Origin of the sequence: Borborobacter arsenicus (assembly GCF_003934165.1) — a bacterium.
Classification (GTDB): Bacteria; Pseudomonadota; Alphaproteobacteria; order Rhizobiales; family Rhizobiaceae; genus Pseudaminobacter; species Pseudaminobacter arsenicus.
The window spans coordinates 1-56,843 of sequence record NZ_ML133512.1; the positions used below are offsets into that span (position 1 = coordinate 1).

Below are 56,843 nucleotides of genomic sequence, written 5' to 3' on the forward strand. Positions count from 1 at the left end.
CTGGTGCAGTCGGTGATCATCCTGGCCGACGGCAACCCCAATCCGGCGGTTGCGACCTTCAATTTCACCGAGGCAAGCGGTGCGGCCGTCGCCACAACACGCATGCGCCTGGCCAAGACCCAGAATGTGATCGCGGTGGCCAAGATGGCCGACGGCTCGGTGTTCATGGACAAGAAGCAGGTCAAGGTGACCATCGGCGGCTGCGGCGGCTGAGCGCTCAGGAAGGATTATTCACATGGCTACTCCGAAACCACGCGTAAAATTGCCCAAGTCGGCTGCTGCCGGCGAGGTCATCACCATCAAGACGCTGATCAGTCACGAGATGGAATCCGGCCAGCGCAAGGACAAGGATGGCAACACCATCCCGCGCAAGATCATCAACAAGTTCACCTGCGAGTTCAACGGCGCGCCGGTGTTCTCCTGCGATATCGATCCGGCGGTCTCGGCAAACCCGTATTTCGAGTTCAACGCCAAGGTCAACGAAGGCGGGACGTTCAAATTCACCTGGGTCGACGACGACGGTTCGGTCTATACCGACGAACAGAAGATCGACGTGAAGTAAACGGGGGCGGGCCTTGCGCCCGCGGCTCGGAAAAGGGGGAGGAAGGCCGTGAGAAACAAATTTGCCGCAGTCGCTTTCGGCGTGGCCATGGCATCGGCGGCCTTGTCGCCGGCCACGGCCGATCCGGTCGACGAGAAGCTTGTCATCGACGATGTCGAGATTGTCAGCCGTGCCAAGGCACCGGAAGGCCTTCCCTTCGACGAGGTCCTGTCCGGCTGGCTCTACCGCGAGGCCGAGACCCGGGCGCTCGAGGAGGATTCCTTCGAGAATCCCGGCATGCTGGCGGTGGAGCGTGGCGAAGAGGTCTGGAACACGGTCGATGGCAGTCAGGGCAAGTCCTGCGCCTCCTGCCACAATGATGCGGCCGAGACGATGAAGGGCATCGCCGCCAACTATCCGAAGTGGGATGTCGATGCCAAGCGCCCGATCAATATCGAATTGCAGATCGACAAGTGCCGCATCGAGAACATGGGCGCGGAGGCCTACAAGTTCAACGCCGAGGAACAGGTGGCGCTGACAACCTATATCAAGCATCAGTCGCTCGGCGCACCGGTCTCGCTCGATCTGACGCAGGGCGAGTTGCAAAGCTGGTGGGACCGCGGCAAGGACGTCTATTATACGCGCACCGGCCAGCTCAATCTCGCCTGTGCCTCCTGCCATGAGGCCAATGCCGGCAAGATGATCCGCGCCGACCATCTGAGCCAGGGACAGGCCAACGGCTTTCCCACCTACCGGTTGAAGGACGGCCTGGTTTCGCTGCATCAGCGCTTCCGCGGCTGCGTGCGTGACACCCGCGCCGAAACGCCCAAGGCTTTCTCCGACGACCTGATGGCACTGGAGCTGTACGTGACTTGGCGCGGCACCGGACTTGCTGTCGAGACGCCGGCTGTCCGGCACTGATCGTCGCGCGTCCAGGCGGACGCACAAAGAGCCCTGAACTGGGCATCGGAACGATCCGAAAACCGCTAGCCGGTTTTCGCACCGATGCTCTACCCGAAGCGGACACCGGCTTCGTCACGATGTCGGTGTCCAGACGATAAGATAAGAGTATCGCGTGCGTCCGCCGGACGTGGGCGCTTTCATTGCGGCGCGGGCCGGGCCCGTTCTCCCTTGCTTTGAGCGATCCGGCCATATGCCGGAGGGGCCGCAGGTTTCCCCTGGAGTGAAGATGTTTTCAAGACGCGAATTCCTGATGGCCACGGCAGCGCTTGGCGCGATCGCTGGTCCCGGTCTGGTCGGCAAATGGTCGCGGGCTGCTGCCCAGCAGGTGCTTTCAGAGAACGATCTGCTGGATTTCGACAGCTTCGGAAATGTCACGCTTGTCCACATAACCGATATCCATGGCCAGTTGATGCCGGTGCATTTCCGCGAGCCTTCCGTCAATCTGGGGGCCGGTGACGTCGCCGGCCTGCCGCCGCATGTCACCGGCGCGGATTTCCTCAAGCTTTACGACATCGCGCCCGGTACGCCGCATGCCTATGCGCTGACGGCGGAGGATTTCAGCAGCCTGGCCAAGTCCTATGGCAAGATGGGCGGGCTCGACCGCATTGCCACCATCGTCAAGCGTATCCGCGCCGAACGCGGCGACAACATGCTGCTGCTGGATGGCGGCGACACCTGGCAGGGCAGCTACACGTCGCTTATGACCAAAGGCCAGGACATGGTGGATGCCATGAATGCGCTGGCGCCCGATGCCATGACCGGCCATTGGGAATTCACCTATGGCGCCGACCGGGTGAAGGAGATCGTCGACAGCCTGCCTTTCGCTTTCCTAGGCGGCAATATCTACGATGCCGAGTGGAACGAACCGGCTTTCGAAGCCTACAAGATTTTCGAGAAAGGCGGCGTGAAGGTCGGCGTCATCGGTCAGGCCTTCCCCTATACGCCGATCGCCAATCCGCGCTGGATGTTCCCCAACTGGTCCTTCGGCATCCGCGAGGAAGACATCGTCGCCAATATCGAGGCGGCAAGGGAAGAGGGCGCTGATGTCATCGTGCTTCTGTCGCATAATGGTTTCGACGTCGACCGGGCGCTGGCCTCGCGCGTCGAGGGCATCGACGTCATCCTGACCGGCCACACCCATGACGCGCTGCCCGAGCCGGTGCTGGTGGGTAAGACCCTGCTGATCGCCAGCGGCTCGCACGGCAAATTCGTCACCCGTCTGGATCTCGACGTTCAGGGCGGCGAGATGAAGGGCTTCCGCCATCGCCTGATCCCGGTGTTCTCAGATGTGATCACACCGGATGCGGATATGGCCAAGCTGATCGGCGATTTGCGCGCGCCCTATGAACAGGAACTCAAGCGCGAATTGGCAACGACGGAATCGCTGCTGTTCCGGCGCGGCAATTTCAACGGCACCTTCGACGACCTGATCTGCCAGGCGCTGATCGATGTGCGCGAGGCCGACATCGCGCTGTCGCCCGGCTTCCGCTGGGGGACATCGGTGCTTCCGGGCGAGAAGATCACTGTGGAAGACCTCCACAATGCCTGCGCCATGACCTATCCGGCCGCCTATCGCTCGACCATGAGCGGGCAGGCGCTGAAGGACATACTCGAAGACGTCGCCGACAATCTGTTCAACAAGGACCCATATTACCAGCAGGGCGGCGACATGGTGCGCGTCGGCGGCATGGGCTACACGATCGACCCGCAGGGCGACATGGGCGGGCGTATCTCCGAAATGACGCTGCTCAAGACCGGCGAGGCGATCGACCCCGGCAAGGACTATGTCGTCGCTGGCTGGGCCTCTATCAACGAGGCTACCGAAGGTCCGGCGATCTGGGATGTCGTCGAGGATTATCTGGCGAAGAATCCAGTCGTGAAGCTGGAACCCAACCGTTCAGTGAAGCTGGCGGGCTAATTCCGGGCAGGCCCCTCGTCATCGAGGGGTCCATTGCACCTTGATATATAGAAAAAACTGCATATAATGTTTTTCCTATATGACCGGGAGACATTCATGAGTGTTGTTCAAAAGGGCGGCGCGGCCGTGGCATCGGCTTCGCGACGGCAGTTTCTGAAGGCCGGGCTGGCGGGCGGGGCGGTAGCGGCCGCAAGCACGGTGGCCGGCGGCGCGCTGGCCGCGGGCGATCCGCTGATTACCGAGATCCAGGACTGGAACCGCTATCCCGGCGACGGTGTCGACGCATTCCCTTATGGCAAGCCCTCGCAGTTCGAGAGCGAGGTGGTGCGTCGCAACGTGCCGTGGCTGACCTCCGACTCGATCTCATCCATCAATTTCACGCCACTGCATGAGCTTGACGGCATCATCACGCCGAACGGGCTTTGCTTCGAGCGCCATCATGCCGGCATCGCCGTGGTCGATCCGCAACAGCATCGGTTGATGATCAACGGGCTGGTCGATACGCCGCTGGTATTCACCATGGCCGACCTGATGCGCTTCCCGCGCGAAAACCGCGTCTACTTCCTGGAATGCGCGGCGAATTCCGGCATGGAATGGCGCGGCTCGCAGCTCAATGGCTGCCAGTTCACGCATGGCATGGTGCATTGCGTCATGTATACGGGCGTTCCGCTGAAATATCTGCTCGAGGAAGCGGGCGTGAAGACCAGCGCCAAGTGGATCATGCCGGAAGGCGCCGATGCCTCGGCCATGACGCGCTCGATCCCGCTTGAAAAGGCGCTCGAGGATTGCCTGGTCGCCTTCAAGATGAATGGCGAGGCGCTGCGCCCCGAGCAGGGCTACCCGCTGCGCCTGGTCGTTCCCGGCTGGGAAGGCAATATGTGGATCAAATGGCTGCGCCGCATCGAAGTCGGCGACGAGCCATGGCACCAGCGCGAGGAGACGTCGAAATATACCGACCTCCTGGCGAACGGCAAGGCGCGCCGGTTCACCTGGGTCATGGACGTCAAGTCCGTCATCACCAATCCGAGCCCGCAGGCCCCGATCAAGTACAAGCGCGGCCGCACGGTGCTGACCGGCCTGGCCTGGTCGGGCAACGGCACCATCAAGCGCGTTGACGTGACGCTGGACGGTGGCCGCAACTGGGTGACCGCACGGCTGGACGGGCCGAGCCTGTCGAAATCGCTGCACCGCTTCTACTACGAGTTCGACTGGGACGGCTCGGAACTGTTCCTGCAGTCACGCGCGATCGATGAGGCTGGGTTCGTGCAGCCGACCAAGGATGAATTGCGCGCCGCGCGCGGCGACAACTCGATCTATCACAATAACGGCATCCAGACCTGGCATGTGAACCCAGACGGAGTGATTGAAAATGTCGAGATTTCCTAATGCCGTTCTGGTGGCTGCCGCAGCGCTGCTTGCCGCTGTCACATCGGTCTCTGCGCAGGATGCGGCCCTGGGCGAAAAGGTCTTTGCCCGATGCAAGGCCTGCCATGCGGTGGGCGAAGGTGCCGAGAACCGCGTCGGTCCGCATCTGAACGAGCTGTTCGGACGCACGGCCGGTTCGATCGAGGGCTTCAAATATTCGCCCGCCATGACCAAGGCCGGCGAGGGTGGCCTGGTCTGGGAGGACGAGACGCTTGCCGAGTTCCTGGCCAAGCCGAAGGACCTCGTGAAGGGCACGAAAATGGCCTTTGCCGGCCTGAAGAAGGAAGACGAGATCGCCAATCTGACGGCCTATCTCAAGACCTTCTCGGCGAATGCGGCATCTGGAGCCGCTACGCCTGCTGCCCCGGCATCCGATGCCCCTGAAGCGCCGGCAGAGAAGAAGTCGGAAGCCGCTCCCGATGCGCCTGAAACGAAGGCGGCGGCTGCGACCGAAGCCGCTCCCGCAGAGGCAGCGGCCGAAGTTTCCGAGGAAGTTCCGTCCCATGGCGTCTTCCATCTCGGGCGGCCTGCGACCGAGGATGAGGTCGCGGCCTGGGACATCGATATCAGGCCGGATGGCGCCGGACTGCCCGAAGGGCGCGGCACGGTCGCGCAGGGCGAGACGCTTTTTGCCGATCAGTGCGCATCCTGCCATGGCGATTTCGGCGAGGCGGTCGGGCGCTGGCCGGTTCTGGCCGGCGGGCAGGGCACCTTGATGAATGAGCGTCCGGAAAAGACGGTCGGCTCCTTCTGGCCCTATCTGTCGACGGTTTATGACTATATCCGTCGCGCCATGCCGTTCGGCAATGCGCGCTCGCTGAGCGACGACGATGTCTATGCGCTGACGGCCTATGTGCTTTATCTCAACGACATCGTGACGGAAGAGGACTTCGAGCTCTCCAAGGAGAACTTCACCTCGATCCGGTTGCCCAATGAGGACAATTTCATCGATGACGACCGGCTTTCGGAGCCGCATTATGCCGCCAATATCGAGCCTTGCATGAAGGACTGCAAGCCAGGCAAGGCCGAGATCACCAAGCATGCCGCCGTGCTGGATGTGACGCCGGACAGCGTGGATGACGAAGAAAATACCGGTGGCGGAATAGACTGACCCCCTTCATTCCACGCCCCGGTGGGCGGGCTCGCTTGCCGCGCCGGGGTGTTCGCGAAACCAATATGACAAGGCCGGCCGGAACAAATTCCGGCCGCTTGCGTTCAGAACGGTTGCAGCAGGGTCTGTCCGATGGCGCCGCGCCCGTTCTGGAAGGGGTATTTGAAACTTTCGCTCGTCACCTGCCCGGTGGCGATGATGCCGGCGACTTCCGAGACCGAGAAGGTTCGCTTCCACACGCTCAACCGCAAATCCGGCAACCGCGTCGTCAGCCAATATGTCGATTCCGTCACCGGCAAGCCCGTCGATGAAGACGACGAGGTCAAGGGTTATCCGCGCGGCGAAGACGAATATGTGCTGCTCGAGGATGACGAGCTGGAGTCCGTCGGGCTGGAAAGCACCCGCACTATCGATATCGAGATGTTCGTGCCGGCCGACAGTATCGGCCCGATCTGGTACGACAAGCCGCACTATCTTACGCCTGACGATCCGGTCGGCGAGGAGGCGTTTTCCGTCATACGCGACGCCATGGCGTCGACCGGCATGGTCGGCGTATCGCGGCTGGTGATGTATCGACGCGAGCGTGCGGTGATGCTGGAGCCGCGCGACAAGGGCATCGTTTTGTGGACGCTGCGCTATGGCGACGAGGTGCGCGACGAGGAGAACTATTTTGGCGGCATCGGCTCGGAAAAGGCCGACCCCGAACTGATGACGCTGGTCAAGACGCTGATCGACGAGCGCACCAGGTCATGGGACCCCAAGATGGTCGACGACCCGGTGCAGCACCGATTGCTCGACATCATCGCGGCAAAGAAGAAGGGCAGGAAGCGGCCTGCCGCGTCTGCCAAGAGCGAGCCCGAAAAGCCCAGCAATGTCATCAACATCATGGACGCGCTGAAGAAGAGCATCGCCTCGGAAAAGAAGCCGGGAAAGCGCAAATAACTGCGCTCGATCGTTTCAGGCTTTTGCTAAACAGCCCCTCATCCTTACCCTCTCCCCGCAAGCGGGGAGAGGGGGGCGTTAGCGTTGAGGCCATCCTCCTTCTCCCTGCTTGCGGGGAGAAGGTCCCGTCAGGGGATGAGGGGCGGATTGCATCGCTCCCTATGCCGATTTGCGGCGGCGCTGCTTCGGCTGTTCGAGCGGGGCGGCTTCCTTGCGGAAGCCCTCCCATGGATCGCGGCGAAGCGAGGCGAGGCGTTTGGGCATGTTTTCCACGGTGAAATAGGCGGGGCCGATGCCGGGGCCGAGTTCATCCCAGGTCAGCGGCGCCGATACCGCGGTGCCGGGACGGGCGCGGCTTGAATAGGCGGCGACCGCCGTGGCGCCGCGCTGGTTGCGCAGATAGTCGATGAGGATCTTGCCGCCGCGCTTGGCCTTGGCGATGGTCGAGACGTAGCGGTCAGGGCTGTCGGCAGCCATCGCGTCGGCAATCGCCTTGGTCAGGTCCTTCACCGCCGGCCATTCGGCCTTCGGCTTCAGAGGGGCGACGACATGCAGCCCCTTGCCGCCGGAAGTCTTGACGAAGGCGGTGAGCCCGGCTTCCTTTAGCCGGTCGCGAGTTTCCTCGGCAGCCTCGATCACCCGGTCCCAGGGAACGCCGTCGCCGGGGTCGAGATCCATGATGATGATGTCGGGCTTTTCCCAGTCGGCCACGGTCGAGCCCCAGGGATGGATTTCCAGCACGGCCGACTGGACCAGCCCGATCAGGCCGTCGAGACTGTCGATGCTGATCAGCGGCTCGTCGTCCGGCTCCTTCGGGTCGTTGATCAGGACAATGTTGGGATTGATCCCCTTCCAGGCGTGCTTCTGGAAGAATTTCTCGCCGACAATGCCGCTCGGACAGCGCAGCAGCGCCAATGGGCGCCCGGTGATGAAGGGCTCGATATGCGGCCAGATTTCCGCGTAATAGTCGGCGAGCCCCTGCTTGGTGACGCCGGTATCCGGCCAGTAGATGCGATCGGGATGGGTGAGCTTCACGGTGTGGTTCTGCACCTTCGCAGCCTCCTTTGCTGCCGCCCTGGGCGTTTCCAGCACGATCTCCTGCGCTGGCTTGTCTTCGCGCAGGCCGCGAAAGGAAGCGTGGCGCAGATTGCCGTCGGCAGTCCAGGCGCGGAATTCCGCTTCTGCCACCAGTTCGGGTCGCACATAGCGCACCTGCCTTGCTTCCTCGGCCGTCAGTTTTTTGGCGAAAGGGCTCGAAGGGATGCGCAAACGCTCCAGCCGACGCCACAAATCCTCGGCGACTGCCGTGGAAAAGCCGGTTCCGACGCGGCCGACATGGCGCAGTTCGCCGCCGTCATAGATGCCAAGCACAAGCGAGCCGATCGCCTTGCGCGAGGCGGTGGAGGGGACATAGCCGGCAATGACGAATTCCTGGCGCTCCGAACATTTGACCTTCATCCAGTTTTTCACGCGCCCTGACTGGTAGGGTGCGTCGCGCAGTTTGGAGACGATGCCCTCAAGCCCGAGTTGGCAGGCATGGTGAAAAACGGTGCGACCGTTTTCTTCGAAATGGGTGCTGTAGCGGATGATCCCGTTGCCGTGGCCGACAAGCTGTGCCAGCAGCGATTTGCGTTGGATCAGCTTCAGTTCGTTCAAATCGTAGCCGTCCAGATGGAGGAGGTCGAAGACGTAGAAGATAAAGCGATCCGCGCGGCCCTCGCTCAAATCCGCCTGCAGAGCCGAGAAATCGGAGGCGCCGGCATTGGTCTCGACGACGAGTTCGCCATCGATCAGGGCGGTTCCGACCGGCAAGTCCTGCAATGCCGTCACGACCTGCTTGCCGAACTTCTTCGTCCAGTCGAGCCCCTTTCTCGTCAGCAGCTTGACGCGGCCGACCTCGATGCGTGCCTGCAGGCGATAGCCGTCGAATTTGATCTCGTGTAACCAGCGCGCGCCGGTGGGCGCGGACGGTGCGAGGGTTGCCAGCATCGGCTCGATGAAATCGGGCAGGGCGGCCTTTTTCGCACCCTTGATCTTCGCCGGCTCCGGCAATACTGGCGCTGGCGGCTCATCCGCCTGCTTCGTCCTGGCCTTCGACGCTTTGCGGCGCTTCTTGTCGATCCTGCCTGTCCGGGACGACCAGCCGGGCTCCTCGCCCTCGACGTCGGCGATATCCCGGCCGGTCTTCACCGATTCCGGGCGTTCCTCGAGGATGTCGGGATCGCGCTCGCTGCGCGCGGCATCATCCTCGCCCTTGATCAGCAGCCAGTTCTCGCGCTTCTCGCGCGGCTTACGCTGCATCCGGACCAGGTGCCAGAGACCGTCCAGTTTCTCGCCGTGCAGCTCGAATTCCAGATGCCCCTTGGCGTAGCCCTTGTGCGCATCGAATACCGGCGTCCAGGTTCCCCGGTCCCAGATGATGACGGTGCCGCCGCCATATTCCCCTTTCGGAATGGTTCCTTCGAAGTCGCCATATTCGAGGGGATGGTCCTCGACGTGAACGGCCAGCCGTTTTTCGCTCGGCACGAGGCTCGGCCCGCGGGTGACAGCCCAGCTCTTGAGGACACCGTCCATCTCCAGCCGGAAATCATAATGCAGCCGGGTCGCGTCGTGTTTCTGGATGACGAAGCTGTTGCCGGCTTTGCGGGCGCGGGCGCCTTTGGGTTCGGGGGTGGCATCGAAATCCCGCTTCTTGCGGTAGGTTTCGAGCGCCATCCTTTAACCCGCCTTGCGACGTGGAGCGGCGGTTCGTTCGGCGCGTGCTTTCGTGGACCCGGATGCGGTCTTCTTGGCAAGGCTGGCGCTTTCACGCAGCGCCGCCATGAGATCGACCACCTTCTCGCGCTTCGGCTCCTTGCGCGGTTCGATCTTGCGACCTTCGAGCTTGGCCTTGACCAGATCGGCAAGGGCGGCCTCGTAGCGGTCATGGAATTCCGATGGATCGAACTTGCCCTTTTTCGTTTCGATGATGTGTTCGGCCAGTTCCAGCATCTCGCCCTTGATCTTCATATCGGGCACTTCGTCGAAGGCGTCCTTGGCCGAGCGGACCTCATAGTCGAAATTCAGCGTGGTGGCGGCCAGCCCGTCGCCATGGGGACGGATGAGCAGCGTGCGGACGCGGCGAAACAGCACCGTCTGGGCAAGGGCCGCGACCTTCTTTGCCTTCATGCCGTCGCGGATCAGCGCAAAAGCTTCCTCGGCGTGCCGGTCCGACGGCGCAAGATAATAGGGCTTGTCGAAATAGAGGTCGTCGACGTCGTCATTACGGATGAAGGCATCGACGGACAGCGTCTTGTCGCTTTCGGGAACGGCGGCGGCCACCTCCTCCGGCTCCAGCACGACATAGTCGCCCGGCCCGACCTCGTAGCCTTTGACCTGATCTTCCTTTTCAACCGGCTTGCCGCTGTCTCCGTCGATGAAAATCCGGTTGACGCGATGGCCGGTCGCCCGGTTGATGGTGTGGAAGGTGATGCGTTCGGAGGTGGAGGCGGCGGTGTAGAGTGCTACCGGACAGACCAGCTCGGCGACTTTCAGAAAGCCCTTCCAGTTCGCTCTCGGCGCCAACTCGAAACCCTCGCTCCTGTCGCCGGCACGCATCTGCAGGCAAGGCAGATTGCCGGCGAACATCACAACGAGAGGCTCAACGCAGAACCCTTGGCTTTGTTCCATCATGACCTTTTCTGTGCCGGCACTTGCCATTTTTGTACTGTTAGGTACAGAGTATCTAAATCAGTACAGAAGGAGAAAATCAGTGCCTATTGTCCCTCCATTCACCCATGAGAGCGCGTCCCAGAAGGTCCGTCTTGCCGAAGACGGCTGGAACAGCAGAAATCCTGAAAAGGTTGCGCTCGTCTACACGGAAGACAGCCGCTGGCGAAACCGATCCGAATTCGTCAACGGGCGCGCCGAGATCATCGCGTTTCTGACACGGAAATGGGCAAAGGAACTGGACTATCGCCTGATAAAGGAAATGTGGGCGTTTTCACCAAACCGGATTGCGGTGCGCTACGCCTATGAATGGCATGACGACAGTGCAAACTGGTTTCGCTCCTACGGTAATGAGAACTGGGAATTCGATGCGGCCGGCCTGATGCAGCGACGCTTCGCCTGCATCAATGATTTGCCTATTGCGGGGGCCGATCGAAAGTTCCATTGGCCGCTCGGCCGCCGGCCGGATGATCACCCCGGATTGTCCGAGCTTGGCCTTTGAGCAATGGAGAACTGCATTGGCGCGAATGGTTCATGAGCGAACTGATGTCATCCCGCTTCTGGCCGAGATTTTTCGGGATCTCGGCTATGAGGGGGCGACCCTCAGCCGGATCACCGAAAGGACCGGCCTGGGGAAGGGCAGCCTCTATCACTTCTTCCCCGGAGGAAAGGAGGATATGGCGGCGGTCGTGCTCGCTGATGTCGATGCCTGGTTCGAGCGTTCTGTCTTCCAGCCGCTGCGGCTTGAAGAACCGCAACGGGCAATTCCTGCCATGTGGGAGGCGGTCGACGCTTATTTTCATTCCGGCCAGCGCATCTGTCTTGTCGGCGCCTTCGCGCTTGATGAGACCCGGGACCGCTTTTCTGCAACCATCCGAGGCTATTTCGGCCGCTGGATAGAGGCGTTGCAGGACGCCCTTCTGCGCGCGGGGCGCGACAAGGAGACGGCTGCACGCGACGCCGAAGAAACGGTCCTGGCAATCCAGGGCGCGCTTGTTCTTTCGCGTGCGACCGGCGACGAGGGGCTTTTCGCCCGCACCCTGGATCGGCTGCGGCTACGCGTTGCGGCGGCGTAGCCTGGGCTGAATTTGGGGCTTTTGGGGCAGCACCTTGCCGGGGTTCATGATCGTTTGGCCGTCCAGCGTCGCCTTCACCCGCGCCATAGCCTCGAGCTTGGTCGGATCGGCGGTGGTCAACAGGGAATGGATACGCTTGGAGCCGACGCCATGTTCGGCTGAAAACGAGCCGCCACGTTGGCGCAGCCCGTCATAGAGGACGGTTTCGACTGCACCGGCGATACGTTCCGGCAGCGGCCCGCGCCGGTTGAGCGCGATGTGCAGGTTGCCATCGGCCAGATGCCCGAAAAGATAGGGCTCCAGATCGGGCTCGATGGCGGACAGGCCCTGCAGGATATGGGCGACATAGGCGTCGATTTCCGACAGCGGCACAGAAACGTCGTAGGATGGCGAGGCCGGATGGGTGCGATAGATCACATCCGTATCCTCGCGCAGCCGCCACAGGTCGATTTCCTGTTGCTTGGAACTGGCGATGATGCCGGTCGTTTCGGGGAAGCGGTCGAGCACTTCGGCAAAGAGCCGTTCGAATTCACTATGAAGCGCCTGCTCATTGGCGCCGCCAAGCGACAATAGCAGGCAGATCGGCTGGTCAAGCGGAAAGTCCGGTTCCGACCAGCCATGCGCGGAAGCCGCCAGCCTTATATAGGATTGCCATAGCGCCTCGGCAGCGCGCAGGTGGCCGGCCTCGGTGTCGAGGGCGAGCCGGATCGTTTCCAGCGCGGCACCGACGGAAGGCAGGCCGAAAAGCGCGGTTGCGGTGGCCCTGGGCAGCGGATCGAGTTTCAGCACGACGCGGGTGACGATGCCAAGCGTTCCTTCCGCGCCGATGAAGAGATGCTTCAGGTCGTAGCCGGCTGAGGTTTTCACCACGCGGGTCAAATCCGACAGGATCGAGCCGTCGGCCAGCACCGCTTCCAGGCCGAGCACACGATGGCGCATCACGCCGTTGCGGAAGGCCATGATCCCGCCGGCATTGGTGGAAACCATGCCGCCGATGGTCGCCGAACCGCGCGAGGGCAGATCGATGCCGGGCTCGAGCCGATGCTCGGCGGCGGCCATCTGCAGTGCCTCCAGGGTGGCGCCTGCCTGCACCACGGCCACGCGCTCGATCGGATCGAGCCGCTCGATCGTGTTCATGCGCGCCAGGGACAGCACGATCTGGCCGGGGCTCGACACGCTGCCGCCGACGAGGCCGGTGCGCCCGCCCTGCGGCACTACCGGGACCTGATGGTCGCGGCAAAGGCGGATGACGGCGGCGACTTCCTCGGTCGAGCCAGGTGCAACAACAATGCCGGCGCCGAAATTGTCCGGGTTCCAGCCGGGATCGGCAGCGGTCACCACCTCGCCGGTCCGGACATTTCCCCCGCCGACGACCATTCGCAAGGCATCGAGCAGGGCGTCAGGAACTGGTTTTTCAGGCGATGCGGAATCCGGGGTCATTTTGCGGGCACCAGTTGGGCGAGGGCCTGGATCAGGCGGTCGTTTTCGGCCGGAGAGCCGATGGTGGCGCGCAGGAAGCATTCATAGCCCTTTTCACGCCAGGCCTTGACGATGATGCCTTCCTGCAGGAGCGAAGCCGCCAGAGCGGAACTGTCGCCACCGCAATCGAAGAACAGGAAATTGGTCTGCGACGGGGCGAGGCGAAGCCCGAGTTTTTCCAGCGCGGCGGCAACACGCAACCGCTCGGCGCGGATGCGTGCGACCGATGCCTTCATCCAGGCTTCGTCCTCAAGTGCTGCAATGGCTGCGAGCTGGGCGGCGGCATTGACGTTGAAGGGCGTCTTGGCAGCCGCGATCACCCGCGCGACCTCATGATCGGAACAGACGGCATAGCCGACGCGCAGGCCGGCCAGCCCATAGGCCTTGGAGAAGGTGCGCAGCACGACATGGGCAATTCCGCTCTCGCGCAGCACCTCGATCCCGTCCGGCGCGTCCGGATCTGCGAATTCGAAATAGGCTTCGTCGAGGACGAACAGCGTGCCGGGCCGCACCGCACTGACCAGGCGCTCAAGTGCCTGGCTGTCGAGGCCGGGGCCGACCGGGTTCCAGGGCGAAGAGAGGAAGACGACGCGCGGGCCAGCAGCGATCGCCTGTTCGAGCGCATCGAGGTCGAAGCCGAGCGATGCGCTCATCGGCACCTTGACCACGCTGGCGCCGGCGGCAAGCGGCTCGATTTCATGCAGGCCGAAGCTCGGAACCACAGTGGCCACGGAAGTGCCGGGGACGAGCAGCGCCCGCGAGATGGCGGCGATCATTTCTTCCGAGCCGTTGCCGACGACGATCCGGGATGGCTCGATCCGCAGTCTTTCGCCGAGTGCTGCACGCAGTGCCGAGCAGGCAGGGTCGGCATAGCGCCATGGCTCGAATGCGGAGGAGGCCAGCGCTGCCATCACCGCCGGCGAGCAGCCATCGGGGTTCTCGTTGCTGGCGAGACGGGCGATGTCATGTCGGCCGCTGGCGGCGCGGGCGGCGGCGATGTTCATGCCGGCATTATAGGCCGGCAGCGAGGCGACATGCGGGTTGAAGGGCAGGCTGCTTTCCAATTTCGCCTCGACCGATTGTTCCAAGTTCAGCTTCCGTTTTGAGAGAGTAATGACACAGGCGGTCAGATGTCGATCACGACCGGCCCCTGGGGCTTCGAGCAGCACAAGAGCATTTCGCCGGCACCGAGCTCGTCCAGCGGCTCCTCGAAATAGGCGACCTCGCCTTCGACCAGGCGTGACTTGCAGGTGCTGCAGATGCCCGCCCGGCAACTGAAGTCCGGCGAAAGTCCCTGCGCCTCGGCAAAATCGAGCAGCGAGCCTGCTTCCTCGTCCCACATTGCGGTCAGGCCGGATTTGCGGAACTCGACCGTGATACCATCGCCTGCAACGGCTTTGTCCGCAGATGGCGGAGCGGCGGCCGGGACGGGCGCGGCAGGGGCCTGTTCGAGAACGGTAGCAGGGCCGAAGAATTCATAGGCGATGCGGTGCCTTTCGATGCCAAGGCCGCGCAGGATTTGGTAGACCGCCTGCATGAAGGGCGGTGGCCCGCACAGATAGACCTCGTAGTCGTCGAGCGGCAGCAGGCTTTGCAGCAATTCGCGGCTGATGAGGCCTTCGCTGTGATGGCGTTTGTCTGCCTTGTCCCGTTCGGTGGGGAAGCGGTAGCAGAAATGCGTTTTGATGCCGGGGCGCGAGGCGGCAAGCGCCTCCACTTCATCGCGCAGCGCATGCACATCGCCATTGTCGCAGGCATGGACGAAATGCACCCGGCGGTCGGTGGCAGTAAGCGCATGCAGCATAGACACCATCGGCGTCAGCCCGACGCCGCCGCTGAGCAGCAGGACCGGGCGCGTGCTGGTGCGGTCAAGCACGAACTCGCCGCGCGGGCCTTCGGCTGCAAGCACGTCGCCGACCTCGATCGCATCGTGCAGATAGCAGGAACTGACGCCGTCGGGCAGGCCGGGCTGCGGCGCGGCTTCCCGCTTCACCGTGATGCGGTAGCTGCCCTCGCGAGCGGGCGAGCAGGAGACGCTGTAATTGCGCAACACAAAATCGTCCCGTCCGGGAACCGGGATACGGAACACCAGGAATTGCCCCGGCTGGAACGCCCGCCAACCGTCCGGGTCAGCGGGTTCCAGATGAAAAGAAGTGATGACACTGCTTTCACGGATTTTCGCGACCACCTTCAGGTCGCGAAAACCGCTCTTGCGTTGCGCCAACTGTGCGACCGGAGCGTTCATTCGGCGGCCGCGAGCTGCGGGTTCTCGCTGGCGATCAGATTGGCCAGGTTGCGGCGGAAGCGCAGCGGGCCGACGTCGATCTTGAGATCGAGATTGGGGGTGCGCTTGTTAGCCATGCCCTTGTGCACGGCATTGAGCACCACGCGGTCCTCCTCGAAGGCGCCGCGCACCGACTTGGCGAACTGGCTCGACACTTCCTCGTCATTCGGCGCGAAATTGCGCATCTGGAACCAGTAATATTTCGTCTGGTTCTCATCGACCGGCGTCATGAAATTGTAGCTGTCCATCAGGAACACGTCTTCGTGGAAGGGCTTGCCTTCGCCGCCGGTATTTGCCGGCACGAAGATCGCCCTGATGATGGCATTGCTCGGATAGCGCACCTCATAGTGCTGCTTGCGGTCGCAATTGCCGGAGAATTTGAGGAAGGGCGCATAGAAGGGAGCCGGCTCGACGTCGATCATCCAGCGCCAGACCGTCACCCCATCCTCGCCGACCGTCGTTTCGAGCGGGGCGCCTTCCATGGCCTGGACGCCGCCGAAGGACGACTGGTGCACCCATGAGACATGCGACGGATCGAGCAGGTTGTCGGTCATGTAGAGATAGTTGCAGTCCAGCACCATGGACTCGCCCCTGTTGACGCCCCAGGCCGGGTCGCCCCAATGCTCGACTTCGAAGATCTTTGCCGGATCAGCCTTTTCGGCCTCGCCCATCCAGATCCACAACAGGCCGTAGCGCTCGGCGATCGGATAGGACTGGACGCGCGCCACATGCGGAATCTTTTCGGCGCCCGGAACACGGGTGCAGGTGCCGGTGCAGTCGAATGTCAGGCCATGATAGCCGCATTCGACGTCGTCGCCCTTGATGCGCCCCATCGACAGCGGCAGCTTGCGATGCGGGCAGGCATCCTCCAATGCGGCCGGCGTGCCGTCGCTCTTGCGGTAAAGGACGATATCTTCGCCGAGAATCTTGACCGGCTTAAGCTCGCGCCCGACCTCATGGTCCCATGCGGCGACATACCAGGCGTTTTTCAGGAACATGATGGCTTCCTCCTAGGGGTGGCTTTCTATCGTTTTGACGATACGCCGCCGCCAGCAGCGTATAAAGAGCTTGCAAATGTGTTCTGTTTTAGAAAACCTAAAACAAACCTCGATAGTGGATGTGACACCGCTTGACCAGCAAACTGCCTCCCTTGCGCGCGATACAGGCCTTCGAAGCTTTTGGCAGGCACGGCAGCGTGACCGCAGCCGCCGAGGAGCTTGGCGTTTCGGCCGGAGCGATCAGCCAGCAGATCCGCAAGGCTGAAGAGGCGCTTGGCCTGCGGCTTCTGGAGCGGCGCGGCAGGACCGTGGCGCTGAGCTCCTGGGGCAAAATCTATCATGCCGAGATTTCCGTCGGCTTCGACCAGATAAGGCAGGCGCAGGACATGCTGGCCCGCAGGCGGCTGGAAAGCGGGTTCACCATTTCCTGCCTGCCTTCGCTTGCCATCAAATGGGTCGCGCCGCAGCTTTTCGACTGGCAGGCCGACCATCCGGGCGCGGCGGTGCGCCTGGAAGGCACCGAGTTCGAGCCGCGATTTGGCAAGGACCAGGTCGATTTCCGCATTTCCTACGGTGCCAAGATCCGCGCCTTCGACCATTATGTCGAATTGTTCACCGATTGGGTGGTGCCGGCCTGCTCGCCGGCGCTGCTGGCCAGGCACAGTCTGCGTAGACCCGCGGATATTCTCGACCTGCCGCTCCTGGGCATCGAATGGGACCGCGCCCATGGCTCGCCGCCCGGCTGGCCGGAATGGGCGGCAAGCATCGGCGCGCATTACAGCAAGTCCCCGGGCGAACTTACCTTGTCGCTGTCGAGCGCGGCGATCGATGCGGCCGTCAATGGCCGCGGCTTCGTGCTGGCGCAACTGGCGATGGCGGCAGACGAGATCGCGACCGGCCGGCTGGTGGTGCCCTTCAATCAGCGGCTGCAGCTGTCGGATGCCTATTTCCTGGCATGGGACAGGGCTGCGCTCGAAAAGCCCTACGGACCGGAACTGCGCGCATGGATCACCGCCATTTCCAAGCGGCAGGAGGCGCTGTCGAACAATTGGGCGCCGCCGCCGGTCGCGCTGGGCTGAGCCGCAGACGTCCAGCCCGTCCCTCCCTCCTGCCATCATCGCTGGTCAGCCCAGTATGGTGCGCGCGATGATATTGCGCTGGATTTCCGAGGAGCCTTCATAGATGCGGAAGATGCGCGCGTCGCGGGCATAGCGTTCAAGCGGCAGGTCGCGCGTATAGCCATAGCCGCCATGGATCTGGATCGCCTTGTCGGTGACGCGGCCGACCATTTCGGAAGCAAAGAGCTTGGCCATGGACGACTCGCGCGAATAGCGCTCGCCGGCCTCGCGCTTGGTCGCCGCCGAAATGCCGAGCAGCCGGGCCGCTTCGATATCGGTCGCCATGTCGGCGAACATCCATTGCAGCCCCTGCAGGGTCGCGATCGGCGCGCCGCCGATCTTGCGCTGCTTTGCCCATTCGATCGCAGCGCCAAGGGCCGCCTCGGCGATGCCGACGGCGCAGGCGGCAATCTCGACGCGGCCGCCGTCGAGCACCTTGAGTGCGGTACGGAAGCCGGAGCCTTCCGGCCCGAGGCGGTCTTCTTCCGCAACCAGGCAATCGATCGACACTTCGAAGACATGGCCGCCGCGCAGGCCCATGGTGCGCTCGGGCGAGCCGAAGCGCAGGCCGCCGGCCTTGGGGTCGACCACGAAGGCGGAGATGCCGCGCGCGCCCGCCGCAGGGTCGGTCTTGGCATAGACGACGATGAAATCGGCCTCGCCGGCATTGGAGATGAAGTGCTTGGTACCGGTGATGCGGTAGCCGTCGCCTTCGCGTATCGCGCGTGTCGTCATGTCGGCGGGATTGGAGCCGGCGCCCGGTTCGGTCAGGGCAAAGGCACCGAGGCTCCGGTCGGCCGCGCCGGTGAGGTAGCGATGCCGCTGCGCCTCGTCGCCGCCATAGAGGATGGAATCGGTGGCAAGCCAATGCGCGGTGATCATGGAAGCGGTAGAGCCGCAGGCCCCGGCAATCAGCGCCACCGCGTCGAACAATGCGGTCGCGCGCAGGCCAAGGCCGCCATAGGCCTCGGGAATGTTGAGGCCCATCAGCCCCATTTCGGCGAGGCTTTCGAGATGGCAGGTGGCCGAGCGCCCGGTCTCATCGATCTCGGCCGCCGCCGGCACGAGCACCTCGGCGCAATAGCGGCGGATCGCTTCCAGCAGCGCCTTGTCGTCTTCATTATGCGTGATCATGGTCATGCCTCCCGGCCGAGTTCGGCCAATATGGTGGTGCGGTCCGCATCGAGGGCGGGGGCGGCTGCTATGCCGCCGCGTGGCGCGCCGCCGAAACGGGCGGGCTGTTCGGGCACCTGCATGGCGCCGAGCAGCGGATGCGCCGTTTGCTGCAGCATGCCGCGCGAAAGCGCATGCGGCGAGGTCAGCGCCTCGGCCATGTCCTGGATTTCGGCGGCCGGCACGCCGGCGGCCACCAGGGCTTCGACCGCGCCGGAGGCGGTGAGCCCGCGCGACCATGCTTCGATCGCCTCGCGCAAGGCCTGTTCATTGGCAAGCCGGTCGGAATCGGAACGAAAGCGGCTGTCCTGGCTCAATTCCGGCCGGCCGATGAGCTCAGCCAATATGCCGAACAGCTTGTTGTTGAGAACGGCCAGCACGAACATGCCGTCGCGCGCCTGGAACGCCCCGAAGGGTGCGGAGAGCGCATGACGGTTGCCGACGCGCTGCGGCGCCTGACCGGAAGCAAGGTAGCGGGCGACAACCAGCGGCTGGAGGGCGATCATCGCGTCGAACATAGCCAGGTCGATCTGGCGGCCAAGGCCGGTGCTCTGGCGCTCGACCAGTGCCGCGAGGATGGACCATGAGCCGAACAGGCCGGCGACGACATCGGCAATGGATTCGCCCACCAGTGTCGGCGGGCCGTCCGGCGAGCCGGTGACCGACATGATGCCGCTCATCGCCTGGAGGACGATGTCATAGGCCGGACGAGCGGCAAGTTCGCCCTGCTGGCCAAAACCGGAAATGGACGCATAGACCAGCTTGGGATTGATCGTGGACAGTTGCTTCCAGCCGATGCCGAGCTTGTCGGCGACGCCGGGACGGAAGTTCTCGACCACGACATCAGACTTCGCCGCCAGCGCCTGGACGATGGCGAGATCTTCCGGCTTGGTCAGGTCCAGAGCGATGCTGCGCTTGCCGCGATTGATGGCCAGGAAAAGTGCGCTCTCGCCCTCGATGAAGGGACCCACATGGCGGTAGTCGTCGCCGGCTGGCGGCTCGACCTTGATGACGTCGGCACCCAGATCGGCCAGCAGGGCGGTGCAGTAGGGGCCGGCCAGCACACGGCTGAAATCCAGTACGCGTATGCCGGCGAGAGGGCGCGACGCGGCCGGTTGGGGAGGGGCTTCGGGCATTCGTTTTCTCCGGTTGCCGGTCGGGGATTAAGGCGGCGGCGAAAGGTGCCGCCACCTCGCAGCTTTCATAATATGTATATACATAATTAAACGCCATGCAAGCGGGTTGTCAGCGGCTTTTGCGCTGCCGGCAGCGATGGGGGTCTCATCGCAGCCGATGCAACCCAGCATTGATCCGTGCAGCTCATGTCATCCAGATGATGCGTTGACTCGCTTTTGAAACGCTGCCTATATGTATAGTCATATCGACTTTCAGGCGGTCCAGGGTCGATAGTTTCGCAAGCTTGTGAGCCCCGCAGCGGGCAAAAACTCAATGGGAGATGTCAATGCAGAAGAGGTTTTTCCTCAAGGCGCTGGTCGGTGCGGCGTTCCTTGTCGGTGCGACGGCGGGGGCCTATGCGCAGGATGCGCTCGCCCGCGTCAAGGAGTCCGGAACGCTCAAGGTCGGCACGGAGACCGCCTTCGCGCCGTTCGATTTCATCGATGCAGGAACGCATACGGGCCTGAATGTCGATTTATATGACGAGATCGCCAAGGAACTCGGCGTCAAGATCGAGTGGGTCCTGCTGCCCTGGGAAGGCGTGCTGCCTGGCCTCGAAGCCGGCAAGTTCGATATCGTCGGCGGGCCGGCAACGGTTACCAAGCAGCGCATGGAGCGCTATCGCTTCACGCCGCCGGTCGCCGAGGCAACGGTTGCCCTGCTGAAGCGTGCTGGTGATGAAAGCGTGAAGAAGCCCGAAGATGTGGCCGGCAAGGTGGTTGGCGGCGGCAAGGCTTCGGCCCAACTCGAACAGCTCAAGGCATTTGTCGATACGCTGCCTGGCAAGGCCGATGTGCGTGAATATCCGGGCAACAACGAGGCCTATGCCGATCTGGCCGCCGGCCGTATCGTGGCGGTGGGTAATTCGTTGCCCAACATCGCCTTTGTGGCCAAGCAGCGTCCCGACACGTTCGAGGTTGTCCAGCCGCCCTTCGGTACCAAGGCCTATTTCGCCTATCCCGGCCTGAAAGACGACGACCACAAGAGCCTGATGGATGCGATCGAAGCGGCCATGCTCAAGATCAAGGGCGATGGCCGTCTTGCCACAATTCAGGAGAAGTGGTTCGGCGCCAAGTTCGAGACGCCTGACCTGGTCAACGAACCGGCACTCTAACTGATTGAACAAATCCGCCGCGCTCTCGTAAAGGAGGGCGCGGCGGTGCTGCATTCCAACCCAGCCAACCCAGACGGGCAAGCCGCTTTATGTCCTGGAAATTGTTCGAACTGCTGGTCCAGGCATCGCTCTATACGGTGCTCATCAGCTTCATCTCCATCACCATCGGCCTAGCGATCGGCATGGTGGTGTCGGCGGCGGCCCTTTCGCCGAGCCGCGCACTGTCCGTTCCGGGACGGACCTTCGTCAGCTTCTTCCGCGGCGTGCCGCTTCTGGTGCAGCTTCTGCTGATCTACAATCTGCTGCCGGCGCTCGGCCTCAACGTGCCGAGCGTGGTTGCGGCGATCACCGGGCTTTCCCTGTGCACGGCAGCCTACCAGGCCGAGAACCTGCGTGGCGGCTTCCAGAGCGTGCCGCGCGGACTGCTGGAGGCCGCCGACATGGCGGGGCTCAGCGCATTCCAGCAGTTCCGGCGCATCAGGGCGCCGATTGCCCTGCGGCTTGCCTTCCCTTCGCTGGTCAATGAAGCGATCATGATCCTGAAGGCCTCGTCGCTGGTTTCGGTGGTCGGCATCGTCGAGCTGACGCGCATGGCGCAGGACCTCGCCGCCAGCACCTACCGGCCGATCGAGTTGTTTTCGGCAGCCGGCCTGCTCTATCTCATCATCAACTGGCTGATCGCCTCGGGCGGCTCGCTGTTCGAACGCTCCTTCCGCTGGGGGCGGCCATGAATTTCGATACGAACCTGATCGTAAGCATCATGCCCGAACTTGCGCGGGCGTTCGGGGTGACCCTGTTGACATGGGGCGTGGGCGTGATCGGCGCGGCGATCCTCGGCTTCCTGGTCGCCGTCGGGCGGCGCTATGGCAGCGCCTGGCTGGGCTATCCGCTGTGGCTGTGCGTCGAGGTCATCCGCGGCACGCCGTTCCTGATCCAGCTCTTCCTGCTCTATTATGGCGGGCCGTTCGTCGGTCTCTCGCTGGAGCCTATCCCCGCCGGCCTGCTGGGTCTCACCGTCTATGGCGCCGCCTATTTCAGCGAAATCTTCCGGGCCGGCTTCGAAGCCGTGCCGCCGGGCCATGTCGAGGCGGCCGAATGCGTCGGCCTCAACCGGCGCCAGATCGTCCGTCGCATCCTGATACCGGAAATGACCATGCTGGTGCTGCCGGCCTCGGTCAACATGGCCATTATCCTGCTCAAGGAAACCGCCGTTCTGTCCATCATCACCGTTCCGGAACTGACGCTGGTGATCAGCGCCATCGGTTCGCAGCAATATGCTTTCGTCGAGTCGCTCTTCCTGCTTGCCCTGTTCTACTGGGGCCTGGTCGAGCTTTCCGGCAGGCTCGGACGCTACATGGAAGCCCGCCTCTCAAAATACAGGTTTGCAACTGCATGACGACGCCAGCCATTTCCGTCAAAGGACTGATCAAGCGTTTCGGCGAAGCCGAGGTGCTGCACGGGATCGACCTCGACATCCCGCAGGGACAGGTCACCTGCCTGATCGGTCCGTCCGGTTCGGGCAAGAGCACGCTGCTGCGCTGCATGGCCTTCCTGGAGGAGGCGACAGACGGCCTGATATTCATCAATGGCGAGCCGCTGGGCTTTGCGCCCGGGCCGCAGGGAAAACCGGTGCGCCTGCCTGCCGCCCGCATCCGCGCGGTGCGCTCGCAGATCGGCATGGTGTTCCAGCAGTTCAATCTGTGGCCGCATATGACCGCGCTGGGTAATGTCAGCGAGGCGCTGAAGACGGTGCATGGCGTGCGCAAGAACGAAGCCGAAGAGCGCGCCATGATTCAGTTGAAGAAGGTCGGCCTGGCCGAGCGCGCAGGGCATTATCCCTCGCAGCTTTCCGGTGGCCAGCAGCAGCGCGTGGCGATCGCGCGAGCGCTGGCGTTGGAGCCGAAGATCATGCTGTTCGACGAACCGACCTCCTCGCTGGACCCGGAACTGACCGGCGAAGTGCTGAACGTCATGCGCTCGCTGGCGGCAGACGGCATGACGATGGTGGTGGTGTCGCATGAGATCGGCTTTGCGGCGGCGGTCTGCCAGCAGATCGCCTTTCTCGACCACGGCAAGCTTTTGATGACAGGCACGCCGCAACAGATATTCGGCAAGCCGCGCCACCCGCGCCTCGACCAGTTCCTCGACACCTATCTGGATCGCGGCGCCGCCATGCTGGTCTAGGAATAAAATGGAGGCGCGGGCAAATCCTGACAGGCGCTCGCTGCATCAGCGCATTCTAAGTGATGTAGAAGGCCGCATCCTGTCGGGGGAGTGGTCGCCCGGCTACCGCATCCCCTTCGAGCACGAACTGACGGCGCAATATGGCTGCTCGCGCATGACCGTGAGCAAGGTGCTGAACCAGCTCGCAAGGGCCGGCCTCATCGAACGCCGGCGCCGCAGCGGAAGCTTCGTTCTGCGGCCGCATTCGCAATCGGCCGTGCTGGAAATCCGCGACATCATGGTCGAGGTGCAGGCGCTCGGGCTTGCCTACCGCTTCGATATCGTGAAGCGAACCCGGCGCCAGGCCAATCGGTCCGATCTCGACCGGCTGCATCTCGACAAATCCGTGCCGGTTCTGGAATTGGCCTGCCGCCATTTCGGCGGCGACCAGCCATTCTGTTTCGAGGAAAGGCTGATCAATCTCGACGCGGTTCCAGAGGCTGACGCGGAGACGTTTGCCGAGCGCGCGCCCAGCCCCTGGCTGGTGGAGCAGGTGCCCTGGAGCACGGGCGAGCACCGCATCCAGGCAATCGGTGCGACTGCCGCCACTGCCGCAGCACTCGACATCGCCAGGGGGACGCCCTGCCTGCTGATCGAGCGGCGCACCTGGAGCGCCGAGCAGCCGATCACCCATGTCCGCCTGACCTATCCGGGCGAGGGCCACGAGCTTGTGGCGCGCTTTGCCCCCTCCCAAGGCTGACCGCTCGCGTCTTGCAGGCCAGATTGTCGCAGTTTCCGTAAAGGTCAGCATTTTTGCTCTTGCGCAAAGAGCGATTGTTGCAGCGCACATAAGGTTCTCCCTGTCGAAACGGTAGATCAAAGGAGATCGAAATGTTGACGCGACGCGAAGCCCTCATCGGAGCAGCCTGGGCGGCTGCCGCGGCGGCCGCGATACCCGCAACCCCGGTTATGGCAGAGGTGAAGGCCGATGTCGGCGCGCTGCCCCGCCAGAAGGTGTCGCTCGTTGCTCCACCCTTCGTGCATGACCATGAGCAGGTCGCCACAGGCGGACCCAAGATCGTCGAATTCACCATGAAGATCGAGGAAAAGCCGGTCGTCATCGATGACGAGGGCACCGCCTTGCGGGGCATGACCTTCAACGGCTCGATTCCCGGACCGATGATGGTGGTCCATGAAGGCGACTATCTCGAACTGACGCTGGTCAATCCCGAGACAAACGAGATGCCGCATAATATCGACTTCCACGCGGCAACGGGCGCGCTGGGCGGCGGGGCGCTGACCCACATTAATCCCGGTGAGCAGGTGACGCTGCGCTTCAAGGCGACGCGGAGCGGGACCTTCGTCTATCACTGCGCGCCGGAAGGCATGATCCCGTGGCACGTGGTGTCGGGTATGAGCGGCACCGTGATGGTGCTGCCGCGCGGGGGCCTCAAGAACGACAAGGGCGAGCCGGTGCGTTATGACCGGATCTACTATGTCGGGGAAAACGAGTTCTACATCCCCCGCGACGAGGCCGGGAACTTCAAGACCTATGAATCGCTCGGCGAAAGCTATGACGATACGCTTGCGGTGATGCGCGGGCTGGTTCCCACCCATGTCGTGTTCAACGGCAAGGTTGGCGCTTTGACCGGCGAGAATGCGATGAAGGCGAAGGTCGGCGAGACCGTGCTGATCGTCCATTCTCAGGCCAATCGCGATACGCGGCCGCATCTGATCGGCGGACATGGCGACTATGTTTGGGAAGAGGGCAAGTTCGCCAACCCGCCCGCCAAGGATCTGGAGACCTGGTTCGTGCGCGGCGGATCTGCGGCGGCGGCGCTCTACACTTTCCTGCAGCCGGGTGTGTATGCCTATGTCAACCACAACCTGATCGAGGCGGCGGAACTTGGGGCGACGGCTCACTTCACCGTCGAGGGTGAGTGGAACGACGATCTGATGACGCAGGTCGACGCGCCGAGGCCGATCGCCACCAACTAGAGGCGATCAATCAGGAAAGACGCGAGCGGCCTGTCGGAAACCTCCGCCAGGCCGCTTTTTCATTCAAGCATGATGCCGAAAAGTCGAAACCGGTTTTCGGGTCATGCTCCTCCAAGGAGAGCTGGAATGAAGCCCACAACGACCAAGCTCGCCGGCGTTGCTCTCGTAGCCCTTGCCATCCCCACCGCGCTGATCGGCCTTTCGCAAGGCATGCAGCTTCCTGCCGATCCGCGCGTGCGGATGGCGGAAACGGTGCGGATCGAGCCGGGCTCGTTCACGCATATGCAGCCGGGCGAGTTCCTGCAGGACAGCCGCCCGGCGGCAGCGCCGCGCGTGCCGGTCCGCATCCGTCGCCCGCTGGAGATCATGAAATATCAGGTCCGGCTCGACGATTACGCGCGCTGTGTCGCGGCGGGCGCGTGCAAGCCGGCAGATGCGCGCGAAGCTGGCGAGGTGCCGGTGACCGGCGTCAGCTACCGCGACGCCCTGGCCTATGCGAAGTGGTATTCCGAGGCGACCGGAGAGGACTGGCGGCTTCCGACCGATGAGGAATGGGCCTTTGCCGCCGGTTCCAGGTTCAGAGGCGATATAGAGCCGCTCGAAGTGGATACGGCAAATCCGGCGCGCGGCTGGCTTTCAAGCTACCGGCGCGAGGTCGATCTGGCACGCAAGCCCGATCCGCAGCCCAAGCCGGCCGGATCATTCGGCGTCAATGAAAAGGGCGTTGCCGATCTTGCCGGCAATATCTGGGAGTGGACCTCGAGCTGCTATATGCGGGTGACGCTGGGACCGGACGGCAAGGCGATCGAGAGCGCCATCGAGAATTGCGGCGTGCGTGTGGTCCAGGGTTTCCACCGCACCTACATGTCCAACTTCATCCGCGATGGCAAGAGCGGCGGCTGCGCGGTGGGCTTGCCGCCCGACAATCTCGGTTTCCGGCTGGTGCGCGATAATTCGCTCGGCATGCGCATGGCGCGGTGGTTCCGTGGCGGCTGGATCGCTTCCTGATCTACCGGATCTACCGGTGCTTGCCGTTCGACAATTGCGCACTCGCCGCGGCAAGCCAGTCGCGCAGCAGCATGCGGTCTTCCTTGGAGAAGCCGGCGCGGTGTTTCAGATCCTTGAAACTGTCTTGCGGGTGGCAGCGGTCATAGGCTGCGCGGGCAATTTCCTCGATCCGCTTCTGATGAGCTTCGTCCTGGCGTGCGCTCATTGCTGCTCACTCCTGGCGATCACGACGGGCTTGGATTCGGCTGGCGCGCCTTCAGGCGCGGCCGGACCAGCATGCCGCCATAATACAGCGCATAGTAGAGGAAGGCTCCCGACCACGATGTTGCCGCCACATGCAGCAGGGTCGTTTCCGCGGGGAGAAAGGCAGCGATGATGCGTGTCAACGCGCCCAGAACCACGGCGACATAGATGATGCAGGTCGAGGTATCCGCCTTGAGGTCGCGCCCGGTATGGCCGAGCGTGGCGCGGGTCATGACCGAAAGCGTCATGGCGCCGATCGCCCCGCCGCCAAGCGCATGATAGGCGGCGGCCAATGGCACGGTTTCGGGAATGAATATGGAGAGTGAAAGCAGGGCAAGCCCGATCGGCACGAAGGCATAGGCGATGTGGAGAATGAGGACGAGCGGATCGGAAAATGTTCGGTCGCCGGCCCAACGGGCAAGGCGCAGCGCCTGAAACAGAGCCGCAAGGCTCAGCGCCGCCGCAGTGCCGGCATGGTCGGGCAGGAAGCACCAACTCGCCAGCGCGACGGCGGAAATGGCGATTGCCGCGCCGTCGAAGCGATTGAAGGGGATCGGCAGCCGGCCAGGATTTTCCCGGACCAGCCAGTTGCGGGTGAAGCTTGGAATGATCCGGCCGCCGATGATCATGATCAGCACGATGGCGGCAGCCATGCCTAAGCGGCGGCTGATGTCGGACAGGCCTGCTGCGTGAGACTCGATGTGGAAGCAGATATTGGCGATGAGCAGGATGGCGACGGGGATGAGGACCTTCAGATTGCGCCAGTTCTTGCCCGCGATGATTTCCCGGGCCGCAGCCACCGCCACCGCCGCCAGAAAGGCGGCATCGATGACGGCAGCCACCTGCCAGCCGATCGAAGCGGAGAAGAACACCGCGAAGCGCCCGGCGATCCAGATGACTATCAATACCAGCAGCGGCAGGCCCAGAACGGGCAGGCGGCCCGTCCAGTTGGGAATGGCGGTGAGCAGGAAGCCGGTGATGATTGCTGTGAGATAGCCGAACAGCATTTCATGGATGTGCCAGTCCACCGGCGCGAAGGCGCTGAAAGTTTCGATATGGCCCATATAGGCCGGAATCCAGAACAGGATCGACAGGCCGGCATAGGCTGCGCCAAGCAGGAAGAATGGCCGAAAGCCATAGCATAGAATGGCCGGACCGGTGTAGTCGCGAAGTCGCGGGATTGCCATTGTCGAGTGCCTTCCACAAACAAGGATAACCGGGCGAGCCCCCGACTCGCCCGGCCTGCCGCCATCCTATCCCTGGACGCGGCTCAGAGGGGGCCGCAGCGCCTATTGGGCGGCTGCGACCTGCGCAAACAGGTCGGCGAAAACCTTCTTCGCCTTGCCTGTCTGTTTCACCGCGCCGGCCTCTTCAGAATTGGCCGGTTGGCCGGCGACGACCAGGGCAACCATACCCATGCCGTAATGCGGCGCGCATTTCACTCCGTAGACACCCTCCTTGTCGAGGGTCACCACCACTTCTTCGTTCATCTTGCCCTTGAAGGCCTCGGCGCCTTCCGGGATCATGCCCTTGATGGTCTCGGCATTGTGCGACTTGTCGGTGGGCACGAATTTGATCGTGTCGCCCGGCGCAGCCTTCACGAAATCAGGCTGGAACACCATGGCGCCCTTCTCCCCCTTGTTCAGCATTTCGACCACATGCTCCGCCGCGGTCGCCGCGCCGGTGAAGGCACAAAGGGCGAGAATGGCGAGGGCGTGAATTGCGGGTTTCATCGGGGGTCATCCTTTCTGCTTTGGCAAGTTTCATCCTCCGTCGCCGCTGTTTAGCGGCTCGGTTGGAGCCAGAATTTGCGCTGGCGCAAACTCAACCCAGAAAGCCCTGTTGCGCCGATGCTAACACTTGATCGCAGAGCGGCGGCAAGCCCTTCGCAAGTTTGTTGCAATGCAATATAACAAGGGGAGGCACCGTCACGGACAGGGGCATGGACATGGCCAGCACCAGAACAGCAATCATCACCGGCTCGACTTCAGGCATCGGATTGGCAATCGCCAATGCGCTTGCGGCGGATGGCTGCAACATCGTCGTCAATTCCTTCACCGACACGGAGCAGGACAAGAGCATCGCCGGGAAGATCGCAGGCCGGCATGGGGTCGAGGCGGTCTATCTCAAGGCCGATATGGCCAGGCCTGACGAGTGCCGCGCGCTGGTGGAAAAGGCTGCCGGGACATTCGGCTCGGTCGACATACTGGTCAATAATGCCGGCATCCAGCATGTCGCGCCGATCGAGGAGCTTCCCGTCGCGAAGTGGGATGCTATCATCGCCATCAACCTGTCGTCGGCCTTCCACACCATCGCAGCCGCGATCCCGCTGATGAAGACGGCCGGGTCCGGCCGTATCGTCAACATCGCGTCCGCGCATGGCCTTGTCGCCTCGCCGTTCAAATCCGCCTATGTCGCGGCCAAGCACGGCATCATGGGACTGACCAAGACCGTGGCACTGGAAGTCGCCACGCATGGCATCACCTGCAACGCGGTATGTCCGGGCTATGTGCTGACGCCCCTGGTGGAGGCACAGATTCCAGACCAGATGAAGGCGCATGGGATGGACCGGGAAACGGTGATCCGCGAAGTGATGCTGAACCGGCAGCCGAGCCGTGAATTCGCCACTGTGGAGCAGATCGGGGCCACGGTCGTCTTCCTGTGTTCGCCGGCCGCGGCCCAGATCAATGGCACGCATATTTCCGTGGATGGTGGCTGGACGGCAGCCTGATCGGCAGACGTGTATCGACCCCGCTGCTGACAACCTATTGTCAGGATTGGTCGGTCGATGAATTTTTGTGACTGTTTAGCGGACCGACTTTGCTGTAGAACGCCGCCTGAATGTGGTTTGATCCAAACAAACCGATTGAATTCGCGATCTGCGCACCCATATCGAAATGCGCCAGCCACGCCGGTCCAGCCAGGACCCTTGCATTGGAAGCATTCATGCGAAAGTTCAGGCTCCACAAGCTCGCCGCTCTGATCGTGCTCGTCGGCTTCGCGGCCTGGATGGGAACCGGCAAGTTTTCCTCGGTCGGGAGCGCGGCGACTGACGCCAAGGCGCCGGCAGCAGCCGAACAGCCCAAGCCCCCGGCCCGGAGCGTTGCCGTGGTGACGCCGCCGCGCGTCAGCCATGCCCGCGCGATCCGCATTTCCGGCGTGACCGAGGCCGACAAGCGCGCTGTGCTCGCCACGCGCGTCGGCGGTGTCATTGCCGAACTGCCGGTCAAGCAGGGGCAGCGCGTCAAGGCGGGCGATCTCGTGCTGATGCTGGATGCCGAGGAGAAAGCCGCCGCCGTCGAGACAGCGCGCCAGGTGCTGATACAGCGCGAGGCGGAAGCCGCCGCGTCGCAGCGGCTGGTCGAGAGCGGTAATTCGCCGAAGCTGCAGGCCGATATTGCCCGCTCGGCGCTGGCGCTGGCGAAATCGCAACTGGAGACCGCCCAGGCCGAACTGGCGCGCAATCAGATCAAGGCACCGTTCGACGGCATTGTCGATCGTGTGCCCGTCGAACTCGGCAGTGCGATCATGGCCGGCGGCGAGGTCGCCACCATCCTCAGCCTCGATCCGATCATAGCCAAGGGCGAGATCAGCGAGCGCGACCTGCGTTACGTCAAGATCGGCGATACGGCGGATGTCCGACTGGTCAGCGGCGATACGGTCAAGGGAACTATCCGCTATATCAGCCGCGAGGCCTCCAGCGCGACGCGGACGTTCCGCCTGGAAGTCGCCGTTCCGAATGCACAGCGCCTCATTCCGGCTGGCATGACGGCAGAGATCACCGTGCGCGCCAAACCGGCGGATTCGGTGGTGCTGCCGCGCTCGGTGGTGACATTGAGTGAGGCGGGCGACCTCGGAATCCGGGCCGCCGACAAGAATAACAGAGTGGTTTTCTTCCCGATCGACCTGATCGACGACACGGCGGCCGGCCTGGTGCTTGCAGGCATTCCGGCTGATGCCCGGGTGATCGTATCTGGCCAGGAACTGGTGTCGGAAGGCGATGTGGTCGAGCCTGTCGTGGCCGATCCGGAAACGATCAGGAAGCTGGCGGGCGAGGCGAATTCCGGGGCGCAATAGACATGGATATCGTCAAGCTTGCGATCCGCAACGCGCGGCTCACCATCTCCATCCTGCTGTTTCTCGTCCTGGCAGGGGCTGTCGCCTATCAGTCTCTGCCCAAGGAGGCCGAGCCAGACGTTCCCATCCCGATGATGTATGTCAGTCTCGCCTATCAGGGGATTTCGCCTGAGGATGCCGAACGCCTGCTGCTCAGGCCGATGGAAACCAAGCTGAAGAATCTCAAGGGTCTGAAGGAAATGCGCTCGGCCGCCTTCCAGGGCGGCGGTTATGTGCTGGTCGAATTCGAGCCATCGGTCGATCTTGCCTCGGCCTTGCAGGATACACGCTCCAAGGTGCAGGACGCCAAGGCTGACCTGCCGCAGGCGGCCGAGGAGCCGACAGTCACCGAGGTCAATATCTCGGAATTTCCGGTTCTGGTGGTGACGCTTTCGGGCCATCTGCCGGAGCGCGGGCTGACGGCGGCGGCGCGCGAATTGCGCGACCGCATCGAGGAGGTGCCGGGCGTTCTGGAAGGCGCGCTCCAGGGCGCGCGAGACGATCTGGTCGAGGTCGTCATCGATCCGGTGAAACTGTCGTCCTACGGGCTGCAGCTCGACGAGTTGATCCGAGGTGTGGCAGCGTCGAACAATCTGGTGGCGGCCGGCAACCTTGAGGGGTCGCAAGGCAAATATGCGGTCAAGGTACCATCGCTGATCGAGACGCCGGAGGATATTGCCGACCTTCCCGTGGTGACCGGCCCCAATGCCGTCGTGCAGGCCAAGGACATCGCGACGGTCCGCTCGACCTTCAAGGACGCCGAAACGGTCACGCGGTTGGATGGCAAGCCGGCCATCGCCATCGAGGTGAAGAAGCGTATCGGCGCAAACCTTATCGACACGATCGCGCAGGTGAAGACGGTCGCCGACAATTTCGTCAAGACCATGCCCGAGGGCATGGAGGTGACCTACACGCAAGACAAGTCGGTCTTCGTCAATCAGCTCCTCGCCGACCTGCAGAACCATGTGATGATTGCGGTCATCCTGGTGTTCATCGTCATCCTCTATGCGCTGTCGGGTCGCGCCTCGCTGCTGATCGGGCTGGCGATCCCGTCCTCCTTCCTGATCGGCATCCTGATGCTGGGCCTGATGGGCTACACGATCAACATGATCGTGCTGTTCAGCCTCATCCTGGCAGTAGGCATGCTGGTTGATGACGCTATCATCGTCACCGAGTTCGCAGAACGGCGCATGAGCGAAGGCATGCCCAAGGAGGAAGCCTTTGCGCTTGCCGCACGGCGCATGGCAGGTCCGGTCATTGCGGCAACCATGACGCGCATCGCCGCCTTCTCGCCGCTGCTGTTCTGGCCCGGCATCATCGGCGACTTCATGAAATATCTGCCGATCACGCTCATCGTGACGCTGGCCGCTTCCATGCTCTATGCGCTGATCTTTGCCCCCACGCTGGGAGCGATCTTCGCCAAGGCGCCCGAGCATCACGAAGACGACCATCGCGACGGCTGGTATATGGGGCTGGTCAAGCAGGCCGTGCGCTTCCCCAAGACGGTGCTGGTGCTTACCGTGGTCCTTCTGGTCGGCGTGCAGTTTTCCTACAGCAAGTTCGGCGCAGGAGTCGAATTCTTCCCCAATGTGGAGCCCGATTACGGCCTGCTCTACGTGCATGCACGCGGCAATCTTTCGCTGGCCGAGATGGACGCTGCAACGAAGGAAGCCGAAAAGCGGCTGCTTGGATGGCCCGGCGTGAAGTCGGTCTATACGCGCGTGGGCAAGACGCAGGGTGGCGGCGCCGACATTCCCGAGGATGTGGTCGGCGTCATCCAATATGAGTTCGTGGACTGGCGCGAGCGCAAGTCCGCCAATCAGATTCTCGACGATCTGCGCAAGGTGATGGCCGGCCTTCCCGGCATAGACGTGGAGGTGCGCGTTCCGGAAGCCGGCCCTCCGACCGGCAAGCCGATCCAGATCAGGCTGTCGGCAGCCGATCCCGCCGGCCTCAATGACAAGGCTCGCGAGGTTGCCGCGCATATCGCCACCATTCCGGGCGTCATCGACGTTTCCGACGGGCTGCCGCCGCCCGGTGTCGACTGGGCGCTCGATGTCGACCGCGCCAAGGCAGCGCAATATGGCATCAGCCCGACTTCCGTCGGCACCGTGGTGCAACTGGTCACCACCGGCCTGAAGCTTTCCGAGTATCGGCCCGCCGGGGCAGACGATGCCGTCGACATAAGGCTGCGCCTGCCAGAGGACCAGCGCACGCTGTCGACGCTGGACCAGTTGCGTGTGCAGACCAGCCAGGGCGCGGTGCCGATCTCCAATTTCGTCCGGCGCAAGGCAGAACCGCGGGTTGGCACGCTCAACCGTATCGACGGTGCGCGCACGGTGGTGGTGCAGGCGAATGTCGCCGCCGACAAGCAGGTGGCGGCCGTGCAGCAGGAAGTCTCCAGGCAGGTCAGCGAAATGGATCTCGGCAACGGGATACGCTGGAAGCTTGCCGGCTCCAATGAGGACAGCGCGGAGGCAAGCGCCTTCCTGAGCAAGGCTTTCGGCGCGGCCATATTCCTCATCTTCATTGTGCTTTTGTCGCAGTTCAACAGTTTCACCAGCGTGTGGCTGGTGCTGTCCTGCGTGGTCATGGCGACGATCGGCGTGTTCCTCGGCCTGCTGGTCACCGGCGAAACCTTCGGCATCGTCATGTCGGGCATCGGCGTGATTGCGCTGGCGGGCGTGGTGGTGAACAACAATATCGTGCTGATCGATACCTATGACAGGCTGCGCGAAGAGGGCTGGGACAAGACGGAAGCCGTGCTGCAGACCTGCCGCGAGCGGGCACGCCCCGTGGTGCTGACGGCGGTTTCGGCGATCCTCGGCGTTCTCCCCATTGCCTTCGGGCTTGGCCTAGAAATCTTCCATCACGAGACGACGATCAATGCGCCCTCGACGCAATGGTGGATTTCACTGTCCTCGGCGATCGTCTTCGGCCTGTCCTTCGCCACCGTACTGACGCTGATCGTCACGCCGTCGATGCTGATGGTGTTCACGCGCGCAAAGCACAGCAAGGGCAGTTGGGTGAGCCGCCTGTTCAGGCGAGGCAAGAAGGCGATGCCGCCGGAGACACCTACGCAGAAGCCTGAGGCGGCTGCTGAAGCGATTTCCTATCCCAAGGCGGCTGAATAGCTGCCAACGATCCGTTTTCGCCCGGAATCTTCGCATCTCGGGAACAACAGCCGAGGATTGTGCATTGTCAGGTTATTACAGCATCTTACGCGAGGGACTGCTCAATGACCCTGACAACACTTTTGATCATCATCCTGATCCTGATCCTGATCGGCGCGGTTCCTGCCTGGCCACATTCGCGTAACTGGGGTTATGGCCCCTCGGGTATCGTCGGCATCGTCGTGATCGTGCTTTTGGTGCTGCTCCTGATGGGGCGGATCTAGAAGCGATCGTAGCACGTTTTGGCTATTCGGCGGTGGCTGGTGACGACGCGAAATCGGCGCTGCGTGCCATCCCGGCCATCAGGCAGACGATAACCAGCAATAGCGAGATGGCGACGAACACCGGCGCAAAGCCTGTGTGCTCGCCGATGAACCCTATCGCCGAAGGGGCAACAAGAATCCCCGAATAGCCCATGACGGTGACCACGCTCATGCCGGCACCCGCCGACATGCCCTTCTGATTACCGGCCGCGGAAAAGGCGATGGGAACCATATTGGCGATGCCGAGCCCGGCGAAGGTGAAGGCGGCTATCGCCAGCCATGGCGACGTGGAGAGACCGGCGGTCAGCATGCCGGCCGCCGCGATCAGGCTTGAAATCCGCAAGATGCGCACAGCGCCGAACCGGTTGCGTACGCCATCGCCCAGAAAGCGCATGCAGGCCATGGTCGCCGAGAAGCCGGCAAAGGCGAAGCCGGCGGTCGCAAGGTCGGCGCCACGTTCCTGGCGCAGATAGAGCGCGGCCCAATCCAGCACCGTTCCTTCCGGGACCATCGAAAACAGGGCGATGAGCCCAATCAGATAGATCATCGGATTGTCGGGCAGAGCGAATTTTCGTTTCCTATGCACGATAGGCTTGTCCTCGGCGACCAGATGGCGAAGCGCCGGCGCTACGATTACCGCTGCGACGATCGTTACCGCCACGGCATGGGCTAAATGCCCGTAATTCTGGATGGCGATGCCGCCGAGCCCGCCGCCGGCGAAGCCGCCGAGGCTCCAGAAGCCATGCGATGACGACATGATTGCGCGCGACAATTTTCGTTCGACCGCCACCGCATTGGCATTCATGGTGACGTCCATGCCGCCGATGACGCCGCCGAAGGCATACATGGCAAGCGCTGCGACCGCGACATTGGGAGCAAGCGCCACCGCGAGAAGGCCGAGCGTGGCCGCAGGCGCGAAGACCCGCAGAACCAGATGCGAGCCGTGGCGCCCGACGAGATAGCCGCACCAAGGCATCGCCGAAAGCGCGCCGAGGCCGAAGGCGAGAATGAGCAGGCCGAGCGTGAATTCGCTGACGCCAAGCCGGGTCAGAAGCACCGGTATCTGCGGCGCCCAGCTGCCGGTCAGGAAGCCGTTGGCAAAGAACATCGCTGCGACCGCCCAGCGGCCCCGCCGTGCCACGGCAATCTTGTTAGTCGCATCCATGAAACGGTCCGCATCCGGGTTTCAGTACGCGGCGGAAGCTAAATCGGTTCAATCGCCTGTCAAGCAGCCAGCGGCCGAAAGTTGAGGTGCAGCCGCGGACTTGCCTTTCCCTGACTGGCAGGCGGGCGGGAGCCTTTCCCGCCCGTCCAGGGAACAGTTCAGCCAAAGACGATCAGCAGGTCCTTGGCATCGATCTGGTCGCCCGATTTCACCAGCACTTCGGCGATGGTGCCGTCACGCTCGGCATGAAGGGCGGTTTCCATCTTCATGGCCTCGATCGACAGCAAGACGTCGCCGGCCTTGACGCTCTGTCCGGTTGCCACTGCCAACGTCGAAACCACGCCGGGCATCGGTGCTCCGATATGGGCGTCATTGCCGGGTTCGGCCTTGCGCCTTGCCTTCGATGCCGACGCGCCATGCGCCCGGTCAGGCACCTTGATGCGGCGGGGTTGGCCGTTGAGTTCGAAGAAGACGGTGACCATACCCTTGTCGTCGACGTCGCTGACCGCAAAGCAGCGGATGATCAGGGTCTTGCCGCGCTCGATGTCGACCATGATCTCGTCCTGCGGCTTCATGCCGTAGAAATAGACCGGCGTGGGCAGGACGCTGACAGGACCATAGTTTTCCTGCGCGCTGCAGAAATCGGAGAACACCTTCGGATACATCATCGACGAGGCGAATTCGAACTCGTTGATCTCGCGGCCGACCTTCTCTTCCACCGCCTTGCGGCTAGTCTTCAGATCGGCGGGTGCCAGCAGCGAACCCGGCCGCACGGTGATCGGCTTCTCGCCCTTCAGCGCCTTCTTCTGCAGCGCCTTGGGCCAGCCGCCGGGCGACTGGCCGAGATCGCCGCGCAACATCGAGACGACAGAATCGGGGAAGGCGATGTCCTTGCCGGGGTTGACGACGTCGGCGACCGTCAGGTCCTGGCTGACCATCATCAGCGCCATGTCACCCACCACCTTGGAGGACGGCGTGACCTTGACGATGTCGCCGAACATCAGATTGACGTCGTGATAGGCCTGAGCCACTTCGTGCCAGCGCGTCTCCAGCCCGAGCGAACGCGCCTGTTCCTTCAGATTGGTGAACTGGCCACCCGGCATCTCATGCAGATAGACTTCCGAGGCCGGCCCCTTCAGATCGCTCTCGAAGGCGGCATATTGATTGCGCACCGCCTCCCAATAGAAGGAAATGCGGCGGATCCATTCCGGATCGAGGCCGGGGCTGCGCTCGTCGCCATTGAGCGCCTCGACGATGGAGCCGAGGCAGGGCTGCGAGGTGCCGCCGGAAAAGGCGTCCATCGCCGCATCGACGGCGCTGACGCCGCTTTCGATCGCCGCCAGCACGGTCGCGGCCGACAGGCCGGACGTGTCATGCGTGTGGAAATGGAGGGGCAGGTCGGTCGCCTCGCGCAGCGCCTTGAACAGCACCTTCGCGGCTGCCGGCTTGAGCAGGCCGGCCATGTCCTTGACGGCGATGATATGCGCGCCTGCCGCTTCCAGTTCCTTGGCCAGCCCGACATAGTATTTCAGGTCATATTTGGAGCGCGCCGGGTCGAGCAGGTCGCCGGTGTAGCACATGGCGGCTTCGCACAGCTTGCCTTCCGCAGCGACGGCATCCATCGCCACCCGCATGTTCTCTACCCAGTTGAGGCAGTCGAAGACACGGAACAGGTCGATGCCGCCCGCAGCGGCCTGCTTGACGAAATGCTGCACCACATTGTCGGGATAGTTGGTGTAGCCGACGCCATTGGCGCCGCGCAGCAGCATCTGCAGCAGGATGTTGGGTGCCGCCTCGCGCACTCGCGCCAGCCGCTCCCAGGGATCCTCGGTCAGGAAGCGCATGGAGACGTCGAAAGTGGCGCCGCCCCAGCATTCCAGCGACAGTAGCTGTGGAAGCGCGCGCGCATAGGTGCCAGCGATGCGGGCGATGTCATAGGTGCGCATGCGGGTCGCCAGCAGCGACTGGTGAGCATCGCGCATGGTGGTGTCGGTGACGAGCACCTCTTTTTGCTCGCGCATCCAGGCAGCGAATTTCTGCGGGCCGAGCGCATCGAGACGCTGCTTCGTCCCGTCCTGGATCGGACCGCTGAACCAGGGGATCACGGGTGCTGCGGCATCCGCATTCGGCAGGGCGCGGTCGCGTGTTTCGGGGTGGCCGTTGACGGTGACGTCGGCGAGATAAGTCAACAGCTTGGTGGCGCGGTCCTGGCGCTTGACCTGGGTGAACAGTTCCGGCGTCGTGTCGATGAAGTTGGTGGTGTAGGAATTGTCCCTGAATTTCGGGTGCGTGATGATCGCTTCCAGGAAGGTGAGGTTCGTCGATACGCCGCGGATGCGGAACTCACGCAGCGCCCGGTGCATGCGCTGGATGGCTTCTTCCGGCGAGCGGCCGGAAGCGGTGACCTTGACCAGCAGCGGATCATAGAAGCGGGTGATGATGGCACCGGTATAGGCGGTGCCGCCGTCCAGCCTGATGCCGAAGCCTGCGGCCGAGCGGTAGCCGGTGATACGGCCATAGTCCGGGATGAAATGCTGCTCTGGGTCCTCGGTGGTGATGCGGCATTGCAGGGCGTGACCGTTGAGCCTGATGTCGGCCTGGGCCGGCACACCCGATTCCGGCGTGCCGATGGCATGGCCGTCGAGGATGTGGATCTGCGCCTTGACGATGTCGATGCCCGTCACCTCCTCGGTGACCGTGTGCTCGACCTGGATGCGCGGATTGACCTCCATGAAGTAGAACTTGCCGGTGTCTGCATCCTGCAGGAACTCCACCGTGCCGGCGCCGATATAATTGGTCTCCAGACCGATCTTCAGCGCATGGCCACACAATTCCTGGCGCAGGGCTTCGCTGAGATAGGGAGCGGGCGCGCGCTCCACCACCTTCTGGTTGCGGCGCTGAATGGAGCAATCACGCTCGAACAGATGCACGACATTGCCCTGGCCATCGCCGAGCAACTGCACCTCGACATGGCGGGCACGCTCGACGAGCTTTTCCAGATAGACCTCGTCCTTGCCGAAGGCGGCCTTGGCTTCGCGCTTGCCCTCGGTCACCTCGCGGGCAAGGTCGGCTTCCGATCGGATGGCGCGCATGCCGCGTCCGCCGCCGCCCCATGAGGCCTTGAGCATGACGGGATAGCCGATGTCAGCGGCGAGCTTCTTCACGGCCTCGATGTCGTCAGGCAGGGGACCGGTTGCCGGCACCACCGGGACGCCGACTTCGACAGCAAGGTTGCGTGCGGCCACCTTGTTGCCCAGCCGGCGCATCGTCTCCGCTTTCGGCCCGATGAAGATGATGCCGTTTTCGGCACAGGCTTCGGCAAATTCCGGGCTTTCCGCCAGCAGGCCGTAGCCTGGATGGATGGCGTCCGCGCCCGAGAGCTTCGCCACCCGCATGATCTCGTCAATCGACAAATAGCTCTCGATCGGCCCCATATCCTTGGCGAGATGGGGGCCGCGTCCGACCTGATAGGACTCGTCCGCCTTGAAGCGGTGGAGCGAATATTTGTCCTCCTCGGCCCAGATCGCCACGGTTTTGAGCCCGAGCTCATTGGCGGCGCGAAAAACGCGGATAGCGATTTCAGAACGGTTGGCGACGAGGATCTTCGTAATCGGCAAAGCAGTCTCCGGTAACGCAAGGGGAGGCAAATTGGCCCGCTTGCTTAGCGCCGGAACCGCGTCCACGCAAATAAAAATGCCCGGCGCGAGCGCCGGGCATCGTTTGATCGAAGCGTGGATCAGTCGATCTGGCTGTAGTTGTACTTGCCGTCGTCGCCCTTCTTCCACTCGTAGACGACATAGTCGGCGTCGGAGCGGTCGCCCTTCTCGTTGAAGGAGAGGTCGCCCAGGACGGTCTTGAACGGACCCTTCTCGCGGATGGCCTTGGCCACTTCTTGCGGGTCGTTGGAGCCGGCGGCGTTGGCGGCCTGGGCCATGACCTGCGTGGAGGCATAGGCGTAGAGCGTGTAGGCTTCCGGCTCGAAGCCGGCCGCGCGGAACTTCTCGACCATTTCGGCGGCGTTCGGGTTCTTGCGCGGGTCCGGGCCGAAGGTGTTGAGTGCACCCTCGACGGCGTCGCCGGCGATGGAGGCCAGTTCGTTGGAGACCAGCGCGTCGCCCGAGAAGAACTGGGCCTTCAGGCCCTGGTCGGCGGTCTGGCGCATGATCAGGCCGGCTTCGGTGTGCAGGCCGCCCCAATAGATGAGCGTCACGCCGGCATCCTTCATCTTGGCGATGAGCGCGGAGAAGTCCTTGTCGCCGATATTGACGCCTTCATACATGACTTCGTTGACGCCCGCGCCGTTCAGCGCCTTCTTGGTCTCGTCGGCAAGGCCCTGACCATAGGGGGTCTTATCGTGGATCACCGCGATCTTGGCGTCGGGGAAATGCTCCTTGATATAGGCGCCGGCAATGATGCCCTGCTGGTCGTCACGGCCGCAGACGCGGATCGTGTTCCACATGCCGCGTTCGGTATAGACCGGGTTGGTCGCCGCGGGGGTGATCTGCAGGATGCCGTTCTCGGCATAGACTTCCGAGGTCGGGATGGCGACGCCGGAGTTATAGGGGCCGATGACGAACTTGACGCCGTCGGCCACGAACTTGTTGGCAACCGAAATGCCCTGCTTGGGATCGGAAACGTCGTCGCCGATGACGAGCTTCAGTTGCTCGCCGTTGATTCCGCCGGCCGCGTTGATGTCGGCGATGGCCTGTTCCGTTCCCTTCTGGATCTGGGCGCCGAACGCGGCGTTGGGACCGGTGATAGGGGCGCCTACACCGACGATAACGTCAGCCCAGGCGCTGCCGCTGAATGCCAGCATTGCGCTGAGGGCAACTGCAGACAACAGTGATTTTTTCATAGAACACTCCCAATTGACTAACTGAGCAGGCGTGAATGATGTCTTCATGCGATGCCCACCCCCAATCGCAGAAGGCCAGTTTGCCGATTTTCCGACACTTGTCACGCCCTAAGCAGGAGCGGTGACTTGGAGGAAAATCAGCCCTTTGGTTTCCAATTGAGCAGGGATGCCCGCTCGTAAAGCCAGTGATATTGCGTGACCATCTGGTTCGTTCGTGTGTAACGGAAGCCGAGCGAACCGATGATCATAAGGACGATGGTGTCGACGATGTAATATTGCAGCGAAAACATCGTGCCATTGAACAGGGCGTGATGGATGAAGCGCACCGCGATGCCAAGCAACAGCAGATAGAGCACCAGGCTGACATAGCTGCGCCAGGTCTGTGCGCAGGCGCGCCCGGTCATCCAGGCCGCTCCGCCGCCAAGCAGGCAGGTGACGAAGAAGAACTGCCAGATTGACGGTTCCTCGTACAGAATGCCCTGCATTTTATGCTCCTCCCGATGGGGCCTGACAGGATGATCCTGCGACCCTTTTGTCATGTTCCGGCGCAGTGACTGTTGCCTGGGTCACCGCGCTCCGCTCTTTCCGTGGGAGCATGAGATCGGCCCGCTTTGGGATCATGCTCCAATGCGGCCTCGCGACATGGAGGCCGCCAGTTGCCTAATGCCGCCCGCCTTCCAGATAGGCGGCACGAACTTCTGGATCGGCCAGCAAATCCCGGCCCGACCCGCTCATGGTCACGCGCCCGTTGACCATGACATAACCCCGGTCAGCCAGCTTCAGTGCACCGAACGCATTCTGCTCGACCAGGAAGACGGTAAGGCCTTCCGTCTTGTTGAGCTGGCGGATGGCATCGAAAATCTGGCGCACGATGAGAGGCGCAAGGCCAAGCGAAGGTTCGTCCAGAAGCAGGAGCTTGGGCCGCGCCATCAGCGCGCGCCCGATCGACAGCATCTGCTGTTCGCCGCCCGAGAGCGTGCCGCCGCGCTGGGACATGCGCTCCTTGAGGCGGGGAAACAGTGTGAAGACCTTTTCCACGTCCTCATCGAAATATTGCAGATTGTCCAGGCTCGCGCCCATCTGCAGATTTTCCAGCACCGTCATGCGCGGGAAAATGCGGCGTCCTTCCGGTGACTGGGCAATCCGCAGCCGTGCAATCTCATGCGTCGGCATGTGGGTGATGTCCGTGCCGGCAAAGGTGATGGTGCCGGCGCGTGCGCGCGGGTTGCCGAAGATCGTCATCATCAATGTCGACTTGCCGGCACCATTGGCGCCGATCAGCGCGACGATCTCGCCCTCATTGACGGCTACATCGACGCCGCCCAGGGCGCGGATATTGCCGTAATAGGTCTCGACTACCTCGACCTGGAGCAAAGGCTTTGCGGCCATTATTTACGCCCTCCGCTCTTGGCGGCCTTTGCCGCCGCCTTGGCCAGTGTCTTGGCTTGCCCGACCCAATCCTCACGCGCAATGCGCCCGTCAAAAGCCAGATAGGCCTCTGCGGCGGCGACATCGGCTTTCTTCCAGGCTGCGATCTGATCGAAGTGGAAGATGCCGTGCTCATTGAGCTTGCGCTGGTTCACCGGACCGATGCCCTTGATCTGGGTGAGCTGGTCCGGCACCCCGCCGCGCGGCGCCGAAAGGGTGTTGGACAGTTTTTTCGGCTCGTCTGACGGTTTTGCGGCGGCTTTCACAGAAGCAGCCTTCGGCTGTCTGGCAGGTGCGGCCGGCTTTGCTGCCGGCGCGGCCTTGGCCGTCGCCGATTTCGCTGCCGGTTTCGGGGAAGGGGCCTTTTTCATTGCGGGAGCAGCCGATGGGGCAGCCGCAGCCTTTGCCGCCTGTTTTTCCACCTGCTCTGCCTTGGATGCGCCGGGGGTTACCCGCACGAGTTCGCCGTGGCCGTTGCTGTGGCCGATCGTGTCGCTGATCGGCCCGGCCATGAGCGAAGAAGAGGCGGAAGGCCCGTGCTCGGGGTCCGGCTCGGCGTCGAGTTCATGGATGACCTGCTCGTCGCCCACCTCGGTCAGCACGGTCTCGACCTCCTCGTCGTCGACGCCGAGATAAGCGGCGATGACCTTCGGGTCGGCTCGCACCGTTTCCGGGTTTCCGTCGGAAATCTTGCGGCCATATTCGAGCACCACGACATGGTCGGATATCTGCATGACCACCGACATGTCATGCTCGATCAGCAGGATGGAGGTGCCGCTGTTGTCCTTGATGTCGTTGAGGAGCGTGTTGAGGGCCAGCGACTCCTTGGGGTTGAGGCCGGCGGCCGGCTCGTCGAGGCACAAAAGGTCCGGCTCGGTGCACATGGCGCGGGCGATTTCGAGCCGCCGCTGAGCACCATAGGGCAGGTCGCCTGCCGGATCGTCTGCGCGATCGATCAGATCGGCCTTCTCAAGCCAGAATTTCGCCAGTTCGATCGATTGGGCGGAGGCGGAATGGTATCCGCCGATGCCGAACAGGCCGAGCAGCGTGAAGCCAGAGGCCCGCATCAGCTTGTTGTGCTGCGCAACCAGCAGGTTTTCCAAGAGCGTCATGCCTGAGAACAGGCGAATGTTCTGGAACGTTCGGGCAACCTTGGCCTTCGCGGTGATGCGGAAATCCGGCATACGCTCCAGCAGGAATTCGTTGCCGTTGCGGCCATTCAACCGGATCATGCCTTCGGTCGGCTTGTAGAAGCCGGTGATGCAGTTGAACACAGTTGTCTTGCCCGCACCGTTCGGTCCGATCAGCGCGGTGATCTCGCCGCGCTTGGCCTGGAAGGACAGGTCGCCGATCGCGACCAGCCCGCCGAACTTCATCGACAGATGCTCGACCTCGAGGATCGGCTTGTTCATATCAGTCCCCGTTGTCATCAGCCGTGCCCCTCTTTGGTGAAGGCACTGGATACGGCTTTTCGTTCGTGCAGGAAGGCGGTCGGTTCGCGGCTGGAGACAAAGCCTCGCGGCTTCCAGACCATCACGATGACCATGGCGATGCCGAACAGCAGCATGCGATAAAGTTCCGGCGTGAAGTCAGGTCCGAAAATGACCTTCAGGAACTGCATTTCGCGCAGGATTTCCGTGCCGCCGATAGTGACGAGGGCTGCAATGGCGATGCCCGTCAGGGACCCCATGCCGCCGAGCACCACAATGGCGACGATGATCGCCGATTCGAGGAAGACGAAGGATTCGGGGCTGACGAAGCCCTGGCGCGCGGCAAAGAAGGCGCCGGCGAAACCGCCGAACATGGCGCCGATGGCAAAGGCCGTCAGCTTGGTGTTGGTGGTGTTGATGCCCAGCGAGCGGCAGGCGATTTCGTCCTCGCGCAAAGCTTCCCAGGCACGGCCCACGGGCAGGCGGCGCAGACGGATGGTGACGAAAGCTGTCAGCAGCGCCAGTAGAAGGATGAGGTAATAGAGGAATATCTTGTAGTAGACACCCGACTGGGCGATGTCGAACACCTTGGCGATGTAATAGGGCGATGAGATGTTGAAATCGAACAGGCCGAAAAACGTCACTTTCGGGATGCCCGAGACGCCGGCTGCGCCATTGGTAACCTCACGCCAGTTGATGATCACCAGGCGGATGATCTCACCGAAGGCGAGCGTCACGATCGCCAGATAGTCGCCGCGCAGGCGCAGCACCGGAAAGCCGAGGATGACGCCCCAGAAGGCAGCCATCAGGCCGGCGGCCGGCAGCAATATCCAGAATGACCAGCCGAACTGGGTGCCAAGCAGCGCGTAGCTGTAGGCGCCGACCGCGTAGAAGGCGACGTAGCCGAGATCGAGCAGGCCGGCCAGGCCGACCACGATGTTCAAGCCCCAGGCCAGCATCACATAGATCAGGACCTGGATGCCGAAATTGTCCACCCATTTCAGCGAGCCCTGCAGGCCGAACATCAGCACCATCAGGACGGGGTAGATGAACAGGAACAGCACCGCGAACTTGGTCCAGTTGCGCGCCAGATAGCTCTTCTCGGCGGCCTTGGGCGCGACACGCGCCTTTTGGAGTTTACGGCGCTCCAGCGCCGGACGCACGAACAGCACGTAGAGGAAGCGGCCGACCATGGTGAGCGCGACCAGCGAGGCCAGCAGCCCCCAGCGCTGTTCGATCACCAGCTCGTTGCGGATGTTCTGGTCAGTCTTGAGACCGACCAGCATGATGAACAGGCCAAGCGAGATCAGGCCGGCAAACAGCGACTCGCGAATGGCTGCGGCGAAAAGGCTGGATTCGCCCGAGTTCCTGGAAATGGTTCGTTCCATGGTGTCAGACCTTCTCCACTTCCGGCCGACCCAATATGCCCGAGGGCAGGAAGATCAGCACGATCGCCAGGATCGAGAAGGCGGCCACGTCCTTGTAGTCGATCGAGAAATAGGCCGACCACATGGATTCGATGAAGCCGATCAGCAATCCGCCGATCACAGCGCCGGGGATGGAGCCGATGCCGCCGAGAACGGCGGCCGTGAAAGCCTTCACGCCAGGCACGAAGCCATCGGAGAAGACCACCACGCCGTAGTACATCAGGAACAGCGTGCCGGCCACGGCGGCAAGCGCTGCGCCCATGATGAAGGTGATGGAAATGGTACGGTCGACGTCGATGCCGAGCAGGGCGGCCATCTTCATGTCCTGCTCGCAGGCGCGCTGGGCGCGGCCAAGCGAGGTGCGGTTGACGACATACCAGAATATCGCCAGCAGGATCGCCGTGACCACCACGATGATGATCTGCTTCAGCGAGATGCTGATTGTGTCGATCGTGTAGACCTTCGAGACCATGGGCGGGATGGGCTTGTTGCGCGGGCCCTGGGTCACCTGAACGAAATTGGACAGCGCGATCGACATGCCGATGGCCGTGATGAGCGGCGCCAGGCGGAACGAGCCGCGCAAGGGGCGATAGGCGACCTTTTCGATGGCCCAGTTGTAAAGGCTGGTCAGCAGTGCCGCCACGACCATCATGATCAGCAGGGCTACCGCAACGGGCACTGAGTAGAACAGCCCAAGCAGGAGCAGGAAGGTGATCAGCGCACCGAACGCACCAACCATGAAGACATCGCCATGGGCGAAGTTGATCATGCCGATGATGCCGTAGACCATCGTGTAGCCGATCGCGATCAGCCCATAGATGGACCCCAGCGTCAGCCCGTTGATAAGCTGCTGGATGAAATATTCCATATGGATGCGGCTCCCCTGGAATGTCGCCTCTCAGGCGCATTCCTTCTCGTATTGCCCCTAGTCGTAAAGTCCCGCAACGGGATTGCAAAGTCCTGACTCGAGCGCCCGACGAAATGTCCAGACTGCTTCAGATCGCTCGATCATGCTCCTCCCCCGGTAGCTGGATCGGCGCGGAAGCTAGCATTGGCACAGCGCAATGTCTTTGACAAATCAACACAACTTTCGTGGCCGATGGACGAATATCTCGATTTTCGGGGCAAAAACGACGAAAACTTGCATGGTGTGAGGCGGCATTTGTTTCTCTTCTGCCGGCCGCACTGTCAGATCACCACGAAGCCATGGGCGAAGGGATCGCGGTCATCGATGAAGATCGTGTTCAGCCCGGTCATGCGCGCCCAGCCGCCGATCGAGGGAATGATGGCGGGCTTTTGCGCTACCATCGTTTCGCTTTCGACGCGGCCCTTGAACAGCGAGCCGATGATCGATTCATGCACGAAATCCTCGCCGGCCTTCAGCCGTCCCTTGGCGTGGAGCTGGGCCATGCGCGCCGAGGTGCCGGTGCCGCAAGGCGAGCGGTCGATGGCTTTGTCGCCATAGAAGACGGCGTTGCGGGCGTGGGCTTGCGGGTTCTCGGGCGCGCCGGTCCACAGCATATGCGTCAGCCGGTTGATGCCGGGGTTCTGCGGATGCGCGAATGTGTATTTCTCGTTGAGCCGCTGCCTGACGACGGGGCTCCAGGCGATCAGATCGCCGGCCGAATGGTCGACCATATCACGATAATTTTCCTGCGGCTCGACGATTGCGTAGAAATTGCCGCCATAAGCGATGTCCACCTTCAGTTCGCCCAGCGTCGGGCATTCGACCGTCAGTCCTTCGGCATAGAGGAAGGACGGCACATTGGTGATGCGCACTTCCTCCACATGCTGGCCGACCTGCTTATACTCGGCAACAACGAGCCCGGCCGGTGTGTCGAGGCGAAGGACGCCTTGTGTCCTTGGCGTCACCAGACCGTGCTCGATGGCGAAGGTCACCGTTCCGATGGTGCCGTGCCCGCACATCGGCAGGCAGCCCGACGTTTCGATGAACAGGATAGCGATATCGCAATCCTCGCGTGTCGGCGGATAGAGGATCGAGCCCGACATCATGTCATGACCGCGCGGCTCGAACATCAGCCCGGTGCGGATCCAGTCATATTCGGCCAGGAAATGCGCGCGCCGCTCCATCATGGTGGCGCCTTCGAGCCGTGGGCCTCCGCCCGCGACCAGCCGGACCGGATTGCCGCAGGTGTGCCCGTCGATGCAGAAGAAGGAATGCCTTGCCATGATGTCTGCCACTTCAGAAACGTTGCGGTGAAAAGGGTGCGAGGTCAATCGCAGGATTGCGGCCGAGAACGAGGTCACGGATCAAAGCGCCTGTTGCAGCCGATTGGGTCAGGCCGAGATGGCCGTGGCCGAAGGCGTAGAAGACGTCGCTGCGGCCGCTGGCACGACTGATGACAGGGAGCGAATCCGGCAGTGACGGGCGATAGCCCATCCATTCGCGCCCACCGCTGGTGTCGAGGCCGGGCAGGAAGGTCTTTGCCTTGGCCAGCATCGCCTTGGCGCGGTCGAAATTGGGCTTGCGCTTGAGGCCGGCAAGTTCGACCGCGCCGCCAATGCGCAAGCCCGTCGCCAGCGGTGTCACGACGAAGCCGTGGCGGGAGAAGATGAGCTGGCGCTTCACGTCGAAGGCGCCGGCGGGCAGGGTGGTGTTGTAGCCGCGCTCGGTTTCGAGCGGCACAAGGTCGCCGAATTGCCGCGCCAGCAGATGCGACCAGGCGCCGGCGGCGATGATCAGCTTCTGTGCGGCGATCGTGCGTCCCTGGCGAAGCTGGATGGCGATATGCCCCTTGGCGGGCATTGCGAGCGCGACATCGCCCTGCGTGAATTTTGCGCCATGTTGCTCGGCGTGGCGCCAGATCGCCTGCCCAAGCAGTTTGGGGTCGGTAACGGTCTTCCAGCCCGGAACGAAGGTGCCGCGCACGAAGCCCGACCACAGGCCCGGTTGATGGGCTGCAAGCTCTTCCTGCTTAAGATGGCGGTATTCGATGCCGAACCGGTCGCGGGCCGCCCAGCCGGGCAGGGATGCCTCGAATTCGGCCTGGCTCTCGTAAAGCTCCAGCGAGCCGTCCTGGCGCAGCATGTGCCCGGTGCCCGAGCGTTCCATCAGTTCCGCCCATTCCGCCTCGGCGAGCTTCATCAGGGCAGCCTGGGCTTTGAGGCCGCCTTCATATTGAGAGGGGGCGCCAGCGCGCCAGAAGCGATAGAGCCAGGGTAGCAGGCGGGGAAGATAGGCGGGTGGGATGGCAAGCGGCCCGAGCGGATCGGCCAGCCATTTGGGAACCTGGGCAAGCATGCCCTTTTGGGCAAGCGGCAGAACGTCGGAGAAGGCGAAGGCGGCGGCGTTGCCCGAACTTGTCTCCTCGCAGATGCCGGTGCGGTCGATGACCTCCACCCGCAGCCCCGCCTCAGCCAGATGCGCTGCGATGGCGATGCCGACAATGCCGGCGCCGATCACCGCGATGTCATTTGCGCGATCCTTCCCAAACTCCATCGCCCCTCCCCTTGGCCGATGCCGGGTGCCGCTCCCGTCAGAAGGCCGGCAGCTCCGGCCTTGTGGCGAGTGCCTGCCTGATGATTTTTTCCGCCGCCTCGCGGCGCGCGCCGGTCAGCGGCAGGCGCGGCATCCGCACGCGGTCATTGGTGCCGATGGCGTGGACTTCTGCAAGCTTGATGTTTTGGACCAGATAGGTCGACACATCCAGATCGAGCAGCGGCCGGAACCAGCGATAGATGGCAAGCGCTTCGTCGCGGCGGCCTTGCTTCATCAACTGGTAGATTGCGACCGTCTCGCGCGGGAAGGCGGTGACCAGACCGGCGACCCAGCCGATGGCGCCGACGCTGAGCGCCTCGAAGGCGAGATTGTCGACGCCGGTGAACAGATCGAAGCGGTTTCCGAAGCGATTGATGATCTCAGTGGAGCGGCGGATGTCATCGGAGGATTCCTTGACCGCCACGAATAGCGGATCTTCCGCCAGTTCCTCCATGACGTCGACCGTCACGTCGACCCGGTAGGCGACGCGATTGGAATAGATCATCACCGGCAGGCCACCGGCGGTCGCGACCGCCTTCATGGTGGCGACGGTTTCTTGGCCGTTGGTGTGGTAGATCGGGCTCGGCACCACCATCAGGCCATCGGCACCGGCCGCTGCGGCCTTCCTGGCCATGGCGGCGCCATCGCGGGTGGCGGCCTCGTTGATGGTCATCAGAACCGGCTTGCCGCCGGCGACCGACAGCGCTGTCTTCAGGACGGCGAGCTTTTCATCCGCGGACAGCATGGGGCCTTCGCCGAGCGATCCGGCAACGACGATGCCGTCGCAGCCGGCTTTCAGCTGGAGAGCAAAGCAGCGCTCCATCTCGGCATGGTCGAGCTGGTCGTCTTCGGTGAATTTGGTCGTGACAGCAGGAAAAATTCCGGACCACATAACGATTCCTCCTCTGATATATCACTGATATATCAAGCTAGATCCCCTATGTCAATTGGCTTTCGAAGCTGATATATCATGAATCATGTCAGGGATTGCAGCATTGGAAACGAAGGAAACCGAGGCTAACGGTGCCGCCGAGCAGGCCGTGCCAGTGGCGGCTCGGGCCTATAGGGCGCTGGAACGGATGATCGTGACGCTTGAACTGGCGCCGGGCAGCCTGACCACGGAAGGCGCGTTGATAGAGAGGCTGTCGCTGGGGCGCACGCCCGTGCGCGAGGCAATCCAGCGGCTTGCCTGGGAGGGGTTGATCAATGTGCGCCCGCGCGCCGGCCTGGAGATTGCGCCGCTGCATGCGGCCGACTGGCTGCGGGTGCTTGATGCGCGGCGCGGGGTGGAGATCGTGCTGGCGCGTTCGGCCGCGCGGTTCCTGACGGCGGAGGCTGCCGCTCCGTTCCAGGTGACGGCTGTGGCCATGCACAATGCAGTGCTTGAAAACGACGTTCTGGGTTTCCTGGAAGCGGACAAGTCGCTTGACGAGGCACTGGCGCGCGCCGCCGACAATGATTTCGCTGTCCGGGTGGCGGCCCCGCTGCAGACCCACAGCCGGCGCTTCTGGTATCGCTTCCAGAGCGGCACGGGGCTTGCGGAATCGGCCGGCAACCACGTCACATTGATCCGGGCGATCCTTTCGCGGGATGAAGAGGCGGCCGGGGTGGAGGCCGACCGGCTGATGTCGCTGCTGCGGCTGCATGCCCAGGCCGCGGCGATGCGCTGAACTGCTGCTGGCCGCCGTTCGTCCGAGCGGACTCATGCCTGACGGTAAGACAATGGCTTATGCTCAGGCTTCGACGCCGGCGATCATCGTGCTTTCCCAATTGTTGCCGGCAGCCACGATGCAACTTCTTCCGGTCACGTCAGTGACGATGATGGTCCAGGTGCCGCTTTCGGCGACAAATATCTCCATCACCGCCACATTGCCGATCAGGCCGAAGGCGAACTGCCGTTCCTGATATTTTTCAACCAGCCGCGCCACGAGGACGGAATGGTCGACGCAGGGTCCTGTTTGCGCATCTGCGACATTGAGACTTACCGCCGCGAACACGGCAACAAGCACACCCTTCATCCATACGATCAGTGATTTGCGTGCCATGAGGCACCTCCTTTACCGTCGCGTCCCGGCAAAGGAAGGCACATGCGGCCGCCTCGCTTCACCGGTACGGTTCAGGTTTCGACGTCGTCATAGCGTCGCTCCTTTTCCGTGTTCCGGGTCGTTCGAGTGGGAACGATATGTGTTCCCACTATGTTCTATATGGTGACGGCTTTCGTTCGCCGCAAGCAGCAAACAAAAGCCGCGGGCTGATGGGCCCGCGGCTGCAAATGATTACCTTTTGGATCGCCAGCTTATGATGCCAGCGGCGTCACTTCATGGTCGGCATGGCGAACTCGGCGCCTTCCTTGGCGCCTTGCCGCGCGCCCGCAGCCGGAGGCGAGGACGCGCAGACCTAAGAAGCGTCAGGCGTCACTTCATGGTCGGCATGGCGAACTCGGCGCCTTCCTTGACGCCCGACGGCCAGCGCGAGGTGACCGTCTTGGTCTTGGTGTAGAAGCGAACCGAGTCCGGACCGTACTGGTTGAGATCGCCGAAGCCCGACTTCTTCCAGCCGCCGAAAGTGTAATAGGCGACCGGCACCGGGATCGGGACGTTGATGCCGACCATGCCGACCTGCACGCGGGAAGCGAAGTCGCGGGCAGCGTCGCCGTCGCGGGTGAAAATGGCAACGCCATTGCCATATTCATGCTCGGAAGGCAGCCGCACCGCCTCTTCGAAGTCATGCGCGCGCACCACCGAAAGCACGGGGCCGAAGATCTCTTCCTTGTAGATGCGCATGTCAGGCGTAACGTCGTCGAACAGGCAGCCGCCCATATAGAAGCCGTTTTCATAGCCCTGCATCTTGAAGCCGCGGCCGTCGACAACGAGCTTGGCGCCTTCCTGGATGCCGAGATCGACATATCCCTTGACGCGCTCCAGTGCCTGCTTGGTCACCAGCGGGCCAAAATCGGCAGACGGGTCGGTCGAGGGGCCGATCTTCAGGCTTTCGACACGCGGGATAAGCTTTTCCACCAGCCTGTCAGCCGTTGCCTTGCCGACGGGCACCGCAACGGAGACGGCCATGCAGCGTTCGCCGGCAGCACCGTAGCCGGCGCCTACCAGTGCGTCGACGGCCTGGTCCAGGTCGGCGTCGGGCATGATGATCATGTGGTTCTTGGCGCCGCCGAAGCACTGAACGCGCTTGCCGTTGGCGCAGCCGCGCGAATAGATGTACTGCGCGATCGAGGACGAGCCGACGAAGCCGACTGCGGAAATATCCTCATGGTCGAGGATGGCGTCGACCGCTTCCTTGTCGCCATTGACGACATTGAGGATGCCATCGGGCAGACCGGCTTCGGTCATCAGTTCGGCGAGCTTCATCGGCACGCCCGGATCACGCTCGGACGGCTTGAGGATGAAGGCGTTGCCGCAGGCGATCGCCGGGGCGAACTTCCACATCGGGATCATTGCCGGGAAGTTGAACGGGGTGATGCCGGCCACCACGCCGAGCGGCTGGCGGATCGAGTAGAGGTCGATGCCAGGGCCGGCGCCTTCCGTATATTCCCCCTTCATCAGATGCGGGATGCCGAGCGCGAATTCGACGACCTCGACACCGCGCAGGATGTCGCCCTTGGCATCCGGAATGGTCTTGCCGTGTTCGCGGGCAAGAAGCTCGGCGAGCGCGTCATTGTCGCGGGCCACCAGTTCGAGGAACTTCATGAAGACGCGCGCGCGGCGCTGCGGGTTGGTCGCCGCCCAGGCCGGCTGGGCCGCCTTGGCATTGGCGACGGCAGCATCAAGCTCGGCCTTGGAGGCCAGCGCCACCTTGGCGCGCACCGTGCCGTCCAGCGGCTGGAAGACGTCGGCGTCTCGTCCGCTCGTGCCGGCGACGTGCTTGCCGCCAATATAATGACCGTATTCGACCATGGCTTTCTCCCTGGGATGATGATTGGGTTGTCGCATTCTCCCGCTTTGCACCGGCTATTGCAACGCCAGACGACAAGCACCCGTTGTGCAAAAAATCATATACTGGCATTATCGCGCTTTATTTGCCGCAAACTGGATATTGGCTGGGGGGATGCCGATGAACTGGGACGATGTGCGCATTTTCCTCGCGGTCGCCCGCGCCGGCCAGATCCTGGGCGCGTCGCGCCGGCTGGAGTTGAACCATGCCACTGTGTCGCGCCGGGTAGCCGCGCTCGAAGACTCTCTCAAGACAAAACTGTTTCGCCGGCTAACAACGGGAAGCGAGCTTACTCCCGCCGGCGAGCGCTTTCTGGAGGTCGCCGAGCGCATGGAAGCCGATATGATCACCGCGCGGGCCGAAATATCGGGAGAAGGCGAGGAGGTCTCCGGCACGGTGCGGATCGGTGCGCCCGACGGCATCGGGGTGGCCTTCCTGGCGCCGCGGCTCGGCCGGCTGACGGCACTTCACCGCGATCTGAAGATCCAGCTCGTCCCGGTGCCGCGCTCGTTTTCGCTGTCGCGGCGGGAGGCCGATATCGCCATCACAGTCGAGCGGCCGACGGAGGGGCGGCTGGTAGCCGCAAAGCTGGTCGACTACACGCTGGGGCTGTTTGCGGCGCGCGCCTATGTCGAAGAGCACGGCCTGCCGCAGACGGTTGCCGATCTTTCCGCGCATCGCCTCGTCGGCTATGTGCCAGACCTGGTCGCCAGTCCTTCGCTCGACTATGCCGCAGAATTCAGCCCGCGCTGGGATGCGCGGTTCTCGATCTCTTCCAGCCTAGGGCAGACGGAGGCAGTGCGCTGCGGTGCGGGCATCGGCATGCTGCATACCTTCATTGCGCGCTCCATTCCCGAACTGGTGCCGGTGCCGGCCGCCGCGCCGATCCGCCGCGCTTATTGGCTGGTCTACCATGAATCGATGCGCCCGCTGCGCCGCATTCAGACAGTGGCCGGCTACATCACCAAGGAAGTGGAACAGGCGCGGGCGCTGTTCATCTGAACGCTTGACCGTTCGGCCTCGGTAAGGCATCGAACGCCGACCCCATCTGCCGCCCGAGTCGCGGCCCATCATCCGGAGACGAAAATTGGCCGACGAGATCACCGAAACCAGCCAGACCGTAGCCGCAGGCCAGCTTCGCGCCTTCATCGAGCGTGTCGAGCGCCTGGAGGAAGAAAAGCAGACCATCGCCGACGATATCAAGGAAGTCTTTGCCGAAATGAAGGGCACGGGCTTCGACACCAAGGCGGTGCGCACAATCATCCGGCTGCGCAAGAAGGACCAGGCCGAGCGCCAGGAAGAAGAGGCGATCCTCGATCTCTACAAGGCCGCCCTCGGCATGGAGTGATCCTCCTCGCCTGCCTTCAGATCGGGTAGGTTTCGCCCAGGACGGCGATTTCCTGTTCCGCAACAAAAAAGGCTCGCCACCGGCGAGCCTTTTTCAAATGTCTGGTCCGCAATCAGGCGCGGATATCTTCCTCATGAATGAGGCTGCGCTTCGACGTTTCCGGCATGCACAGGACCACGAGCAGCACAGCCACCGAAATCACCGCCATATAGACTGCCGGCGCGATCTTGCTTCCGGTCTGCATGACGAGCCACACGCCGAGGAAGGGCGCGGTGCCGCCGAAGATCGTATAGGCCATATTGTAGCTGACGGCCGAGGCGCTGAAACGGGTGCGGGTTGGGAAGAGCTCGAGGAGTGCAATCCCGACAGGGCCCCAGAACAGGCCGCAGCCAAAGGCAAGCAGGCTTTGGCCGAGAACCGCCGACAGCAGGCTTCCTTGCGATGCCAGCAGATAGGCCGGGATGCAAACCAGCGCATTGATGATGACGCCTGCCAGCAGCAGGGGCTTTCGCCCGAAAGTGTCGGACAGGCGGCCACCCAGGATCATCACCAGGAAGGCGACGAACAGCGCAATGCTGTTGGAGATCAGGGCCGAGTTGCTGTCGAGCCCGACGGTCGTGGTCAGATAGCTCACGAAATAGCCGGACAGCGTATAAAAGCCGAGGCTGGAGAAGGCGGCCAGCGCGAAGCTGAAGGCCATCTGCTGCTTCTGGCTCTGGACGGCATCACGCAGCGGCGTGGAAGCCACGCGTTTTGCCGCCTGCGTCGCCTTGAAGGCAGGGGATTCATCGACCTTGTTGCGGATATAGAGGCCGATAAGCGCGAGAGGGCCGCCGATCAGGAACGGGATACGCCAGCCCCAGGAAGCATAGTCGTCGCCGCTCAGGATGTTGGTCAGTAACAGCACAAACAGCGCGGCCACGATGGGCGGGATATTGGCGAAGGAATAGGTGAAGGCAACATAGAGGCCGCGCTTCTCGGCCGGCGCGTGCTCGGCCACGAAGGAGTTGGAGCCGACCGTCTCGCCAGCGGCCGACAGACCCTGGATCAGGCGGCAGACCACCAGCAGGATGGGCGCCATGATGCCGATCTGCGCATAGGTGGGCAAAAGGCCGATGGCGACGGTTGCGCCGCCCATCATCAGGATCACCAGCGACAGGACCTGCCGGCGGCCGATCCGGTCGCCGAGGCTGCCGAACACGAAGCCGCCGAGCGGCCGCATGATGAAGCCGACGGCATAGACCGCAAATGTCGACAGCAGCGCCGCCGCGGGGTCGGTGTTGGGGAAGAAAAGCTTTGCGATGATCGCGGCCGAATAGGCGTAGATCACGAAGTCGTACCATTCGACGAATTGGCCGATCGCGGCAGAGCCGAGCACTCTGCGCATTGCCGATGATTGAGCGGTGGCGGTCATTTGAGGCGATGCCATCCCTATGTTGCCGGACATTTATTTTCTCCAGTTCTTTCGTTGTTGCCAGCGGTCATGCGCGCTGCGCAATTGCGTAGCGGCGATGTCCAAGGCAGGGGAGGACTTCCCGAACCTTGGCGAGGCGATCCGTATCGATTGTCGTGATGGCAAGGCCCTCGCCGGCCGGAACCGTGCTGACCGGGATGCCGTTCGGGTCGAGGATCATGCTCAGTCCCACCGAAGACGGAGCCGGCTGGCAGGATGCGGCGACGAAGCAGGTATTCTCGATCGCGCGCGCCTTCAGCAGGGTTTCCCAATGGAATTCCTTCAGGGGACCCGGAACCCAGCCGGATGAGACGAGAAGCACATCCGCTCCGCGGTCGATCAGGGCGCGGCTCATCTCGGGAAAGCGGATATCGTAGCAGTTGAGCAGGCCGAAGCGGAAACCTGCGAGATCGAAGGTAACCAGTTCGCCGAAATCGGGCTGGAGCTTCGCCGGCTCGTTCTTTTCCGACTCCTTGTAATGGAAGGCGTCGTAGAGATGGAGTTTCTGGTAACGGCCGAGCCAGGCGCCATCCGGACCGACGGCGACCATCATGTTCCTCGCCAGATGGCCTTCGCCCTTGCTGTAGGTGCCGGCGACGATGGCGATCTTGTGCTGCAGGGCAATTGCCTCAAGGCGGCTTTCGCAATGCTCGCCGTGCTCATTGGCCATGCGGGCAAGACGTTCGGCGGACGCTGAATATTCATACATCACGGCTTCCGGGAACACGATGAGTTCGGCCCCCTTGCCGGCTGCCTGCGCCGCCAGCGCCTCGATCGCGGCCAGGTTCTTGTCGATATCCGCCGTTCCGGCGACTTGCGCCGCCGCCACCGTCACCCGATTGCCTGTACTGGTCATGAAGCCACGATCCTCCAACTGTTCAAATTCGGCGGATTTGACAGAAACGCCCTATCGGAGTCTAAGATCAAATTGCGCGTAATTGATAACTACAGAGCATTTATGTATGCGGCTTCCTGACCTTACCCGTCTGCGTTATTTCGTTGCGGTGGCAGATACGCTCAACTTCCGCCAGGCGTCGGAACTGCTGAATATCGCGCAGCCGGCGGTCAGTCGTGCCATCCAGATGCTTGAAGCCGAGCTGGGCTACAAGCTTTTGGCCCGGACGACACGTCGGGTCACCCTGACGGAAGCAGGTGCCGTTCTGGCGCGCGATGCAAGGCAGGCGATGCAGCTTCTCGAGCGCTCCGTTCGCCATTCACGACAGCTCGCGTCAGGCAAGGCCGGCGAGATAATCGCGGCCTATTCGGCCCAGGCAGCGCATGGCCCGATGGCAGACATCGTGATCAGGTTCAGGAACGCATTGCCTTCGGCGTCGGTAAGCCTCTACCAGATGGCCTCGCACGAGCAGTTGCAGGCCATCGAGAGCGGTCAGGTCGATCTCGGCTTCATGCTGTCGGCCGCCTGCAAACCACCCTTGAGCCATCTTCGTGTCGTCACCGAGCGCTTCGTGCTTCTGGTGTCGCGATACCATCCGTTCTCCGACCGCGGTTCCGTTGCCCTCAGCGAGGTCAAGGATGCGCAATTCGTCATGGGTACAAACAAGCGCTGGGAAACCTTTCGTACCCTCGTCAACAGCGCCTGCCTCACCGCCGGCTTCCTGCCGACGATCGTCGAGGAGGCCGATGACGTGCCTGTCTTGCTGCAACTCGTTTCCTTGCAGCGCGGGGTCACCCTCTACGGATCGGCGATCACCGCAACCTTGCCGCCGGATGTCGTTGCAGTTCCGGTCAGCGATCCGCAGGCGGCGTTCGATATCGGCATCGCCTGGGATGCAAGGCGGCAGACGCCCCTGGCCAGCGAGTTCATTTCCTTCGTGGAGATGCAGTTGGCGGGCGATGTCCAGCTTTCACCACCAGTCACACCCTCGGCTCTCAAGGCGTGATGCTGGATTCGGCATCGACCGATTTGATGATGGCTTTACTGCCAAAAGCACCGACCGGGCACGATGCTCGCGTGCTAGAGAGCGCGGCATAGTCCGTCTCATTCGTGCAAGCTTCGGGGTTTGTTCGCATGCTGCCAGGCAAAGGGTGTCTCCTCGCAACAATGGCCGCCCTGATTGCCGGGGCGGTATCGGCTTTCAGCACGCCCGCGCGGGCTGAAAGCGACCTCGCCGGTCGCTGGAGCGGCAACTACAATTGTGGCATCGAAACGACGATGACGCTCGAGGTTTCAGAAAAGGATGGGCTGCTCGACGGCGTCTTCTCTTTCGATGCGCAGGGGCAAAGCGGCAGCTATCGCATGGCTGGCCGCCTCCAGCCGGATCGCCGCTTCACATTCGTTC

At 62.8% G+C, this 56,843-nt stretch carries 52 protein-coding genes (1 of these 52 running past the window's edge); 26 read left to right on the forward strand and 26 right to left on the reverse strand.

Translation table 11 applies throughout. The annotated features are described in order from the left end of the window. The 7 genes from EET67_RS05925 to ku (EET67_RS05955) form a co-directional block, all read left to right on the forward strand. On the forward strand, positions 1–213 hold a 213-nt coding region (locus EET67_RS05925), incomplete at its 5' end, for a thiosulfate oxidation carrier protein SoxY (RefSeq protein ID WP_281011009.1). Between the two features lie 22 nt (positions 214–235). Then, positions 236–562, forward strand: coding sequence for a thiosulfate oxidation carrier complex protein SoxZ (gene soxZ, locus EET67_RS05930; RefSeq protein WP_128625310.1), 327 nt, complete (start codon positions 236–238; stop codon positions 560–562). Between the two features lie 87 nt (positions 563–649). Continuing rightward, on the forward strand, positions 650–1,462 hold the full coding sequence (soxA, locus tag EET67_RS05935) for a sulfur oxidation c-type cytochrome SoxA (protein WP_128625380.1): 813 nt from the start codon (positions 650–652) through the stop codon (positions 1,460–1,462). Between the two features lie 268 nt (positions 1,463–1,730). Beyond that, positions 1,731–3,422, forward strand: a complete 1,692-nt coding sequence (soxB, locus tag EET67_RS05940; RefSeq protein ID WP_128625311.1) for a thiosulfohydrolase SoxB — start codon at positions 1,731–1,733, stop codon at positions 3,420–3,422. 96 nt (positions 3,423–3,518) lie between these two features. Continuing rightward, entirely contained in the window at positions 3,519–4,808 is a 1,290-nt protein-coding gene (gene soxC / locus EET67_RS05945; RefSeq protein WP_128625312.1) for a sulfite dehydrogenase, read from the forward strand. Then, entirely contained in the window at positions 4,792–5,958 is a 1,167-nt protein-coding gene (locus EET67_RS05950; RefSeq protein WP_128625313.1) for a c-type cytochrome, read from the forward strand. Before soxC ends, EET67_RS05950 begins: the two co-directional genes overlap by 17 nt. A gap of 132 nt (positions 5,959–6,090) precedes the next feature. Next, positions 6,091–6,900 (forward strand): non-homologous end joining protein Ku, encoded by an 810-nt coding sequence (gene ku / locus EET67_RS05955; protein ID WP_128625314.1) that lies wholly within the window; start codon positions 6,091–6,093, stop codon positions 6,898–6,900. A gap of 159 nt (positions 6,901–7,059) precedes the next feature. Here ku (EET67_RS05955) and ligD read toward each other — a convergent pair whose 3' ends face one another. Together ligD and ku (EET67_RS05970) are read right to left on the reverse strand one after the other, a co-directional pair. After that, a complete protein-coding gene (gene ligD / locus EET67_RS05965) occupies positions 7,060–9,615 on the reverse strand; it encodes a DNA ligase D (protein WP_128625316.1) in 2,556 nt (851 codons plus the stop codon). 3 nt (positions 9,616–9,618) lie between these two features. Next, complete coding sequence (gene ku / locus EET67_RS05970; RefSeq protein ID WP_128625381.1) at positions 9,619–10,464, reverse strand: non-homologous end joining protein Ku; 846 nt, start codon at positions 10,462–10,464, stop codon at positions 9,619–9,621. Between the two features lie 106 nt (positions 10,465–10,570). On the opposite strand from ku (EET67_RS05970), the gene EET67_RS05975 reads away from it, so the two are divergent. Continuing rightward, positions 10,571–11,110: a nuclear transport factor 2 family protein gene (locus EET67_RS05975; RefSeq protein WP_128625317.1), complete on the forward strand. Its 540-nt coding sequence runs from the start codon at positions 10,571–10,573 to the stop codon at positions 11,108–11,110. A 25-nt stretch (positions 11,111–11,135) separates the two neighbouring features. Beyond that, positions 11,136–11,684 (forward strand): TetR/AcrR family transcriptional regulator, encoded by a 549-nt coding sequence (locus tag EET67_RS05980; RefSeq protein ID WP_128625382.1) that lies wholly within the window; start codon positions 11,136–11,138, stop codon positions 11,682–11,684. Here the strand turns inward: EET67_RS05980 and EET67_RS05985 are convergent. From EET67_RS05985 to EET67_RS06000, 4 genes are read right to left on the reverse strand one after another with little or no spacing between them, the layout of a single operon-like run. Further along, entirely contained in the window at positions 11,664–13,124 is a 1,461-nt protein-coding gene (locus EET67_RS05985; RefSeq protein ID WP_128625318.1) for an FAD-binding oxidoreductase, read from the reverse strand. The genes EET67_RS05980 and EET67_RS05985 overlap by 21 nt on opposite strands. Further along, positions 13,121–14,251, reverse strand: a complete 1,131-nt coding sequence (hisC, locus tag EET67_RS05990) for a histidinol-phosphate transaminase (RefSeq protein WP_128625319.1) — start codon at positions 14,249–14,251, stop codon at positions 13,121–13,123. Before hisC ends, EET67_RS05985 begins: the two co-directional genes overlap by 4 nt. A 38-nt stretch (positions 14,252–14,289) precedes the next feature. After that, complete coding sequence (locus EET67_RS05995) at positions 14,290–15,408, reverse strand: 2Fe-2S iron-sulfur cluster-binding protein (RefSeq protein ID WP_128625320.1); 1,119 nt, start codon at positions 15,406–15,408, stop codon at positions 14,290–14,292. After that, complete coding sequence (locus EET67_RS06000) at positions 15,405–16,445, reverse strand: aromatic ring-hydroxylating dioxygenase subunit alpha (protein WP_128625321.1); 1,041 nt, start codon at positions 16,443–16,445, stop codon at positions 15,405–15,407. The genes EET67_RS05995 and EET67_RS06000 overlap by 4 nt, the downstream gene beginning before the upstream one ends. 131 nt (positions 16,446–16,576) lie before the next feature. Here EET67_RS06000 and EET67_RS06005 point away from each other — a divergent pair, with 131 nt between their 5' ends. Next, positions 16,577–17,524 (forward strand): LysR substrate-binding domain-containing protein, encoded by a 948-nt coding sequence (locus tag EET67_RS06005; protein ID WP_245450747.1) that lies wholly within the window; start codon positions 16,577–16,579, stop codon positions 17,522–17,524. 45 nt (positions 17,525–17,569) lie between these two features. Here the strand turns inward: EET67_RS06005 and EET67_RS06010 are convergent, their stop codons facing one another. Together EET67_RS06010 and EET67_RS06015 are read right to left on the reverse strand one after the other, a co-directional pair. Next, positions 17,570–18,697: an acyl-CoA dehydrogenase family protein gene (locus EET67_RS06010; protein WP_128625322.1), complete on the reverse strand. Its 1,128-nt coding sequence runs from the start codon at positions 18,695–18,697 to the stop codon at positions 17,570–17,572. A gap of 2 nt (positions 18,698–18,699) precedes the next feature. Further along, entirely contained in the window at positions 18,700–19,872 is a 1,173-nt protein-coding gene (locus EET67_RS06015; RefSeq protein ID WP_128625323.1) for a CaiB/BaiF CoA transferase family protein, read from the reverse strand. Between the two features lie 326 nt (positions 19,873–20,198). Here EET67_RS06015 and EET67_RS06020 point away from each other — a divergent pair, with 326 nt between their 5' ends. The 7 genes from EET67_RS06020 to EET67_RS06050 all read left to right on the forward strand — a co-directional run bounded on the left by EET67_RS06020 (position 20,199) and on the right by EET67_RS06050 (position 26,195). Then, the gene (locus EET67_RS06020; protein ID WP_128625324.1) at positions 20,199–21,026 is read left to right on the forward strand and encodes a transporter substrate-binding domain-containing protein; all 828 of its coding nucleotides are present in this window, start codon (positions 20,199–20,201) and stop codon (positions 21,024–21,026) included. 89 nt (positions 21,027–21,115) lie between these two features. Then, positions 21,116–21,757, forward strand: a complete 642-nt coding sequence (locus tag EET67_RS06025) for an amino acid ABC transporter permease (RefSeq protein WP_128625325.1) — start codon at positions 21,116–21,118, stop codon at positions 21,755–21,757. Beyond that, a complete protein-coding gene (locus tag EET67_RS06030; RefSeq protein WP_128625326.1) occupies positions 21,754–22,422 on the forward strand; it encodes an amino acid ABC transporter permease in 669 nt (222 codons plus the stop codon). Before EET67_RS06025 ends, EET67_RS06030 begins: the two co-directional genes overlap by 4 nt. Further along, complete coding sequence (locus EET67_RS06035; protein ID WP_128625327.1) at positions 22,419–23,210, forward strand: amino acid ABC transporter ATP-binding protein; 792 nt, start codon at positions 22,419–22,421, stop codon at positions 23,208–23,210. Before EET67_RS06030 ends, EET67_RS06035 begins: the two co-directional genes overlap by 4 nt. Positions 23,211–23,217: 7 nt before the next feature. After that, positions 23,218–23,949 (forward strand): histidine utilization transcriptional repressor HutC, encoded by a 732-nt coding sequence (gene hutC, locus EET67_RS06040; protein ID WP_128625328.1) that lies wholly within the window; start codon positions 23,218–23,220, stop codon positions 23,947–23,949. Positions 23,950–24,080: 131 nt separating this feature from the next. After that, positions 24,081–25,187 (forward strand): copper-containing nitrite reductase, encoded by a 1,107-nt coding sequence (gene nirK / locus EET67_RS06045; protein WP_128625329.1) that lies wholly within the window; start codon positions 24,081–24,083, stop codon positions 25,185–25,187. A gap of 126 nt (positions 25,188–25,313) precedes the next feature. Further along, positions 25,314–26,195: an SUMF1/EgtB/PvdO family nonheme iron enzyme gene (locus EET67_RS06050; RefSeq protein ID WP_128625330.1), complete on the forward strand. Its 882-nt coding sequence runs from the start codon at positions 25,314–25,316 to the stop codon at positions 26,193–26,195. 10 nt (positions 26,196–26,205) lie between these two features. On the opposite strand, the gene EET67_RS06055 is transcribed toward EET67_RS06050, so the two are convergent. The 3 genes from EET67_RS06055 to EET67_RS06065 form a co-directional block, all read right to left on the reverse strand. Next, positions 26,206–26,400 (reverse strand): hypothetical protein, encoded by a 195-nt coding sequence (locus EET67_RS06055; protein ID WP_128625331.1) that lies wholly within the window; start codon positions 26,398–26,400, stop codon positions 26,206–26,208. Positions 26,401–26,419: 19 nt separating this feature from the next. Then, positions 26,420–27,625: an NnrS family protein gene (locus tag EET67_RS06060; RefSeq protein WP_128625332.1), complete on the reverse strand. Its 1,206-nt coding sequence runs from the start codon at positions 27,623–27,625 to the stop codon at positions 26,420–26,422. A gap of 102 nt (positions 27,626–27,727) precedes the next feature. Next, positions 27,728–28,171: a pseudoazurin gene (locus tag EET67_RS06065; RefSeq protein ID WP_128625333.1), complete on the reverse strand. Its 444-nt coding sequence runs from the start codon at positions 28,169–28,171 to the stop codon at positions 27,728–27,730. A 209-nt stretch (positions 28,172–28,380) separates the two neighbouring features. On the opposite strand from EET67_RS06065, the gene EET67_RS06070 reads away from it, so the two are divergent. The 4 genes from EET67_RS06070 (at position 28,381) to EET67_RS06085 (ending at position 33,951) form a co-directional block, all read left to right on the forward strand. Then, a complete protein-coding gene (locus EET67_RS06070; RefSeq protein ID WP_210211095.1) occupies positions 28,381–29,169 on the forward strand; it encodes a 3-hydroxybutyrate dehydrogenase in 789 nt (262 codons plus the stop codon). 215 nt (positions 29,170–29,384) lie between these two features. Beyond that, entirely contained in the window at positions 29,385–30,515 is a 1,131-nt protein-coding gene (locus EET67_RS06075; protein WP_128625335.1) for an efflux RND transporter periplasmic adaptor subunit, read from the forward strand. 2 nt (positions 30,516–30,517) lie between these two features. Then, positions 30,518–33,688 carry an efflux RND transporter permease subunit gene (locus EET67_RS06080; protein WP_128625336.1) on the forward strand — a complete coding sequence of 1,057 codons (3,171 nt, stop codon included), beginning with the start codon at positions 30,518–30,520 and terminating at the stop codon, positions 33,686–33,688. A gap of 104 nt (positions 33,689–33,792) precedes the next feature. Next, entirely contained in the window at positions 33,793–33,951 is a 159-nt protein-coding gene (locus tag EET67_RS06085; protein ID WP_128625337.1) for a DUF3309 family protein, read from the forward strand. A 22-nt stretch (positions 33,952–33,973) separates the two neighbouring features. On the opposite strand, the gene EET67_RS06090 is transcribed toward EET67_RS06085, so the two are convergent. From EET67_RS06090 to EET67_RS06140, 11 genes are all read right to left on the reverse strand, one after another. Continuing rightward, positions 33,974–35,155, reverse strand: coding sequence for an MFS transporter (locus EET67_RS06090; RefSeq protein ID WP_128625338.1), 1,182 nt, complete (start codon positions 35,153–35,155; stop codon positions 33,974–33,976). 158 nt (positions 35,156–35,313) lie between these two features. Next, positions 35,314–38,772: a pyruvate carboxylase gene (gene pyc, locus EET67_RS06095; protein WP_128625339.1), complete on the reverse strand. Its 3,459-nt coding sequence runs from the start codon at positions 38,770–38,772 to the stop codon at positions 35,314–35,316. A gap of 119 nt (positions 38,773–38,891) precedes the next feature. Continuing rightward, positions 38,892–40,010 (reverse strand): branched-chain amino acid ABC transporter substrate-binding protein, encoded by a 1,119-nt coding sequence (locus EET67_RS06100; RefSeq protein WP_128625340.1) that lies wholly within the window; start codon positions 40,008–40,010, stop codon positions 38,892–38,894. A gap of 137 nt (positions 40,011–40,147) precedes the next feature. Continuing rightward, the gene (locus EET67_RS06105; RefSeq protein ID WP_128625341.1) at positions 40,148–40,495 is read right to left on the reverse strand and encodes a DUF6867 family protein; all 348 of its coding nucleotides are present in this window, start codon (positions 40,493–40,495) and stop codon (positions 40,148–40,150) included. A 175-nt stretch (positions 40,496–40,670) separates the two neighbouring features. After that, on the reverse strand, positions 40,671–41,399 hold the full coding sequence (locus EET67_RS06110) for an ABC transporter ATP-binding protein (RefSeq protein ID WP_128625342.1): 729 nt from the start codon (positions 41,397–41,399) through the stop codon (positions 40,671–40,673). Beyond that, complete coding sequence (locus EET67_RS06115) at positions 41,399–42,868, reverse strand: ATP-binding cassette domain-containing protein (RefSeq protein WP_128625343.1); 1,470 nt, start codon at positions 42,866–42,868, stop codon at positions 41,399–41,401. Before EET67_RS06115 ends, EET67_RS06110 begins: the two co-directional genes overlap by 1 nt. After that, positions 42,868–44,256 carry a high-affinity branched-chain amino acid ABC transporter permease LivM gene (gene livM / locus EET67_RS06120; protein ID WP_128625344.1) on the reverse strand — a complete coding sequence of 463 codons (1,389 nt, stop codon included), beginning with the start codon at positions 44,254–44,256 and terminating at the stop codon, positions 42,868–42,870. Before livM ends, EET67_RS06115 begins: the two co-directional genes overlap by 1 nt. Before the next feature lie 4 nt (positions 44,257–44,260). Then, positions 44,261–45,163: a branched-chain amino acid ABC transporter permease gene (locus tag EET67_RS06125; RefSeq protein WP_128625345.1), complete on the reverse strand. Its 903-nt coding sequence runs from the start codon at positions 45,161–45,163 to the stop codon at positions 44,261–44,263. A 320-nt stretch (positions 45,164–45,483) separates the two neighbouring features. Beyond that, on the reverse strand, positions 45,484–46,485 hold the full coding sequence (locus EET67_RS06130) for a 4-hydroxyproline epimerase (RefSeq protein WP_128625346.1): 1,002 nt from the start codon (positions 46,483–46,485) through the stop codon (positions 45,484–45,486). Between the two features lie 13 nt (positions 46,486–46,498). After that, a complete protein-coding gene (locus EET67_RS06135) occupies positions 46,499–47,755 on the reverse strand; it encodes an NAD(P)/FAD-dependent oxidoreductase (protein ID WP_128625347.1) in 1,257 nt (418 codons plus the stop codon). Between the two features lie 37 nt (positions 47,756–47,792). Next, the gene (locus EET67_RS06140) at positions 47,793–48,686 is read right to left on the reverse strand and encodes a dihydrodipicolinate synthase family protein (RefSeq protein ID WP_128625348.1); all 894 of its coding nucleotides are present in this window, start codon (positions 48,684–48,686) and stop codon (positions 47,793–47,795) included. A gap of 85 nt (positions 48,687–48,771) precedes the next feature. Between EET67_RS06140 and EET67_RS06145 the strand changes: the two genes are divergently transcribed. Continuing rightward, a complete protein-coding gene (locus EET67_RS06145) occupies positions 48,772–49,464 on the forward strand; it encodes a GntR family transcriptional regulator (RefSeq protein WP_128625349.1) in 693 nt (230 codons plus the stop codon). A gap of 63 nt (positions 49,465–49,527) precedes the next feature. On the opposite strand, the gene EET67_RS06150 is transcribed toward EET67_RS06145, so the two are convergent. Beyond that, positions 49,528–49,839 carry a hypothetical protein gene (locus EET67_RS06150; RefSeq protein ID WP_128625350.1) on the reverse strand — a complete coding sequence of 104 codons (312 nt, stop codon included), beginning with the start codon at positions 49,837–49,839 and terminating at the stop codon, positions 49,528–49,530. 369 nt (positions 49,840–50,208) lie between these two features. Beyond that, the gene (locus EET67_RS06155) at positions 50,209–51,705 is read right to left on the reverse strand and encodes a CoA-acylating methylmalonate-semialdehyde dehydrogenase (protein WP_128625351.1); all 1,497 of its coding nucleotides are present in this window, start codon (positions 51,703–51,705) and stop codon (positions 50,209–50,211) included. A 157-nt stretch (positions 51,706–51,862) separates the two neighbouring features. Here EET67_RS06155 and EET67_RS06160 point away from each other — a divergent pair, with 157 nt between their 5' ends. Then, positions 51,863–52,744 carry a LysR family transcriptional regulator gene (locus EET67_RS06160; protein ID WP_128625352.1) on the forward strand — a complete coding sequence of 294 codons (882 nt, stop codon included), beginning with the start codon at positions 51,863–51,865 and terminating at the stop codon, positions 52,742–52,744. A gap of 85 nt (positions 52,745–52,829) precedes the next feature. Next, the gene (locus tag EET67_RS06165; protein WP_008834845.1) at positions 52,830–53,090 is read left to right on the forward strand and encodes a DUF2312 domain-containing protein; all 261 of its coding nucleotides are present in this window, start codon (positions 52,830–52,832) and stop codon (positions 53,088–53,090) included. A gap of 112 nt (positions 53,091–53,202) precedes the next feature. Here the strand turns inward: EET67_RS06165 and EET67_RS06170 are convergent, their stop codons facing one another. Together EET67_RS06170 and EET67_RS06175 are read right to left on the reverse strand one after the other, a co-directional pair. Further along, on the reverse strand, positions 53,203–54,537 hold the full coding sequence (locus tag EET67_RS06170; RefSeq protein ID WP_128625353.1) for an MFS transporter: 1,335 nt from the start codon (positions 54,535–54,537) through the stop codon (positions 53,203–53,205). Positions 54,538–54,571: 34 nt separating this feature from the next. Beyond that, positions 54,572–55,399 carry a nitrilase-related carbon-nitrogen hydrolase gene (locus EET67_RS06175; protein WP_128625354.1) on the reverse strand — a complete coding sequence of 276 codons (828 nt, stop codon included), beginning with the start codon at positions 55,397–55,399 and terminating at the stop codon, positions 54,572–54,574. A 106-nt stretch (positions 55,400–55,505) separates the two neighbouring features. On the opposite strand from EET67_RS06175, the gene EET67_RS06180 reads away from it, so the two are divergent. Next, on the forward strand, positions 55,506–56,444 hold the full coding sequence (locus EET67_RS06180) for a LysR family transcriptional regulator (RefSeq protein ID WP_128625355.1): 939 nt from the start codon (positions 55,506–55,508) through the stop codon (positions 56,442–56,444). A gap of 161 nt (positions 56,445–56,605) precedes the next feature. After that, positions 56,606–56,843, forward strand: partial view of a hypothetical protein gene (locus tag EET67_RS06185; protein WP_128625356.1) — the 5' end (the start) only. It continues 2,528 nt past the right edge of the window; 238 of the gene's 2,766 nt are visible here — the first part of the coding sequence; the start codon lies at positions 56,606–56,608; the stop codon falls past the right edge of the window.

Excerpts from the sequence above, each read along its gene's own strand:
- soxZ (WP_128625310.1), top strand. The coding sequence starts at position 236 with ATGGCTACTCCGAAACCACGCGTAAAATTGCCCAAGTCGGCTGCTGCC.
- soxA (WP_128625380.1), top strand. The coding sequence starts at position 650 with ATGGCATCGGCGGCCTTGTCGCCGGCCACGGCCGATCCGGTCGACGAG.
- soxB (WP_128625311.1), top strand. The coding sequence starts at position 1,731 with ATGTTTTCAAGACGCGAATTCCTGATGGCCACGGCAGCGCTTGGCGCG.
- soxC (WP_128625312.1), top strand. The coding sequence starts at position 3,519 with ATGAGTGTTGTTCAAAAGGGCGGCGCGGCCGTGGCATCGGCTTCGCGA.
- EET67_RS05950 (WP_128625313.1), top strand. The coding sequence starts at position 4,792 with ATGTCGAGATTTCCTAATGCCGTTCTGGTGGCTGCCGCAGCGCTGCTT.
- ku (WP_128625314.1), top strand. The coding sequence starts at position 6,091 with ATGGCGCCGCGCCCGTTCTGGAAGGGGTATTTGAAACTTTCGCTCGTC.
- ligD (WP_128625316.1), bottom strand. The coding sequence starts at position 9,615 with ATGGCGCTCGAAACCTACCGCAAGAAGCGGGATTTCGATGCCACCCCC.
- EET67_RS05975 (WP_128625317.1), top strand. The coding sequence starts at position 10,571 with ATGACCTTTTCTGTGCCGGCACTTGCCATTTTTGTACTGTTAGGTACA.
- EET67_RS05980 (WP_128625382.1), top strand. The coding sequence starts at position 11,136 with ATGGTTCATGAGCGAACTGATGTCATCCCGCTTCTGGCCGAGATTTTT.
- EET67_RS05985 (WP_128625318.1), bottom strand. The coding sequence starts at position 13,124 with ATGACCCCGGATTCCGCATCGCCTGAAAAACCAGTTCCTGACGCCCTG.
- EET67_RS05995 (WP_128625320.1), bottom strand. The coding sequence starts at position 15,408 with ATGAACGCTCCGGTCGCACAGTTGGCGCAACGCAAGAGCGGTTTTCGC.
- EET67_RS06000 (WP_128625321.1), bottom strand. The coding sequence starts at position 16,445 with ATGTTCCTGAAAAACGCCTGGTATGTCGCCGCATGGGACCATGAGGTC.
- EET67_RS06010 (WP_128625322.1), bottom strand. The coding sequence starts at position 18,697 with ATGATCACGCATAATGAAGACGACAAGGCGCTGCTGGAAGCGATCCGC.
- EET67_RS06015 (WP_128625323.1), bottom strand. The coding sequence starts at position 19,872 with ATGCCCGAAGCCCCTCCCCAACCGGCCGCGTCGCGCCCTCTCGCCGGC.
- EET67_RS06020 (WP_128625324.1), top strand. The coding sequence starts at position 20,199 with ATGCAGAAGAGGTTTTTCCTCAAGGCGCTGGTCGGTGCGGCGTTCCTT.
- EET67_RS06025 (WP_128625325.1), top strand. The coding sequence starts at position 21,116 with ATGTCCTGGAAATTGTTCGAACTGCTGGTCCAGGCATCGCTCTATACG.
- EET67_RS06030 (WP_128625326.1), top strand. The coding sequence starts at position 21,754 with ATGAATTTCGATACGAACCTGATCGTAAGCATCATGCCCGAACTTGCG.
- EET67_RS06035 (WP_128625327.1), top strand. The coding sequence starts at position 22,419 with ATGACGACGCCAGCCATTTCCGTCAAAGGACTGATCAAGCGTTTCGGC.
- hutC (WP_128625328.1), top strand. The coding sequence starts at position 23,218 with ATGGAGGCGCGGGCAAATCCTGACAGGCGCTCGCTGCATCAGCGCATT.
- nirK (WP_128625329.1), top strand. The coding sequence starts at position 24,081 with ATGTTGACGCGACGCGAAGCCCTCATCGGAGCAGCCTGGGCGGCTGCC.
- EET67_RS06050 (WP_128625330.1), top strand. The coding sequence starts at position 25,314 with ATGAAGCCCACAACGACCAAGCTCGCCGGCGTTGCTCTCGTAGCCCTT.
- EET67_RS06055 (WP_128625331.1), bottom strand. The coding sequence starts at position 26,400 with ATGAGCGCACGCCAGGACGAAGCTCATCAGAAGCGGATCGAGGAAATT.
- EET67_RS06060 (WP_128625332.1), bottom strand. The coding sequence starts at position 27,625 with ATGGCAATCCCGCGACTTCGCGACTACACCGGTCCGGCCATTCTATGC.
- EET67_RS06065 (WP_128625333.1), bottom strand. The coding sequence starts at position 28,171 with ATGAAACCCGCAATTCACGCCCTCGCCATTCTCGCCCTTTGTGCCTTC.
- EET67_RS06070 (WP_210211095.1), top strand. The coding sequence starts at position 28,381 with ATGGACATGGCCAGCACCAGAACAGCAATCATCACCGGCTCGACTTCA.
- EET67_RS06075 (WP_128625335.1), top strand. The coding sequence starts at position 29,385 with ATGCGAAAGTTCAGGCTCCACAAGCTCGCCGCTCTGATCGTGCTCGTC.
- EET67_RS06080 (WP_128625336.1), top strand. The coding sequence starts at position 30,518 with ATGGATATCGTCAAGCTTGCGATCCGCAACGCGCGGCTCACCATCTCC.
- EET67_RS06085 (WP_128625337.1), top strand. The coding sequence starts at position 33,793 with ATGACCCTGACAACACTTTTGATCATCATCCTGATCCTGATCCTGATC.
- EET67_RS06090 (WP_128625338.1), bottom strand. The coding sequence starts at position 35,155 with ATGGATGCGACTAACAAGATTGCCGTGGCACGGCGGGGCCGCTGGGCG.
- EET67_RS06100 (WP_128625340.1), bottom strand. The coding sequence starts at position 40,010 with ATGAAAAAATCACTGTTGTCTGCAGTTGCCCTCAGCGCAATGCTGGCA.
- EET67_RS06105 (WP_128625341.1), bottom strand. The coding sequence starts at position 40,495 with ATGCAGGGCATTCTGTACGAGGAACCGTCAATCTGGCAGTTCTTCTTC.
- EET67_RS06110 (WP_128625342.1), bottom strand. The coding sequence starts at position 41,399 with ATGGCCGCAAAGCCTTTGCTCCAGGTCGAGGTAGTCGAGACCTATTAC.
- EET67_RS06115 (WP_128625343.1), bottom strand. The coding sequence starts at position 42,868 with ATGACAACGGGGACTGATATGAACAAGCCGATCCTCGAGGTCGAGCAT.
- livM (WP_128625344.1), bottom strand. The coding sequence starts at position 44,256 with ATGGAACGAACCATTTCCAGGAACTCGGGCGAATCCAGCCTTTTCGCC.
- EET67_RS06125 (WP_128625345.1), bottom strand. The coding sequence starts at position 45,163 with ATGGAATATTTCATCCAGCAGCTTATCAACGGGCTGACGCTGGGGTCC.
- EET67_RS06130 (WP_128625346.1), bottom strand. The coding sequence starts at position 46,485 with ATGGCAAGGCATTCCTTCTTCTGCATCGACGGGCACACCTGCGGCAAT.
- EET67_RS06135 (WP_128625347.1), bottom strand. The coding sequence starts at position 47,755 with ATGGAGTTTGGGAAGGATCGCGCAAATGACATCGCGGTGATCGGCGCC.
- EET67_RS06140 (WP_128625348.1), bottom strand. The coding sequence starts at position 48,686 with ATGTGGTCCGGAATTTTTCCTGCTGTCACGACCAAATTCACCGAAGAC.
- EET67_RS06145 (WP_128625349.1), top strand. The coding sequence starts at position 48,772 with ATGTCAGGGATTGCAGCATTGGAAACGAAGGAAACCGAGGCTAACGGT.
- EET67_RS06150 (WP_128625350.1), bottom strand. The coding sequence starts at position 49,839 with ATGGCACGCAAATCACTGATCGTATGGATGAAGGGTGTGCTTGTTGCC.
- EET67_RS06155 (WP_128625351.1), bottom strand. The coding sequence starts at position 51,705 with ATGGTCGAATACGGTCATTATATTGGCGGCAAGCACGTCGCCGGCACG.
- EET67_RS06160 (WP_128625352.1), top strand. The coding sequence starts at position 51,863 with ATGAACTGGGACGATGTGCGCATTTTCCTCGCGGTCGCCCGCGCCGGC.
- EET67_RS06170 (WP_128625353.1), bottom strand. The coding sequence starts at position 54,537 with ATGTCCGGCAACATAGGGATGGCATCGCCTCAAATGACCGCCACCGCT.
- EET67_RS06175 (WP_128625354.1), bottom strand. The coding sequence starts at position 55,399 with ATGACCAGTACAGGCAATCGGGTGACGGTGGCGGCGGCGCAAGTCGCC.
- EET67_RS06180 (WP_128625355.1), top strand. The coding sequence starts at position 55,506 with ATGCGGCTTCCTGACCTTACCCGTCTGCGTTATTTCGTTGCGGTGGCA.